The organism is Ruegeria sp. BHSB064 (genome assembly GCF_059613205.1).
On record NZ_JBXWSB010000023.1, the window covers coordinates 1 to 51180 of the forward strand.

The 51180-nt window shown below is 57.0% G+C and carries 58 protein-coding genes; 32 read left to right on the top strand and 26 right to left on the bottom strand.

Going from position 1 to position 51180, the window contains the following annotated elements; all coding sequences use genetic code 11:
- The 7 genes from AC2FNU_RS07750 to AC2FNU_RS07780 all read right to left on the bottom strand — a co-directional run.
- The coding region (locus tag AC2FNU_RS07750; RefSeq protein ID WP_496786812.1) for a dihydroxy-acid dehydratase domain-containing protein at window positions 1-659 on the bottom strand (659 nt) is incomplete at its 3' end.
- A gap of 166 nt (window positions 660-825) precedes the next feature.
- A complete protein-coding gene (locus AC2FNU_RS07755) occupies window positions 826-1854 on the bottom strand; it encodes an endonuclease/exonuclease/phosphatase family protein (RefSeq protein ID WP_496786815.1) in 1029 nt (342 codons plus the stop codon).
- Window positions 1851-2681, bottom strand: a complete 831-nt coding sequence (locus AC2FNU_RS07760) for a hypothetical protein (protein WP_496786818.1) — start codon at window positions 2679-2681, stop codon at window positions 1851-1853. The genes AC2FNU_RS07755 and AC2FNU_RS07760 overlap by 4 nt, the downstream gene beginning before the upstream one ends.
- A 333-nt stretch (window positions 2682-3014) precedes the next feature.
- Complete coding sequence (gene leuD, locus AC2FNU_RS07765; protein ID WP_496786821.1) at window positions 3015-3620, bottom strand: 3-isopropylmalate dehydratase small subunit; 606 nt, start codon at window positions 3618-3620, stop codon at window positions 3015-3017.
- Window positions 3621-3662: 42 nt separating this feature from the next.
- On the bottom strand, window positions 3663-4217 hold the full coding sequence (locus AC2FNU_RS07770; protein ID WP_480801612.1) for an HdeD family acid-resistance protein: 555 nt from the start codon (window positions 4215-4217) through the stop codon (window positions 3663-3665).
- 37 nt (window positions 4218-4254) lie between these two features.
- Window positions 4255-5658 carry a 3-isopropylmalate dehydratase large subunit gene (gene leuC / locus AC2FNU_RS07775; protein WP_480801613.1) on the bottom strand — a complete coding sequence of 468 codons (1404 nt, stop codon included), beginning with the start codon at window positions 5656-5658 and terminating at the stop codon, window positions 4255-4257.
- Between the two features lie 45 nt (window positions 5659-5703).
- On the bottom strand, window positions 5704-5811 hold the full coding sequence (locus tag AC2FNU_RS07780; protein ID WP_496786824.1) for an isopropylmalate isomerase: 108 nt from the start codon (window positions 5809-5811) through the stop codon (window positions 5704-5706).
- Between the two features lie 90 nt (window positions 5812-5901).
- Here AC2FNU_RS07780 and AC2FNU_RS07785 point away from each other — a divergent pair, with 90 nt between their 5' ends.
- From AC2FNU_RS07785 to AC2FNU_RS07800, 4 genes are all read left to right on the top strand, one after another.
- A complete protein-coding gene (locus AC2FNU_RS07785) occupies window positions 5902-7251 on the top strand; it encodes a mechanosensitive ion channel family protein (RefSeq protein WP_496786827.1) in 1350 nt (449 codons plus the stop codon).
- 167 nt (window positions 7252-7418) lie between these two features.
- Window positions 7419-7778, top strand: coding sequence for a ribosome silencing factor (gene rsfS, locus AC2FNU_RS07790; protein ID WP_058276550.1), 360 nt, complete (start codon window positions 7419-7421; stop codon window positions 7776-7778).
- Window positions 7779-7822: 44 nt separating this feature from the next.
- The gene (gene rlmH, locus AC2FNU_RS07795) at window positions 7823-8293 is read left to right on the top strand and encodes a 23S rRNA (pseudouridine(1915)-N(3))-methyltransferase RlmH (protein WP_496786830.1); all 471 of its coding nucleotides are present in this window, start codon (window positions 7823-7825) and stop codon (window positions 8291-8293) included.
- A 1-nt stretch (window position 8294) separates the two neighbouring features.
- Window positions 8295-8780 carry a flavodoxin family protein gene (locus tag AC2FNU_RS07800; RefSeq protein ID WP_496786832.1) on the top strand — a complete coding sequence of 162 codons (486 nt, stop codon included), beginning with the start codon at window positions 8295-8297 and terminating at the stop codon, window positions 8778-8780.
- A 3-nt stretch (window positions 8781-8783) separates the two neighbouring features.
- Here the strand turns inward: AC2FNU_RS07800 and AC2FNU_RS07805 are convergent, their stop codons facing one another.
- Window positions 8784-9161 (bottom strand): hypothetical protein, encoded by a 378-nt coding sequence (locus tag AC2FNU_RS07805; RefSeq protein WP_496786836.1) that lies wholly within the window; start codon window positions 9159-9161, stop codon window positions 8784-8786.
- A 5-nt stretch (window positions 9162-9166) separates the two neighbouring features.
- A complete protein-coding gene (locus tag AC2FNU_RS07810; RefSeq protein WP_496786839.1) occupies window positions 9167-9877 on the bottom strand; it encodes a DUF599 domain-containing protein in 711 nt (236 codons plus the stop codon).
- Window positions 9878-9959: 82 nt separating this feature from the next.
- Here AC2FNU_RS07810 and AC2FNU_RS07815 point away from each other — a divergent pair, with 82 nt between their 5' ends.
- The 6 genes from AC2FNU_RS07815 (at window position 9960) to AC2FNU_RS07840 (ending at window position 16210) form a co-directional block, all read left to right on the top strand.
- A complete protein-coding gene (locus AC2FNU_RS07815) occupies window positions 9960-11399 on the top strand; it encodes an FAD-linked oxidase C-terminal domain-containing protein (RefSeq protein ID WP_496786841.1) in 1440 nt (479 codons plus the stop codon).
- A gap of 61 nt (window positions 11400-11460) precedes the next feature.
- Window positions 11461-12579, top strand: a complete 1119-nt coding sequence (locus AC2FNU_RS07820; RefSeq protein ID WP_496786843.1) for an FAD-binding protein — start codon at window positions 11461-11463, stop codon at window positions 12577-12579.
- Between the two features lie 4 nt (window positions 12580-12583).
- Window positions 12584-13897 carry a glycolate oxidase subunit GlcF gene (gene glcF / locus AC2FNU_RS07825; protein WP_496786848.1) on the top strand — a complete coding sequence of 438 codons (1314 nt, stop codon included), beginning with the start codon at window positions 12584-12586 and terminating at the stop codon, window positions 13895-13897.
- A gap of 118 nt (window positions 13898-14015) precedes the next feature.
- Window positions 14016-14807 (top strand): trypsin-like serine peptidase, encoded by a 792-nt coding sequence (locus AC2FNU_RS07830; RefSeq protein ID WP_496786852.1) that lies wholly within the window; start codon window positions 14016-14018, stop codon window positions 14805-14807.
- A complete protein-coding gene (locus tag AC2FNU_RS07835; RefSeq protein ID WP_496786857.1) occupies window positions 14804-15619 on the top strand; it encodes a trypsin-like serine peptidase in 816 nt (271 codons plus the stop codon). Before AC2FNU_RS07830 ends, AC2FNU_RS07835 begins: the two co-directional genes overlap by 4 nt.
- Window positions 15620-15742: 123 nt before the next feature.
- Window positions 15743-16210, top strand: a complete 468-nt coding sequence (locus AC2FNU_RS07840; RefSeq protein ID WP_496786859.1) for an Hsp20 family protein — start codon at window positions 15743-15745, stop codon at window positions 16208-16210.
- 218 nt (window positions 16211-16428) lie between these two features.
- Here the strand turns inward: AC2FNU_RS07840 and AC2FNU_RS07845 are convergent, their stop codons facing one another.
- From AC2FNU_RS07845 to AC2FNU_RS07855, 3 genes are all read right to left on the bottom strand, one after another.
- Window positions 16429-16770: a hypothetical protein gene (locus tag AC2FNU_RS07845; protein ID WP_496786863.1), complete on the bottom strand. Its 342-nt coding sequence runs from the start codon at window positions 16768-16770 to the stop codon at window positions 16429-16431.
- Window positions 16771-16936: 166 nt separating this feature from the next.
- Window positions 16937-19120 carry an esterase-like activity of phytase family protein gene (locus AC2FNU_RS07850; protein WP_496786867.1) on the bottom strand — a complete coding sequence of 728 codons (2184 nt, stop codon included), beginning with the start codon at window positions 19118-19120 and terminating at the stop codon, window positions 16937-16939.
- Window positions 19121-19248: 128 nt separating this feature from the next.
- Window positions 19249-20724, bottom strand: a complete 1476-nt coding sequence (locus AC2FNU_RS07855; protein WP_496786869.1) for an NAD-dependent succinate-semialdehyde dehydrogenase — start codon at window positions 20722-20724, stop codon at window positions 19249-19251.
- A gap of 269 nt (window positions 20725-20993) precedes the next feature.
- On the opposite strand from AC2FNU_RS07855, the gene AC2FNU_RS07860 reads away from it, so the two are divergent.
- From AC2FNU_RS07860 to AC2FNU_RS07890, 7 genes are all read left to right on the top strand, one after another.
- Window positions 20994-22073: a hypothetical protein gene (locus AC2FNU_RS07860; protein WP_496786873.1), complete on the top strand. Its 1080-nt coding sequence runs from the start codon at window positions 20994-20996 to the stop codon at window positions 22071-22073.
- 297 nt (window positions 22074-22370) lie between these two features.
- Entirely contained in the window at window positions 22371-23489 is a 1119-nt protein-coding gene (locus AC2FNU_RS07865) for a hypothetical protein (protein ID WP_496786876.1), read from the top strand.
- A gap of 54 nt (window positions 23490-23543) precedes the next feature.
- Entirely contained in the window at window positions 23544-25475 is a 1932-nt protein-coding gene (locus AC2FNU_RS07870) for an AAA family ATPase (protein ID WP_496786877.1), read from the top strand.
- On the top strand, window positions 25472-25864 hold the full coding sequence (locus AC2FNU_RS07875; RefSeq protein ID WP_496786879.1) for a hypothetical protein: 393 nt from the start codon (window positions 25472-25474) through the stop codon (window positions 25862-25864). The genes AC2FNU_RS07870 and AC2FNU_RS07875 overlap by 4 nt, the downstream gene beginning before the upstream one ends.
- Window positions 25861-27198 carry a DUF6638 family protein gene (locus AC2FNU_RS07880; protein ID WP_496786881.1) on the top strand — a complete coding sequence of 446 codons (1338 nt, stop codon included), beginning with the start codon at window positions 25861-25863 and terminating at the stop codon, window positions 27196-27198. Before AC2FNU_RS07875 ends, AC2FNU_RS07880 begins: the two co-directional genes overlap by 4 nt.
- A gap of 1 nt (window position 27199) precedes the next feature.
- Window positions 27200-27466, top strand: a complete 267-nt coding sequence (locus AC2FNU_RS07885; RefSeq protein WP_496786883.1) for a hypothetical protein — start codon at window positions 27200-27202, stop codon at window positions 27464-27466.
- A 10-nt stretch (window positions 27467-27476) separates the two neighbouring features.
- Complete coding sequence (locus AC2FNU_RS07890) at window positions 27477-28121, top strand: DUF1523 family protein (protein ID WP_496786885.1); 645 nt, start codon at window positions 27477-27479, stop codon at window positions 28119-28121.
- 48 nt (window positions 28122-28169) lie between these two features.
- On the opposite strand, the gene AC2FNU_RS07895 is transcribed toward AC2FNU_RS07890, so the two are convergent.
- The 6 genes from AC2FNU_RS07895 to AC2FNU_RS07920 form a co-directional block, all read right to left on the bottom strand.
- Window positions 28170-29264 carry a flagellar basal body P-ring protein FlgI gene (locus tag AC2FNU_RS07895; protein WP_496786887.1) on the bottom strand — a complete coding sequence of 365 codons (1095 nt, stop codon included), beginning with the start codon at window positions 29262-29264 and terminating at the stop codon, window positions 28170-28172.
- The gene (locus tag AC2FNU_RS07900; protein ID WP_496786889.1) at window positions 29261-30268 is read right to left on the bottom strand and encodes a flagellin; all 1008 of its coding nucleotides are present in this window, start codon (window positions 30266-30268) and stop codon (window positions 29261-29263) included. The genes AC2FNU_RS07895 and AC2FNU_RS07900 overlap by 4 nt, the downstream gene beginning before the upstream one ends.
- 2 nt (window positions 30269-30270) lie before the next feature.
- On the bottom strand, window positions 30271-31722 hold the full coding sequence (gene flgK / locus AC2FNU_RS07905; RefSeq protein WP_496786891.1) for a flagellar hook-associated protein FlgK: 1452 nt from the start codon (window positions 31720-31722) through the stop codon (window positions 30271-30273).
- A gap of 33 nt (window positions 31723-31755) precedes the next feature.
- On the bottom strand, window positions 31756-33051 hold the full coding sequence (locus AC2FNU_RS07910; RefSeq protein WP_496786893.1) for a flagellar hook protein FlgE: 1296 nt from the start codon (window positions 33049-33051) through the stop codon (window positions 31756-31758).
- Between the two features lie 91 nt (window positions 33052-33142).
- Complete coding sequence (locus AC2FNU_RS07915; RefSeq protein WP_496786895.1) at window positions 33143-33982, bottom strand: flagellar motor protein MotB; 840 nt, start codon at window positions 33980-33982, stop codon at window positions 33143-33145.
- Window positions 33983-34047: 65 nt separating this feature from the next.
- Complete coding sequence (locus tag AC2FNU_RS07920; RefSeq protein ID WP_496786897.1) at window positions 34048-35406, bottom strand: FliI/YscN family ATPase; 1359 nt, start codon at window positions 35404-35406, stop codon at window positions 34048-34050.
- Between the two features lie 87 nt (window positions 35407-35493).
- On the opposite strand from AC2FNU_RS07920, the gene AC2FNU_RS07925 reads away from it, so the two are divergent.
- Genes AC2FNU_RS07925 through AC2FNU_RS07965 form a run of 9 tightly spaced genes read left to right on the top strand, consistent with a single transcriptional unit; the run spans window position 35494 to window position 40047 of the window.
- Window positions 35494-35880: a FlgB family protein gene (locus AC2FNU_RS07925; RefSeq protein WP_496786899.1), complete on the top strand. Its 387-nt coding sequence runs from the start codon at window positions 35494-35496 to the stop codon at window positions 35878-35880.
- Window positions 35881-35891: 11 nt separating this feature from the next.
- Complete coding sequence (gene flgC / locus AC2FNU_RS07930) at window positions 35892-36278, top strand: flagellar basal body rod protein FlgC (RefSeq protein ID WP_475191720.1); 387 nt, start codon at window positions 35892-35894, stop codon at window positions 36276-36278.
- 12 nt (window positions 36279-36290) lie between these two features.
- Window positions 36291-36581, top strand: a complete 291-nt coding sequence (gene fliE / locus AC2FNU_RS07935) for a flagellar hook-basal body complex protein FliE (RefSeq protein ID WP_496786901.1) — start codon at window positions 36291-36293, stop codon at window positions 36579-36581.
- 4 nt (window positions 36582-36585) lie between these two features.
- Window positions 36586-36858: a flagellar biosynthetic protein FliQ gene (locus tag AC2FNU_RS07940; protein WP_171621143.1), complete on the top strand. Its 273-nt coding sequence runs from the start codon at window positions 36586-36588 to the stop codon at window positions 36856-36858.
- Complete coding sequence (locus AC2FNU_RS07945; RefSeq protein WP_496786903.1) at window positions 36858-37568, top strand: flagellar hook-basal body complex protein; 711 nt, start codon at window positions 36858-36860, stop codon at window positions 37566-37568. The genes AC2FNU_RS07940 and AC2FNU_RS07945 overlap by 1 nt, the downstream gene beginning before the upstream one ends.
- A 21-nt stretch (window positions 37569-37589) precedes the next feature.
- Complete coding sequence (gene flgG / locus AC2FNU_RS07950; protein ID WP_475191730.1) at window positions 37590-38375, top strand: flagellar basal-body rod protein FlgG; 786 nt, start codon at window positions 37590-37592, stop codon at window positions 38373-38375.
- Window positions 38375-38791 (top strand): flagellar basal body P-ring formation chaperone FlgA, encoded by a 417-nt coding sequence (gene flgA, locus AC2FNU_RS07955; protein ID WP_496786904.1) that lies wholly within the window; start codon window positions 38375-38377, stop codon window positions 38789-38791. Before flgG ends, flgA begins: the two co-directional genes overlap by 1 nt.
- Complete coding sequence (gene flgH, locus AC2FNU_RS07960; RefSeq protein WP_496786906.1) at window positions 38791-39522, top strand: flagellar basal body L-ring protein FlgH; 732 nt, start codon at window positions 38791-38793, stop codon at window positions 39520-39522. The genes flgA and flgH overlap by 1 nt, the downstream gene beginning before the upstream one ends.
- Before the next feature lie 9 nt (window positions 39523-39531).
- Window positions 39532-40047, top strand: coding sequence for a flagellar basal body-associated protein FliL (locus AC2FNU_RS07965; RefSeq protein ID WP_496786908.1), 516 nt, complete (start codon window positions 39532-39534; stop codon window positions 40045-40047).
- 14 nt (window positions 40048-40061) lie between these two features.
- On the opposite strand, the gene AC2FNU_RS07970 is transcribed toward AC2FNU_RS07965, so the two are convergent.
- The 8 genes from AC2FNU_RS07970 to AC2FNU_RS08005 form a co-directional block, all read right to left on the bottom strand.
- Complete coding sequence (locus AC2FNU_RS07970) at window positions 40062-40445, bottom strand: hypothetical protein (RefSeq protein ID WP_496786910.1); 384 nt, start codon at window positions 40443-40445, stop codon at window positions 40062-40064.
- On the bottom strand, window positions 40442-41530 hold the full coding sequence (locus AC2FNU_RS07975; protein WP_496786912.1) for an EscU/YscU/HrcU family type III secretion system export apparatus switch protein: 1089 nt from the start codon (window positions 41528-41530) through the stop codon (window positions 40442-40444). Before AC2FNU_RS07975 ends, AC2FNU_RS07970 begins: the two co-directional genes overlap by 4 nt.
- Window positions 41527-42300: a flagellar biosynthetic protein FliR gene (locus AC2FNU_RS07980; RefSeq protein ID WP_496786913.1), complete on the bottom strand. Its 774-nt coding sequence runs from the start codon at window positions 42298-42300 to the stop codon at window positions 41527-41529. Before AC2FNU_RS07980 ends, AC2FNU_RS07975 begins: the two co-directional genes overlap by 4 nt.
- Complete coding sequence (flhA, locus tag AC2FNU_RS07985) at window positions 42297-44324, bottom strand: flagellar biosynthesis protein FlhA (RefSeq protein WP_496786930.1); 2028 nt, start codon at window positions 44322-44324, stop codon at window positions 42297-42299. The genes AC2FNU_RS07980 and flhA overlap by 4 nt, the downstream gene beginning before the upstream one ends.
- Before the next feature lie 69 nt (window positions 44325-44393).
- Window positions 44394-45092 (bottom strand): transglycosylase SLT domain-containing protein, encoded by a 699-nt coding sequence (locus AC2FNU_RS07990; RefSeq protein WP_496786915.1) that lies wholly within the window; start codon window positions 45090-45092, stop codon window positions 44394-44396.
- A 73-nt stretch (window positions 45093-45165) separates the two neighbouring features.
- Window positions 45166-45594 (bottom strand): Lrp/AsnC family transcriptional regulator, encoded by a 429-nt coding sequence (locus AC2FNU_RS07995; protein WP_496786917.1) that lies wholly within the window; start codon window positions 45592-45594, stop codon window positions 45166-45168.
- A 54-nt stretch (window positions 45595-45648) separates the two neighbouring features.
- A complete protein-coding gene (locus AC2FNU_RS08000) occupies window positions 45649-46968 on the bottom strand; it encodes an MFS transporter (RefSeq protein ID WP_496786919.1) in 1320 nt (439 codons plus the stop codon).
- 3 nt (window positions 46969-46971) lie between these two features.
- A complete protein-coding gene (locus AC2FNU_RS08005) occupies window positions 46972-47229 on the bottom strand; it encodes a metal-sensing transcriptional repressor (RefSeq protein WP_496786921.1) in 258 nt (85 codons plus the stop codon).
- Between the two features lie 133 nt (window positions 47230-47362).
- Here AC2FNU_RS08005 and AC2FNU_RS08010 point away from each other — a divergent pair, with 133 nt between their 5' ends.
- From AC2FNU_RS08010 to AC2FNU_RS08035, 6 genes are all read left to right on the top strand, one after another.
- A complete protein-coding gene (locus tag AC2FNU_RS08010) occupies window positions 47363-47977 on the top strand; it encodes a ribonuclease D (protein ID WP_496786923.1) in 615 nt (204 codons plus the stop codon).
- Window positions 47974-48936: a KpsF/GutQ family sugar-phosphate isomerase gene (locus AC2FNU_RS08015; protein ID WP_496786925.1), complete on the top strand. Its 963-nt coding sequence runs from the start codon at window positions 47974-47976 to the stop codon at window positions 48934-48936. The genes AC2FNU_RS08010 and AC2FNU_RS08015 overlap by 4 nt, the downstream gene beginning before the upstream one ends.
- 11 nt (window positions 48937-48947) lie before the next feature.
- Entirely contained in the window at window positions 48948-49547 is a 600-nt protein-coding gene (lptC, locus tag AC2FNU_RS08020; protein WP_496786928.1) for an LPS export ABC transporter periplasmic protein LptC, read from the top strand.
- Between the two features lie 3 nt (window positions 49548-49550).
- Window positions 49551-50036 (top strand): LptA/OstA family protein, encoded by a 486-nt coding sequence (locus AC2FNU_RS08025; protein WP_480801659.1) that lies wholly within the window; start codon window positions 49551-49553, stop codon window positions 50034-50036.
- Complete coding sequence (gene lptB / locus AC2FNU_RS08030; RefSeq protein WP_480801660.1) at window positions 50036-50794, top strand: LPS export ABC transporter ATP-binding protein; 759 nt, start codon at window positions 50036-50038, stop codon at window positions 50792-50794. The genes AC2FNU_RS08025 and lptB overlap by 1 nt, the downstream gene beginning before the upstream one ends.
- 252 nt (window positions 50795-51046) lie before the next feature.
- A partial coding sequence (locus tag AC2FNU_RS08035) for an HPF/RaiA family ribosome-associated protein (protein ID WP_496786932.1) occupies window positions 51047-51180 on the top strand: 134 nt, incomplete at its 3' end.

The following is a 51180-nucleotide window of genomic DNA, read 5'->3' on the forward strand; positions in this document are numbered from 1 at the left end:
AATGGCTGCATTCCCACAACGCCGATAAAGGTTTGCATCGTGTTGTAGGTGAAAATCCCACCGCACGATCCAATACCGGGGCAGGCAAGGCAAGCGATCCGTTTGCGGTACGCTGCGTCCTGGCTGCCGGCAACTTGATAGGCAGCGATGATGTCCAGCATTTCACCGGTTTCCGGGTCTTTCGAGGGATGAATGGACCCATCTGACATCATAATCGCAGGTTGGTTGTGTTCGAGCAAAGCAGCCAGTGTACCTACCGGTGGCTTGTCACACGCCACCACGGCAATTGTGCCCCCCAGGCCGGAGGCTGAGAGATGTTCGGAAAACACGTCGTTGGTCACTTCGCGCCCGATGAGTGAATAGCGCATTTCGCGCGTTCCATTACGGATGCCATCGGATGTCGCGATAGAGTATTCGGGCTGAACCAGACGCATGGCGATTTTACCCGCGTCTTTGCCGATCTGGTCCCGCAGAGCGGCGTGTATTGCTTCGACCTTGGGCTGCACGCCAAGATAACACTGGCTGTCGCCTTTTGTGCCCACAACTCCAACAGAGGGCGCATGGATCAAATCCTCGTCCGTGCCAAGTTCACGCGCAATGCCATAGGCCTGAGAGTTGCGTCCAGGATGGTCGTCGATCAGTACAGGATTCTTAGCCACGGGTTTCCTCCAATATGTACTTTTGAGCGGAACCTGTTTTTTTCGGCTCCGCTTGTCAGTGTGCGCAGACAGGTATGAAAGTTCCTAGGCAGTGAAACGTATACAGGGGGTTCCGTCAATGAAACTCAAATTGGTGAGGTTTGTTCAAAATAACTCGGGCAATGTCTTACGGCAGTGTGACGTCGACCCAGACCAGCCGATGCCTGCTTGCCCGAGAAGCGTCTTCGAGCAGCGGCGCGTCGCCTTTAGGCCATACAACGCCCGACTCCAGGACACGCAGGTCGCGGGACGGTAAAACATAATCAACACGCATTTCACCTGTGGCCTTCCAGTTGACGGTTGCGGTTGAACCTGTCGGATCTGTTGGTCGTGGATCCTGCACGATGGGATGTTCCAAAAGGGCATGAATGGCCTTTTTGTGGCCCTCGCCCCGTGACGGGTCGAGATTGGCGTCCCCGGCGATGACGAACGGACCTGTGGGAACCGGCCCCAGATCACCGTTTAAAAGCACGGACCAGAACCGAATCTCATCCCGATTGCGCAGACCGTTGCGATCCTCTGGCCCATCGAAAACCGGCGGGGCGGCGTGAAAGGTCATAAGGTTGAGGCGCCCCAAAGGAGTATCGATCGGCACCACCCAATGTGCGGTTGAGGACAGGCGTTGTGATTTGTGGGCTTCTTCAGACGGAAAGGGGCGGTCCTCCACAAAAGGTAAAATTGCGCCCGGAAGATCTTGCCAAAGCAGTTCAGAAAAATTCAAAACCTCTTCGGTGACGATTTCATAACGGGACAGAATTGCCAATCCGCCCTGTCCGGTGAACCGGCCCCAGCCTTGCGCATCACCGGGGCCTTGTGTGCGGCCGTCGCCGTCCAGATCCAGCGGTGTTTCCAGGCCCGCGTTGGGCTGCACAGCATAGAAGTAGCGATAATCCACACCAGCATTGCGCAGTTTCCGGGACAGGGCTTGGATCGCGGCCCCTTCCAGGTCCCAATCGATACCTTGAAGGGCGATAATGTCAGGTCGCGCTGCTGAAATCACGTCAACAACCGCAAGAACCTGCGGGTCATCCCTGCCAATGTCCCGCAGCAAAAGCGCGGGGCCCTTTCGGCTAAGTTCGGTATTGTAGGTGGCGATGCGCACGACCTCTGCCTGCGCCGCAAACGGCAACAGAAACAGAACAAGTGCGCGGATCATGCGGTTTGTGTCGACTCGCTGGTAGAATAGGCGCGGCGCTTTTCCACGATCAGGCCCGCAATCCGCAAGGTTGCCACGCCGCGCATGATCATGCTGGCGGGCAGGAATGCCCATGCGCTCATCGTCCAGATCAGTGTCTGGGGATTGTTCAGAGAAATTGGGGCGATCACGCTGCTCATCAGTTTAATGACGGCCGGAATAAGGAATGGCAGCAGAATGCCAATACAGATGTTCAGGCGGCCATCGCGTTGCAGTCGGGTAACGACATCCCCGCCTTTGGTGGGGTCAAACAGCGGAAGATTGGTCCATACATTGAAGGCCCCATTTCCGGTTGGCCATCCACGAACTTTGACCGCATATGCAAAGCTGGCGATCGTCACTAGAGCCGCGACATAGGCTACGCTGGCTGTAACGCGGACCAATTCGATCAGCGACTGGCTGGCATCCGCAGGCAGCATCAGAACTATGAGGCGCACCGGAGAATACGGGAAATCCACCACATTTGCGACGGCCAGACCGGCGCCATAAGAAAATGCTGTCAGCTGGGTTGGATCAAAAATGTTTTTGCAGATCAGCGTCAGGAACGTGACCATCGACATCAGGCCAACAAACCGGAGGCGATTCACCGGCGGCGCATCGCGGAATTCGATAAAGCTGGGAAAGGCCGAGTTATACTCAGCGAACGTCAATATGAACGCGAGGATCGCGAGGAAGACCAGAATCTCGGTCCCGTTCGTCGATGATACAGGCAGGTACAACGCGGGGGTTAGCACCATCAGTGCCACAAGTACTCCGCGTATCGCCGCCCCTGTTGTGCGTGCAATCACATTCCGAACCCTTTTTCAAACCAGACCAGCCGATCTTTGCCGACTTGAATCCAACTTGTGCCCGTCTCCTCTCGTCTTTGCGACGGATGCCTCGTTAGCGCCAAGATGAACGATAAGCGGCATTTCGCTCAAGACAGGGTGAAGAAAACACGTGATTTCGGGCAAAATGATGGCGCAACTGGTGCGGGATTGCATCATTTTGGACGCAAATCCGACGTGTATCTCAATATGAGACCAAGATGTTGTGGTTATTCAAAAATCAACCCCAAGAATGAGAACGGGGCCGCCTAGGCGACCCCGTTAGGTTGAGTGTCCACAGATTCGCCCACAGAATCATACCCAGGGGCGGGCTTGACTGGCGTGATCTTCGAATTTGTCGATGTGGTGGTCTTTTTCCATCGTCAGACCGATATCGTCCAGACCGTTCAGCAAGCAATGCTTACGGTGCGGGTCGATGTCGAATTCGATGACCACTCCATCAGAGGTTGTGATCTGCTGATCTTCCAGATGAACGGTCATGCGGGCGTTTTCACCCTTGTGCGCGTCTTCCATCAGCGTCGCGTGGTGTTCTTCCTCGACCACGATGGGAAGAATGCCGTTCTTGAAGCAGTTGTTAAAGAAGATGTCGGCAAAGCTGGTTGAGATCACCACCTTGATACCAAAATCTTTGATCGCCCAAGGCGCATGCTCACGCGAAGAGCCACAGCCGAAGTTATCACCGGCAACCAGAATCTCGGCCTCACGATAGGCGGGTTTGTTCAGAACAAACTCTTCATTCTCCTGCCCGTCATCGTGATAGCGCATTTCGTCAAACAGAACGACGCCCAGGCCGGACCGCTTGATGGTTTTCAGGTGCACTTTCGGAATGATCATATCGGTGTCGATATTGATCAGTGGCATTGGGGCGGCCACCCCGTGGACTTTTTCAAACTTTTCCATGTTCACACTCCTGCGAGAGAGGGCCGCGCCCGTGTCCCGCGTTTAAGCTTCTTTCGCTTCAGTTGTTTCGTCTTTGGGTGCGTTCTTGACGAAGAACGCCATGAAGACCAATCCAAACCCGTTGAACAGCATCTCGATGCCCAGCAGGATACCAAGCAATTGGAACAAGACGCTTGGGTCGGTCGTGGCCAGCCTCCAGATGAAAAAGGCCAGCAGGATCGAGATGATGCCCGAGATCAACGTGGCCCAGAAGAACTCTGTTCCGCGCATCTGGAATGACAGGATAACCCGCGCAATACCGCCTGCCATGAACAGGATGAGCATCACCGTGGCCAGCGTCAAAGTGCCTTCCAACGGATGCGCCCAGAAGGACCACCCAAGAAACACCATGACCGCACCCATGATGAGCGACAGAATCTTGTTGCCGGTGCCTTCAACGGTGAAACCGCCGACAATCTGCAATACGCCCGAGATCAGCAGCAGCACACCGGCCACAACCGTTAACGTGACAGACGCCACTACAGGTGCGCCCAGCACAATAATACCGAACGCTATGGACAGAAGCCCCAGCAAGAGCCATTTGATCCAGTCACTCATGTCTTCAATCCCTCAAATATCTAGATATGAGGGCAGCTTACATCAATTCACGGACGTCTGTCAGCCGTCCTGTGATTGCCGCTGCGGCAGCCATTGCGGGGCTCAGCAAATGGGTCCGACCACCACGGCCCTGACGCCCTTCGAAGTTGCGGTTTGAGGTCGCGGCACAGCGCTCGCCCGGTTGCAGTTGATCGGGGTTCATCGCCAGACACATCGAACATCCGGCCAGACGCCATTCGAATCCGGCTTCTTTGAAGATTTCGGCCAGACCTTCCTCTTCGGCCTGCGCACGGACCAGACCCGAGCCGGGCACGACCATGGCGCGCATCCCGTCCTTGATCTTTTTGCCCTTCAGAATCTCGGCTGCGGCGCGCAGGTCTTCGATGCGGCCGTTGGTGCAGGATCCGATGAAAACGGTGTCGATTTCCACATCGCTCAGCTTCTGACCGGCTTCAAGACCCATGTATTCGATAGAACGGCGGGCCGCGTCGACTTTGCCGCCTTCAAAGTCTTCAGGGTGGGGCACAGAGGCGGTGATCGGCAGAACATCCTCGGGGCTGGTGCCCCAGGTCACGACCGGAGCAATATCCTCGCCGCGCAGGGTGATGACCTTGTCGAAATGCGCGCCCTCGTCTGTATAGAGCGTCTTCCACCAGTCCATCGCAGCTTCCCATTGCGCGCCTTTGGGGGCGTGCGGGCGGCCTTTGACATATTCGAACGTGGTTTCATCCGGCGCGATCAGGCCCGCGCGGGCACCGCCTTCGATGGCCATGTTGCAGACCGTCATGCGGCCTTCCATCGACAGGTTGCGGATGGCTTCGCCGCAATACTCGATGACATAGCCGGTGCCGCCAGCAGTACCGGTTTCACCGATCACGGCCAGAGTGATGTCCTTGGCGGTCACGCCCGGCTGCAGTTTGCCGGTGATTTCCACCTTCATGTTCTTGGATTTTTTCTGGATCAGGGTCTGCGTGGCCAGAACATGTTCAACTTCGGACGTGCCGATACCGTGGGCCAGTGCCCCAAACGCGCCGTGGGTCGCCGTGTGGCTGTCGCCGCAGACCACGGTCATGCCGGGCAGGGTCCAGCCTTGCTCGGGGCCGACAATGTGCACGATGCCCTGACGGACGTCATTCACCGGGTAATAGTGAATGCCAAAATCCTTGGCGTTCTTGTCCAGAGCTTCAACCTGAATACGCGATTCCGGGTTTTCGATCCCGTTCACGCGGTCCGGCGTGGTCGGCACGTTATGGTCCGGCACGGCGATGGTCTTTTCCGGTGCGCGTACCTTGCGGCCCGCCATCCGCAGGCCTTCGAATGCCTGCGGGCTGGTCACTTCGTGTACCAGATGGCGGTCGATATACAGCAAACAGGTGCCATCATCGGCTTCGTGCGCGACATGGGCATCCCAGATCTTGTCATAGAGTGTTTTGGGGGACATCGGTCCTCTCCCGTATTTTTAATGAGAATTGGCTGGCGAATTGGCTCAGGCTGCGGATAGGCGCGCCAGAACCGTGCGGGCGGCCCCAAAGAACCGTTCACGCAGGCGCGTGCGGTCTTGCAGTTTCGGAGCTGGGGCCAAGATGAGTCTCATGCGATCCAGATATATCGGGCTTGGCTGTCAATCAAGGTTCAATCCGGTGTCACACTTGCATCGCCCGGCGTTGCTGTCCAAGCTGTGAATATGAACCAGGACCTGATCCCCAGCACGCTGTCGGACCTCTACAACAACATGGTCGGGGCCTTTTCAATTCAGTTTGAAAGACTAATCGAACTGGTGGTTACTCCGGGCTGGCGGCAGTATCAGCTGATCATCATCCTGTTTCTGTGGCTGCTGGCGTTCCTGCTGAAGGTCCTGACGCAATCCAGATGGGAAGCCTGGGCACGCGCGCGCAGCGGATGGCCGAAGTGGCGCTTGCGTGTGCTTGTACAGCTCATGCAGCGACTGACGCTGGTTTATTTCGTCCTCTTCTCTTGGTCGCTGTATCTGATCATGCAGCACGTTACCTGGCCGTCACGCAGCTACTTCATCGGTGTGCTGGCGACGCTGGCAACGGCCTGGCTGGCGATTGCGCTTGTTGCAAGGCTTGTCCGTAACAGAACGCTGCGGCGGATCTTCAAATGGGCCATGTGGGTCTATGCAACGCTGATTGCATTGAATCTGACCGACGACGTTGCAGGTTTTCTGGACGGTGTCGCGATTTCCATCGGGGATCTGCACATTTCGGCGCTGGGCATCCTCAAAGCGATCCTGCTGATCGGTATCCTGCTGACGCTGGCCCGTGTTGGCACCCGCGCGGCGGAGCGCGGATTACAGAGCAACGATGACATCACCCCCTCGATGCAGGTGCTTTTGGCAAAGGGCATTCAGGTTGTGCTCTATGGGGCTGTCTTTTTGGCAGCTATCCGAACGCTCGGATTCGATCTGACCGGGATTGCATTGCTGTCGGGCGCAATTGGCGTAGGCATCGGGTTCGGCTTGCAGAAAGTCGTGTCAAACCTGATCTCGGGAATCATCATTCTGATGGACCGTTCGATCAAACCCGGCGACGTGATTTCACTGGGCGATACGTTCGGTTGGATCAACGCCCTGGGCGCACGCTATGTTTCTGTGGTCACGCGGGATGGGCGGGAATACCTGATTCCGAACGAAGACCTGATTACCAATCAGGTCGTAAATTGGTCGCATTCCGACAAGTTCGTGCGTTTGGATCTGGATTTCGGCACCAGCTATGAGGACGACCCTCACAAGGTCCGTGCAACGGCGATTCAGGCTGTCAAAGCAGTGTCGCGCGTGCTGAGTGGTGGGTCGCATGAACCGGTTTGCCACATCACCGGCTTTGGCGACAGCAGTGTGGATTATGTTCTGCGTTTTTGGATCAGCGATCCGACCAAAGGGCTGACCAATATTCGCGGCAATGTGTATCTGGCGCTTTGGGATGCGTTTAAGAGTGAAGGCATCTCAATCCCATTCCCGCAGCGCGAGGTTCGCCTGCTACCTGACGGCGCATTGGCGCAACAGATCGCTGAATAGTGAGTGCCCGTGCGCGACCTGAGGTCCGCCTTCATTGAAATGTTGCAATCCCCTTGTTACCTTATTACTACCCCGGCGCCGGGGTTTCATGGCGCGCAGCAAAGGAGGACTATGTCCTGTCTCTACATACACAGGCGGGTTTGCCCGCCGATGAAGGGGTCAGTGTAATGGCCCACTCTCAGTCAATCAGCGACAAGCTGCTTGAGCGTATCCTTTCCTCACTTTCCGATGACAAGGCCGAAGATGTTGTGCAGATCAACCTGCAAGGCAAATCTTCTGTTGCGGATCACATGGTGATCGCATCGGGTCGTTCGACCCGTCAGGTCTCGGCGATGGCGGAAAAACTGACGGATCGCATCAAGCAGGAATTCGGTTTCACCTCGAAGGTCGAAGGCAAGGATGCCGGCGACTGGGTGTTGATCGATACGGGCGACGTGATCGTCCATATCTTCCGCCCCGAAGTGCGTGAATTCTATCAGCTGGAAAAGATGTGGCTGCCTCAGGGCGGCAGCGCCTCGGCGAACTGAGGCGCCATCCTGGCCCGCATTGAGGGGCCAGAGGCGAGAGAGATATGCGTATCAGCATAGTTGCGGTCGGGCGATTGCGTGCCGGACCGGAGAAGTCCCTGCTTGACGACTACCTGACCCGATTTGACCGAACCGGCCGTGCGCTGGGCCTTGGCCCCGCGCGTGTGATCGAGGTTGAAGACAAGAAAAATGCAGGCATGGGGGCCGAGGCCGTCCTGCTGCGCAAGGCGCTGCCTAAAGGCGCGGTGATCTGTACCTTGGATGAGCGGGGACGGGTCATGTCCTCACCTGATTTTGCCAGGAAACTGGGCGGCTGGCGTGATGCCGGGCGGCAGGATCTGGCGCTGATCATTGGCGGAGCAGACGGAATAGACCCTAATCTGCGGGCCGAGGCGGATTTTTCCATCTCATTCGGGTCGATGGTCTGGCCCCATATGCTGGTCCGTGTGATGTTGGCCGAGCAACTCTATCGGGCCGCGACCATTCTGTCGGGCGGCCCTTACCACCGGGTCTGACATGGCGCAGCTTCTGATCGTTTACCATTCGCGAACCGGCGGAGCCCGGCAAATGGCCGAAGCGGCGGCTGCGGCCGGGCGAGAAGAGGCAGACGTTGTTCTGAAATTCGCGGATCAGGCGGGACCTGAGGATTTGCTGGCCGCCGATGGCTATATCTTCTGCGCGCCCGAGAATCTGGCGGCAATTTCGGGTCAGATGAAGGAGTTTTTCGACCGCAGCTACTATCCGGTGCTGGGAAAGATCGAAGGTCGACCTTATGCGCAAATGGTTTGTGCCGGGTCCGACGGAGAGAACGCCGCCCGCCAAACCGCACGAATTGCAACCGGCTGGCGGTTGAAAGAGGTTCAGCCACCTTTGATCCTTTGCACTCATGCACAAACGCCCGAGGCGATTCTTGCCGAAAAACTCATTCCCGAAGATCAGCTTGAAAAATGTCGCGAGATCGGAGCAGCGATGGCGGCAGGCTTGGCCCTTGGGGTGTTTTGACCCTCAGTTCAGGTCGATCACTATAGTCTCTTCGGTCCAGCCACCAATATTATCACGCGCCTGAATTTGGACCTGCGTGGTGCCTTCGGGTATCTCCACGCCACTGAGCGAGCGGGTAAACGGCTGCTCATCCACATGTGGGTGATGCAGGACACGAATCCCCAGCTCATTTCCATTCATGTCCAAAACACGCCAGCCATCCGCGTAGTCATCCCACCCGGTATCGGGATGTCGGATCGTCACGTCGAAACGCCATGTATCGCCGCTTTGTCGGGCCGAGACCTCCTCGATCGTTGGTGGGTCAGCAAGGGCGGGGCCGGCCAAAAAGGCGCTGAGAATCACATATCGCATGGCGCGAATGTACGGGTTATCCCGGCGCATTGGGATCACGTCTCTGTGTAAGGGGTTTGGGATATCAGGATTGTTCGGGACTGCGAAGCAAACTCGCGCCGATACAGGACCCCGAACGTGATCACGGTGCTCAGCATCAAAGCGATTGGCCCGAGGAACCATGCCAGTGAGGCCAGCGCAAAATAGGTCGCGCGCAGGCCACGGTTGAAGCTGCGGGCGGCTGTGACGCAAATCTCGGCCGATTGGGCGGCGCGCGGGTACGCCTGCGGGTCTTCGGGGTCGTTCGGGACCGAGGCCATCAACACGGCGCAATAGCCAAACAGGCGATGCGCCCAGACATATTTCAGAAATGCGTTGGCCAGCAGAAGAACGACGACAAGTATCTTGATCTCCCAAACCATGGCAGGCGCACTGCCAATGGCGAGGTCACTGGCCACACCTGCCAACCGCTCGGTGTTGCCCAGCAATGCCAGCCCGCCGCCGATGGCAATCATCGTAGTGGATGCAAAGAACGTGCTGCCCTGCCGCATTGCGGCCACAACCTGCGCATCAAACATGCGCGGCTGGCGCGTCACCATCTCGCGCATCCAGTCGCGGCGATAATTGTCCATCATTTGCGAAACGGATCGCCTTTGTGGCGACGGGTGTTCGATCTTCCACCCGATCCACAGCCATGCACCCAGCAGCACGGCGAGGGCGGTGTAATCCAAAGGGGCAAACAATGCGGCACGTTCGATCCAGGTCATGGGCGTAACACTAAAACCGAACGGAAGAACTTGCCAGATCGTGAAATTGGTAATATTATTTTACCAAAAGGAGGCGCCCGCCATGGAAATGCCAAAGCCAAGCCCGCAGGTTCTGAACCGAAAGTCAGAGCTTGTTGCGCGCCTGTCGCGTGTCTTGCCCGAGGGTGCCATCATCGAGGATCCGGTCGAGACCCGAGCCTACGAGTGCGATGCGCTGACAGCGTATAAATGCCCTCCGATGCTGGCCGTGTTGCCCTCCAGCACACAAGAAGTCTCGGATGTTCTGCGAATCTGCCATGAAGAAGGGGTGCCAGTCGTGCCCCGCGGCGCGGGAACCTCGCTCGCGGGTGGTGCCTTGCCCACAGCGGATTGCGTCATTCTGGGCGTGGCCCGGATGAATGAGGTGCTGGAGGTCGATTATGACAACCGTTTCATAAAGGTGCAGACCGGGCGGACCAATCTGAGCGTGACCGGCGCGGTCGAGGAAGAGAATTTCTTCTATGCCCCCGACCCGTCCTCACAGCTGGCCTGTGCCATTGCTGGAAACATCGCGATGAACTCGGGTGGCGCGCATTGTCTGAAATACGGTGTGACCACGAACAACCTGCTGGGTGTGACCATGGTGATGATGGACGGCAGCGTTGTGGAAATCGGCGGCGCGCATCTGGATGCCCCCGGTCTGGACTTGTTGGGTGTCATTTGCGGGTCCGAAGGGCAGTTGGGAGTCGTGACCGAGGCCACGCTGCGCATTTTGCGCAAACCAGAAGGGGCGCGACCGGTTCTGATGGGGTTCGACGACAATGAGGTCGCGGGCCAATGTGTCTCTGACATTATCAAATCGGGCATTTTGCCGGTCGCGATCGAGTTCATGGACACCTTGTGCATCAAAGCCTGCGAGAACTTTGCCCATGCCGGATACCCCGATTGCCACGCATTGCTGATTGTCGAAGTAGAAGGGTCAGAGGCCGAGATTGATCATCAGCTTTCTAAGATTGTTGAAATCGCAAAGCGCCACAATCCTGTTGAACTGCGCGAAAGCCAATCTGCCGAAGAAAGCGCAAAAATCTGGCTGGGTCGCAAATCGGCTTTCGGAGCGATGGGTCAGATGAACGACTACATGTGCCTGGATGGGACCATCCCGGTATCCTCTCTGCCTGAAGTCTTGCGGCGCATTGGCGAGTTGAGCGAAGAATTTGGACTGCCGGTGGGGAACGTGTTTCACGCCGGTGACGGCAATATGCATCCGCTGATCCTGTTTGACGCGAACAAACCCGGAGATTTGGAGAAATGTGAGGCGTTTGGGGCTGAGATCCTGAAGCTGTGCGTGGATGTTGGGGGGTGCCTGACTGGCGAACATGGTGTCGGCATCGAAAAACGGGATCTGATGACCCATCAATATGCGCCCGCCGATCTTGAGGCGCAGATGGCGGTCAAGGATGTGTTCGATCCCCAATGGCTGCTGAACCCCGCGAAGGTTTTCCCGCTTCAGGTGTCCGAGATGCGGCGCTTGGCGGCGGAATAGGGGTTCTGCCCCAATCGCGCAGGCGCGATTTCCCCGGAGTATTTTTGAAAAGATGAAGCAAATGAGACCAGAGACGGAAGCCGATTTGGCGGAAATGGTGGCCGGGCTGACCGGGCCGGTACGCCTGGCTGGGGGTGCCACACGCGGTGTGACCGGCCCGGACACTGAACTGAACGTTTCTGGCTTGAGCGGCATCACTCTTTATGAGCCCGGAGCCCTGACACTTGTCGCCAAGGCGGGCACTCCGCTGGCCGTGGTCGAAGCTGCACTGGATGCGGAAGGGCAGCAGTTGGCCTTTGAGCCGATGGATCATCGCAGAGTGCTGGGAACATCGGGTGAGCCGACCATCGGCGGTGTTGTGGCAGCAAATGTTTCAGGGCCGCGCAGGATTCAGGCCGGGGCGTGCCGGGATTTTCTGTTGGGCGTTCGATTTGTCGATGGGCAAGGGCAGGTGGTCAAGAATGGCGGACGGGTGATGAAGAATGTCACCGGGTATGATTTGGTCAAGTTGATGGCCGGGTCCTGGGGCACCTTAGGTGTATTGACCGAGGTTTCATTGAAAGTGCTGCCCAAGCCCGAGGCCGTTGCGACGCTTTTTTGGGAAGATTGCGGATGGGTCGCGACGTCCAAACTGTTTTGTGACGCGTTAGGCTCGCCATTCGAAGTCAACGGAGCGGCACGGTTGCCCGAGGGCGGCGGCAAGCCGTCCCGGACGGTGCTGCGGATTGAAGGGTTTGAACAGTCGGTCGAGTACCGCGTTGGCAGATTGCTGGAGCTTTTTGCGGAATCGAAGCCGGATCAGGTTGTCACTGATGCGGCCGAAAACACCGCCATTTGGCGCGAAGTGCGTGATATCGAGCCTTTTGCCGACAAACCGGGCAATGTCTGGAAAACCTCTGTCAAACCGACTGACATGATACGTGTGGTCGGTGACGATAACCCGAACAGGGTCGTGGATTGGGGTGGGGGTCTGATCTGGACTTTGGCGCCCGAAGGTAAGGATCTGCGATCTGAACTAAGCGATGTTCAGGGGCATTCGACCCTGGTGCGTGCAAACCCGGACGAGATGCAAATGCTGGGGCGGTTTCAGCCGGAGAATGCTGCTGTATTGGCTCTAACACACGGGATACAGGCAAGGTTTGACCCTCGATCCGTATTCAATCCGGGGCTCATGGGGTAGGGCAATGCAAACATCATTCACGGAAAAACAGCTGGAAGACCCGGCGATCCAGCGCTCGAATGAGATTCTGCGCAGCTGTGTGCATTGTGGGTTTTGCACTGCGACCTGTCCCACCTATCAGGTGTTGGGGGATGAATTGGACAGCCCGCGCGGCCGTATCTACCTGATCAAGGACATGCTGGAAAACGAACGTGTACCGGATGAAAAGACGGTCAAGCATATTGATCGCTGCCTGTCCTGTCTGGCCTGTATGACCACCTGCCCGTCGGGCGTGCATTACATGCATCTGGTTGATCACGCGCGCGAGTATATTGAGGCGAACTACAAACGCCCCCTGACGGATCGTGTCCTGCGTTGGGCTCTTGCGCAGATTCTGCCCTATCCGATGCGATTCCGATGGGCCCTGATCGGAGCAAAGTTGGGCCGTCCGTTTCGGTTTCTGATGCCTGATGCCCGGTTGCGGGCGATGCTGGATATGGCCCCAAAGTACATCCCGCCGGTCAGTCGTAACGATGACCCGCAAAGCTTTGCACCCAAGGGAGACCGAAGAAAGCGCGTCGCGCTGATGACCGGCTGCGCGCAAAAGGCTCTGAACACGGACATCAACGATGCAACGATCCGGTTGCTGACGCGTTTGGGGTGCGAGGTTGTGGTGGCCGAAGGGGCCGGATGTTGCGGAGCTTTGACGCACCATATGGGCAAAAGTCGTGAAAGCCACGCGGCTGCCAGGGCCAACATCAAGGCCTGGACGCGTGAAATGGATGGAGACGGTTTGGATGCCATCGTCATCAACACGTCTGGCTGTGGGACGACGGTGAAAGATTATGGGCATATGTTCCGCAATGACCCTCTGGCCAAGGACGCGGCGCGTGTCTCGGATATTGCCATGGATATCAGTGAGTTGGTCATGCAACTGGACCTGCCTGAAGGGCGTGACCAGGACCTTACTGTTGCCTATCACGCAGCCTGTTCATTGCAGCACGGACAAAAGATCAAGACCTATCCCAAGGACTTGCTGAAACGGGCCGGTTTCACAGTTGTTGAGCCTGCTGACAGCCATTTATGCTGTGGCAGCGCGGGCACCTACAACCTGATGCAGCCTGAGATTTCGGGCCAGTTGAAACAGCGCAAGGTCAAAACGCTGGAGGCGAAGAAGCCGGACCTGATCGCCGCCGGAAACATCGGATGCATGATGCAGATCGGGTCGGGTACTCAATTGCCAGTCGTTCACACCGTCGAATTGCTGGATTGGGCGACTGGCGGCCCAAAGCCGCGTTGTTTGAAACAGCAAGGAGATGCCGTACCGATCCTGAAGTAAAGCGCATGATGCCGACCCGCATCAGTTGACCCGGATTTTCTGGCCGCTTTTGATTGCCCTATTTTCGCCCAACGCGACCCGTAGGACAAATAGGTCAGAGTGAGTCCCGGAGAACCGCGTGCGCAACTGGATCAAGGCGATTGTGCTCTGTGTCTTGCCTATGGCGGCCACAGCACAGGATACCGGGCTGGAAAGCCTGGACACCTCGGATTCCGGGCGCGAGTGGATGGCCGTGGGACGGCTGGACATTGCTGGCAGAGGGTTTTGCACCGGGACGCTGGTGTCGCCAACCTTGGTGCTGACCGCAGCGCATTGTCTGTTTGATAAGGTTTCCGGGCAACGGATCAACCCGTCGGACATTGAGTTCCTGGCCGGGTGGCGTTTGGGGCGCGCTCTGGCCTATCGGACCGCGCGGCAGGCTGTGATCCACCCGGACTATCAATATGGTGCGGATTCGACACCCGACCGGGTGAGTGTGGATGTGGCCTTGATCGAGCTGTGGCAGCCGATCCGAAACACAGCCGTTGTTCCATTTGAATCGGGGGATCAGCCGCGCCGTGGCGCAGAAGTTGGCGTGGTGTCTTATGCGCATGACCGGTCCGAGGCCCCGTCGCTGCAACAGGTCTGTTCCGTGATGAACCGGCAGCAGGGTGTCATGGTCATGTCCTGCGACGTTGATTTTGGCTCGTCCGGGGCACCGGTCTTTTCCTTTGAGGGCTCGCGCCCTCAGATCGTGTCGGTTGTCGCGGCCAAGGCCAGTCTGGACGGGCAGAATGTGGCAATTGGAACAGCGGTTGAACACTCGCTGCAATTGCTGCGCAATGAGCTGTCTGCCGGGCGTGGATTTGGGCTTTCAACGCCGGGATCCGGGACGGGTAAGAACATTGGCGCAAGGTTTATTCGGCCATGATCAGAGTTTTACTGTGCCTCATTTTGGGTCTGAGCGTGCTTGGGACAGCGTCCTTCGCGCAAGCGAACAAGCGCAAGTTGACGGACCGGGACGATCTTTACGGCTGGGAGGCGATAGGTCGACTGGACATGGGAGACAGGTCATTTTGCACGGGTACGCTGATCGCGCAGGATATGGTTCTGACCGCAGCGCATTGCGTTGTAGATCGGCGCACCGGAAAGGCATTTGACCCGGAGGACATCACGTTTCGCGCAGGTCTCAGCAATGGTAACGCCCTGGCCGAGAGTCGGATTACGCAAGTCGCTATTCATCCCAGCTATGGCTCTGAACCGCCGCTTTCCCACGATAGCGTTCGGACTGACGTCGCGTTGTTGCGCCTTGATGAGCCTATTCCCTATGCTGTCGCAGACCCCTTTGCACTGCACAGCGGGCGTGTTCTGGGAAGTGAGGTCAGCATTGCCTCTTATGGCCGCGGGCGGTCCGAGGCGATCACGCGGGAACGTTCGTGCCGGATCATTGATCGTCAGCAAGGTCTGATCCTGTTTGATTGTGACATTACCTTCGGGTCGTCGGGGTCTGCTATCTTGGCAAAGAACGGGTCGCGTTGGCAGATTCTGTCCGTTGTTTCGGCGGTTGGTACAAATGGCAGCCAGAAGATCGGTTTTGGCATGGAACTTGACGGAATCGTCGCTGAGCTTAAGGCGATCATGCGGCGCGACGCACCGCAGCCAAAAGCGTCGATCCGGCGTCTGCAGGTGGGGTCTGGTAAGTCCGGATCCGGTGCGAAATTCATCAGTTCCGGCGGGGGTTGAACTCGGTCAAATCGCTACCCATGTGAAGTGTATCGGATCGCCACAACGGGGTCCGGTATCAACCGTTGCCCGTCCAGTTGGAGGGCACAAATCGCAAATCGCTCGAAGATGAGGATACGACACATGCGTACATTTGATTTTGCACCGCTGCACCGCGCCACCATTGGTTTTGACCAGATCGCCGACATGATGGATCGCGTTCTGACCAACGATGTGGCTCAGCCCAGCTACCCCCCATACAACATCGAAAAAACCGATGCTGACACCTATCGCATTTCCGTGGCCGTCGCCGGTTTTTCCGAAGCAGACCTGTCCGTCGAAGTGAAAGAAAACTCGCTTGTCGTGGCGGGTAAGAAAGCTGCCGACGACAAAGACCGCAGCTATCTGCACCGTGGCATTGCCACCCGTGCGTTCGAGCGCCGTTTTGCGCTGGCCGATCATGTTCGCGTCACGGGTGCCAGCCATGAAAACGGCATGCTGAACATCGACCTGAAGCGCGAGGTGCCCGAGGCCCTGAAACCGCGCCGGATCGAGATCACATCTGCTAAAGCCATTGAGAAAGATGTGGTTGACGCCAAGGCCGTGAACTAACGCGCCTGAAAGCTCTGCGACAGTCGCCTCCTCCCAGACTGTCGCAACACACGCCCCGCGTTCCTCCAGACGCGGGGCGTTGTTTTATCCAGACCAGACAGATCCTGACTGGAGGGCTTGCAACCGATCAGGTCGTTATCTGAGGAAAAAATACGGCCTTGGTTGGTGGAAAGTGCCAGACTATGGCTCAGCCCACTCAAAAAGAAGCAAGATAAAGCTTATTCAATCACCCAAACGAGTGGCCCGTTCGCTCCGGTAATGGTCACACTTTCTTCGCCAAGAACTGTTTCCTGGCAAACTTGACCCGCGTCAGCCAAAGGCGATGGCGGGTTAAGCGCACGACACCATTGACCGCCAATGATCTCCCACGTTCCGCTAAATGAATTGCCATTCTTGCTTGTGCCCGTAAATGTACCGTCTTCCAAGACATCAATAACTGTGCCGCCGTTCGATATCGTTTTTCCGGAAAGAGCTGCAATAAGCGGATCCTCACCACTGGTGTCCGTACAAGCACTGATACCTAGCAAGACAGTTGGCACAACAATATTAATCAGTTTCATAACTTCCCCCTTTCTAAAAAAAGTGCAGGTAGAAAACGCTGTGCCATTTGTTTGTGTCAATACTTATATACTTATGCGTTTCGCAGGGTAATGTTCATTAAACTAAACCGCGAAGAAAAGCCTGCCCCGCACGTTGAATTGCGGGGCAGGCTTTCAATCTTAAAGCTTAGTTCCCAGCCGTGACTGACCCGATTGACCAGAACATCGTTTCGCCCGAGGCATCGTCGACGCCGTCATTGTCGGTCATTGCAAACGCCTCGCCCGAGGGCAGGATGGCCAAACCTTCGATCTTGTCCAGAACGTATCCACCGGTCGAGGTCAGGTCGGGCAGCAGGTCGCGGACCTCTTGCTTGCTGACCACGGGCAGGTCTCCACCCAGCGGGGCCGGGGTCATCTCGGACAGCGGGATGCGGTAGATCTTTTTGGTCACAGCGCGGTGGTCGTGCTGGTTGTCGCGCTCGATAACATAGACATGATCACCAAAGGCCACGATTTCCGACAGGCCGACCCAGCCTTTTTCGGGATCAGCTTTGGGATAGTGAACTGCGCCCCATTCTTTGGTGTCCAGATTGTAGGCGACCAGCTTCACGTGGTTCTCTGGGTCGTCTTTCCATTCGCGCTGCACTGCCATCCACAGGGTGTCACCAACCTTGGTAATACCCTCAAAACCAAAACGTTTTTCAACAGCCATCAGTTCCGGCGGCAGGCCGATCTCGCCCTTGCGGTCCTTGATCAGACCATCAGCTGAAACGTGATAGATCGCGTGTGGAATGACGCGGTCAGTGCGGCCTTCGGAGGCGACGTAGAAACCACCATTGCCGTCCAGTGTGATGCCCTCAAGGTCCAGCTTCTGTGCCGGGTTGCCATCCTGACGGTGAATGCGGATCACATCCACGATGCGGGCCGGGCTTTGGCTGGGGTCAATCTTGAAGATCGACGGCTGAAAGCCATAAAAGCTGTCATTGACTGCATAGATCATGCCGTCCTCATCCGCGACCAGACCAGACAGAGCACCCCATCCGATCAGTTCATCCGCACCTTCCGAGGTCAGATGCGGATAGTTGGCCGGGGCGTCCTGATACTCGAAAATCGAAACATGCGCGCGTGGGCCGCCATCTTCGATCAGGTCCTTTTCGTTGGCCGAGATCAGCAAGTTGCGTTCGGGGATCGCAACGTAGCCTTCCGGGCCAACGCCCGAGGGCAGCAGCTGTTTCAGCACGGGGTTGGCTGGATCGGTGGCGTCATAAACACCGACGACCGAGGCGCGCTCGGCCCCGACGAAGATCATCGGCGTACCACCGAATGTGGCTGCGGTCACGCTTTCCGGCTCAACACCTTTGGCGTCCGAGCGTTTGTCGGGGTAGTGGCCGATCTGGATGATGGCCTTCTCAAAATCGGTGCCGTTCTCGTAAACAACGGTGCCGTCTTTGTGGAAGATGGTCCAACCACGCGACCCGCCCTTATAGTCGCCTTCGTTGGCGGTTGCGAAATGATTGTCGTCAATCCACTTCACTGCGTCTGGTTCGCGCAGGCGGCCCGGCTGGTTTTCGGTAAAGATCAGCGCGCCGCGCTCATCAGTGGCATCAACGCCTTCCAGGTCAACCGCGCCTGCCGAGAAATGGTTGACCACGTTGCCGTCCTTATCGACCACCGCGATGTGGTTGTTTTCCTGCAATGTGACGACGGTCTCACCCAGAGCGTTGATGTCAACGAACTCGGGTTCAGGGTCGGTTGTCGCGACCTCCGCCAAGCCGGTCAGCACGGCCATTTTCATGCCCGCGCAATCCAGCGCGCCGTCTTTCAGCGGCACGAGTGCAAGCGATCCGGCAGGCAGCTGCGGGATGATGCCGTCATTCAGGTCTTCGTCGCGTTCGTTTTCAATGGCGACGGCGACAAAGCTGCCATCGGGGGCGATGGCGACGCTGTCGGGCTGACCGCCCAGATCACAGGCACCGGTTTCCGATTTGCCCGCGATATCGACCGAGATCAGTTTGCCGGACGGGGCGGTATAGCTTTCCGACGTGTTCACGCCAACAAAGGCCGTTGCCCCAACGATGCCCACAGATGTCGGCTCACCTCCCACTTCCATCGCACCCATCGGGGCCGGGTTAGCGGGGTCGGTGATATCGACCATGCCGATCACGCCCAGCGGGCTGTCGGTATAGACCAGCGTCATGCCGTCAGCGGTGGCCGCGATGATCTCGGGCGAGGTCTCACGGGTTGTATCCGCTCCCTCGGCCATGTTCTTGACGACCGGAAATGACGCAATACGGTTGAAATTCATCTCTGCCACGGCCTGACCGGCAGTCAGGGCAAGGGCAGATGTCAGGCAGGCATAACGCAATGACATCGGTAAGTATCCCCTCTCAGTTGGATAAGAGGGGGATGAACCCGGGTCATTGCAGGGATGTGACGGTTTGTTTGCAGTTTTATGACAAACCGAACAGCCCCGGCGCTTTGCACCGGGGCCTTATAGGATCAAACCGACAGGCAGACGTACTTCATTTCCAGATAGTCCTCCATGCCGTGATGGCTGCCTTCGCGGCCCAGACCGGATTGCTTGACGCCACCAAACGGACCCAGCTCGGTCGAAATGATACCGGTGTTCACACCGACGATGCCATATTCCAGAGCTTCGGCCACTTTGTAGACGCGGCTGAGATCCTTGGCATAGAAATACGAGGCCAGACCAAAGATCGTGTCATTCGCCATGGCGATGACGTCATCCTCATCCTCGAATTTGAACAGAGGCGCCAGCGGACCAAAGGTTTCGTCCTGTGCCACCATCATATCCTGGGTCACACCGGTTACGATGGTCGGTTGGAAGAACGTGCCGCCCAGATCGTGGGGCAGGCCGCCGGTCAGAACAGCACCGCCCTTGTCAGTCACGTCCTTGATATGCTCTTCAACTTTGGCAACAGCTTCAGCGTTGATCAGCGGGCCAGTTGTGGTTCCGTCTGTCAGGCCGTCGCCAACTTTCAGCGCCTCAACAGCGGCTTTCAGCTTGGCGGCAAAGGCATCGTAGACACCGGCCTGCACATAGATACGGTTTGCGCAGACGCAGGTCTGACCGTTGTTGCGGAACTTGCACATCATCGCGCCTTCGACAGCCGCATCCAGATCGGCGTCGTCAAACACGATGAAAGGCGCGTTGCCGCCCAATTCCATCGAGCATTTCATCACCTGATCCGCAGCCTGTTTCAGCAGAATGCGGCCCACTTCGGTCGAACCGGTGAAGGTCAGTTTACGCACACCGGGGTTTTCGCAGAATTCCTTGCCGATCTCGCTGGCGCGTGACGAGGGCACGACGTTGAACACGCCAGCCGGAATGCCGGCCCTTTCCGCCAATACGGCCAGAACCAGCGCAGACAGAGGCGTTTCCTTCGCGGGGCGCGCAACAAAGGCGCAACCCGCAGCAAGAGCAGGCCCGGCCTTGCGGGTGATCATTGCGTTGGGGAAGTTCCATGGTGTGATCGAAGCAGCAACTCCGATGGGCTGTTTCAGCACCATGATCCGCTTGTCACGCTGATGGCCCGGGATCATCTCGCCGTAGACGCGTTTGGCCTCTTCGCCGAAAAATTCGATGAAGGACGCACCGTACCCAACCTCACCAATCGCCTCGGCAAGTGGTTTGCCTTGTTCGGCAGTCAGGATTTTGCCCAGATCCTCGGCGTTTTCCATCATCAGATCGAACCAGCGGCGCAGGATCACCGCGCGTTCCTTGCCGGTCAGTTTGGCCCACTCTTTTTGTGCGGCCTCAGCCTGTGCAATCGCGCCTGCCACCTGAGCCCGGCTGACATCGGCCACCTCGGCCACCACGTCGCCGCGGGCGGGGTTGGTCACTTCAAAAGTACCATTGTCCCCATCAACCCACTGGCCGCCGATATAGGCCTTGGTCGCCAAAAGGTCGGGGTTTTTCAAAATTGACTTCAGGTCTGTGGTTGCGTCCAGCATGGGCCAGTCTCCGGCAGGAATTTTGTTTGCGCGCACCCAATCAGCTGGGTTCGAGCCTGTCTATGGCTACTTCGCCCTCAAAATCAATCCGGATTTCGGTGAATTGTGTGTGATTTTCCTATACCGGTCCGCGTCTGTGTGCGATCAGCCGCCTATCTTTTTCATCGCGAGTTTGCAAAAGTCTGGTGGAAATATTGGCGCAAGGGGATGTAAATCAACGTAACATTCCCTATCTTATTGGTTAAACAAACAAAAAAGGGACACCAGAGATGTCGAACCAGCAATTCGAAGCCCTGATAGAAGAAACTCAGGCAAAAGTGCGCGAAAGCCAGTCGCAGATCGAAGGGCTGACCTCGCGGATTGAGGCTGCGCGGGCCAAGATTGGCACCGCCGAGGCGGATATCGACATTGAAAATGCCACGCTTGAGGATGTGCATGCCCATACCGAGGTGATGAACGCCAATATCGCCGAGCTGATCATGGGTCTGGATGACGTCACCAACGCGTTTTCCAAGGATTTCGACGAGATGCGTTCGAAAACCGGGTGGGAGTCGTTTGTCGGCATCTTCTCGAAAGGTAAATCCGAGTCGATGCGGCAGGAGCGCATGCGCACCGCCAATATCGACGACAAGTTGCAGGACCTGATCGCTAAATCGGATGTGATCGTGCAATTGTTGCAGGGGCAGCTGTCCGTACTGGAAGAGCAGCGTGTCAAGGTTGAGGACAACTTGACGGTAACGCTGGACGACCGCGAAGCAACGGTCGCCGAGCTTGAGGCGTTGCGTACTGAGATTCAGGGCATGGACCCGACGATCATCACGCTGGAAAACAAAATCAGCGTCGAACAGGATGCCGCCGCGCGCACCCAATTAGAGACTGAATTGGCCGAGCTGAACAAGCAATACAACGCCAAGGTTCAGGAAGAACAGGTCAAGCTGGCCAAGTCTCAGACGCTGGAGCGCTATATCGAAAAAGGCAAGACCTGGGTCGATTCACTGCAGAACCAGGCGGCGACGCAGATGGTGCTGATCAACAAGCTGCAAACAGACACGCAGCAGCGCGTGGTGCTGTATGACGCCCTGACCAAATCGCTGAAAACCGCGCAGCAGCAGGACGTGGCCCACCGCATCAACGAGATCGGCGTGCAGACCGACCAAGAGGCACAGACGGCGATGGCCGCCATTGGCACTGCGACCAATCAGAAAATGGCCGACATGCTTGAGGCGCATGAGGACCACATGGTCTTCGCCCGCGACGTGCTGGAGAAAAAGGCCAAGGCAGATGAACGCTTTGCCCGCAGGTTCGCGTCGATTGTCGAGAAGCATGATAAGAATTTGTATGGTGGGTAATGCTCAACAGCCCTCTAGTCAGATTTGTAAGCGTATCGCTGGCCATGGCCTTGTCACTTTGTTTGGCATACTTGGCCATAGAGAATTCTGTATTCTCGTCTGAGGGACCAATCCTAGTTCTTTGGTTTCTATTGGCGGCTCTATGGACTGTTGGTTTCGCCTATTTGTGCGTGCAGTACTGGCTGGTTAACATCTGGCTTTTAGCGCTTTGCGTGAAAGGTCTTGGGAAACTCGGGTCGGCCTTTTCTCAAGCCCATCTTTACTATGTGGGCTTCACGAGTCTTAGAAAAAGAAAAAATGACTAACCCCACCCAAGACCATGTCGGCCTGACCGACACCTTCGCCTCGCGCCGCTATTTCCGCAAATTCGAGGTGATCACCATCCATCTCCTGCGCGTGGCCGCGACGATGGAGGCGGAGGGCGCGATCAGTAAGCAAGAGGTGCGGATCGTGTCGCGCTACCTCTCGGGGTTGCTCTACACGTTCCGGGCGCTCAGCATGAAATATCTGCTGGTCGGGCGCGATACCGGGCGGTTCTTTGGCAGCCTCGCAATGGACAAGCGCGACAGCGGGTTTCCGGTGGCGGCGGAATTGCTGACCATGGCCAATGACGCGCAGCAGGCGCAGGTGCATCTGGCGAATATGCCGTCAGAAGATGACCTGAAAACAGATATGGTTCGGACGATCATCGGCGATCAGGAAATCCCCACCAAGCTGCAATTTGCGCTGTCGCAAAGGCTCTTTTACGAGGAATTGCTGAAAGGTCAGCTGTTCTGGGCCCGCAACGATCCCGAATGTCACTGGATCGGGAATGACGGCGAACGGCGCAAGTTTATGATCCACTGGGCCGTCTATGACAGCCAGATCAACCTGCCGGTCATTTACCTGATGCAGTTGGAGGACAGTGGCAAAACCGCCCTGCCCAAGGACCAGCGCCGCTGGCCCGAGGTGCAGGCGCATCTGATGGCGCAGTCGTTGGGCGGGTTGAAACTGGTGACCATCGCCAAAGGCTTTGATCAGGATTTCGACGACCTGCACCCCAAACACCTACGCCGCATTCATGTGGGGCCAATGTATTCCTCGGCCTACACCGAGCAATCGGGTCCTTTGCGGCAGGTGCTGGAGGACGCACAGGCACCCGAAGGTCAAGATTGGGCGTTGGCATGGACCACCGAGGAGTTGGAAAGCGAAGAGGTAATTGAAGAACGCGCGGGATGGTTTTCCACCGTCGAGCGCGAGATCTTCGCGTTGGACCCCTTTGGTGGGCAGGGGGCCGAGACGGGGGCCACGCGCACGCAACGGTCGATCATCTTGCCCCAACGGCCGTTTCAGGTGCTGGCCGAGCGCAACCCGCCGGGTTTTGCCGATGTGCGCAAATTCGTCGTTAGCAAAGCGGGGCAGGTATTGCGCTATTAGTTTCGCCTTCGGCGAGAGTATTTTTGAAAAGATGAAGCGAGAGCGGTTCAAGATATGAGTTTGATGTCAGATCAAATGGAATTGCGCGAAGACGACATTCGCAAACACTATCCGGCAGCGACCGCCTTGCTTAACGGATTTGAACATGCGCCGAGGATCGGCAAGACGGTGGAAGCGGCTGTTGAGCGGTCTCCGGGGGTTTCAACAGGGCGACGGTTCCGGTCCACGACGCCGGGGCTGGTCACGCGACGTACGGTGCGGGCGGATGGGGTGCATCTGGTTGAACGGATCGAGGCGTCGGACGATGGGGATACGCTGGTGTCTCCGCCGCAGGCCACGACACAGCAAGCCATTCGTCGCGCGATATCGATTGCTCTGGCGATCGCTGAGGCTTACGCGGAACAGACCCCTCTGGCCGATCTCAAACGTGCCAATCTGGCCGGAGACCTCCCTGTTGCACGTAAGACCGAGTTTTCGGAGCTGCTGACGGCTGAGGCTTTGATCACCTTGCACACGTTCGGCAATGCGCTGGCCTATCTGATGTCCTCGCATCTGGGCGAAACCACGGTTGATCTGGGCGAGATCGAAGAGGTTTTGACCGACAATGGCCAACTCGCCCTGCACGGCGCATTGTGGGAGCTGGACCAGATGCTGGCCAAACATGCCCCTGACGATGCCCACCTGATCGCCGCCACAAGTGCCTATGCCGAGCAGTTGATGGAAAAAGTCGCCCTGCGCGCCCAATCCGCGGGTCATCTGGCCCCGTTCCAGAACGCCGCCTGGCATATCGAGGCCGATGATCTGACGATCCGGGGTTTTGAGCCAGCGTCCAAAGCCAAATCCACCACACTGACCATGACGTTCAAGAAACCGAACGAAGTGGTGGGCAACCATATCGCCAAATATCAGGCGATGAAGCTGGCCAAGATGCTGATGGCCTATGACTTCGACCGTCGCCTGAACCCCTTTGCCGAGCTTGGCGGGTTCATCTTTACCTTCATGGGCGACGGCAAACCGGGCACTGGCAAGACCACCCTGATCCAGATGATGGCGGGGCTGATCAATGAGTATTGCCAGAACGCGGGCTATCCGTTCCGCTATCAGAACCTGAGCACAGACAATATCGACAGTTATCAGGGCAAATCCGGCCAGAACGCGAAGGCGTTTATCAACACGATCATCGACCCTGCGGTTATCGGTTTCGGCACCATCGACGATATCGACCAACTGGCTGGCAAACGTGGCGACCGGCAGTCCAGCGCGGGCCAGCTGGAAATCACCGCTGTGCTGATGGAGAGCTTTGCGGGTGCCAACACCGTCGTGCGCGGAAATTGCACGTTTGGCATGTTTTCGAACTACCCCGAGAATGTGGACGACGCCCTGCGCCAGCGGGCAGGCGCGCGGTTTCTGGTGGACGGGCCACAGACGCGCGAGGATTACATCGACATCCTGCACCTGCTGATGGGCCGCAACCACGACATCCCGCTGGGCGAACACGACGCCTATGCCGCGCAGGAGATCAAGAAAGCCGTCGCCGCCAGCTTCGAAAGCCACTCTCGCCCGCATGAGGACGCCTTGTTGCAGGTCTATGACCGGGTTTCGGGTGAGATCGGCCAGATGGACACGATCGCCAAGCTGGGCAGCTACCTCAAGGCGATCCAGCAGGCGGATGAGCGGTTCACCGGTCGTGCGATCAAGAACATTACCGACGCGGTCAAGGTCCGTGCGATGGATTTCGAACTGCCCGACGAATGGATGGAAAACCCCGACCTGTTCCTGTTCCGCGACTACGACACCAAGAAAGCGATGATCGAGGACCTGCGCCAGCCGATCACGGTCGAGATGGTGATCCAAGAGATCAACCGCTACGCCGACAGCGAATTCCGCTATGCCGACAAGAGCGACGAGGTCGCCATCGCGAACGCCGTCCGCGAGATGGGCCGGATGGAAGAGGCCAAGCGGCGGTATCTGGAGGGAAAGGGGTGAGCCAAATCAGCGTCTTACCCCTTGCGCTATTATTGTTGGCTCTACCAGCTGCTTTGGGCTTGGTAGTTGTCTATTTCGTTGCGCGTAAAAAATTCGAACATCATCAGGCGCAGAAACGTCGCTATGATGATTTTGAAATAGGGCCGATCGCAGGATGGTCGTTACTACTAAATCTGACTATCGTACCGATGCTAATGACATTTTTGACATGGCTTCTTATCGCCTCAGAGGACTTTAAAATCCTGTCTGCGTGGTGGTGGTGGGTTGTTGGCGCAATCGTGCTTGCACTTCCTTGGTTAGTCTTCGCGGGTGTAATGTTCATGTATTTCAAAAGAAAACTGTTTGACACGGAGTGTGCAACTCCAGAAGCAAATGAGAGCAACGCATGATCCGCCTCATCGAAAAAGGCCTGATGTTCGGCAATCTGGTCCACATCTCCAGCCCGGCTCTGGTCGATCGGTATAACCGCGCGCTTCAGCATCTGGCGGGCAAGATCACGGCGCTGACGGACTTCCACGTCGATATCTCGGGCTATTCGCCTGAGGTGGGGATTGAGCTCGAGGATGAGCTCTACCTCAACCCCAACGGGGTCAACCGGCAGTTCATCCTACTGACGACCGAACAGAAACGCGCGCCGCTGTTGAACGTCAAATTCTCGACCTCGCGCGATATTCTGCGCGAATTCATCGAGATGAACGAGGCGCAGCTGTTTGCCCTGACCGCCACCGATGCGGTGGCCGGAGAACTGGTGAACTCGGTCATCAAACTTACGACGCCCCGCGACCTGCTGAACCTGCGCAAGATCGAGATTGAGGCGGACACCGCGGGCGGCACATTGCGCAAGGCACAGCAACTGGCCGGCATGGTTGAACAGTTCAAAACCGAAGAGGACGCCTGGTTCGATGATGTGCTGATCGCCAAGATGATCGAAACCGCCAGGGAAACCGGCGACGTCACCAGCAATCCGGTGCGCCTGCGCCACACGGAATTTGAGCAGCGCAATTTCTGGACCGCGCATTTTGGCGGGCTTTACCTGTTCCCGGATGTGGATCACCCGGCGGCGATCTGCATGGGCGAAAAGCCGGATGATCTGCCGATAAAGTACACATTCGACCCGTCACAGCGGAACCAGATTGCCAAGTTTCTGGACTACAACGATCTGGTCGAACCAATTGTCAAAGCGCGCGGCGTGGATGCCGCCGCGATTTTGCAGCAGAAGATGGATTTCCTGACCGTCGATGCGGCCGCAGATGCTGATATCGACCTGACCGGGCTGGATCGCAGTGACATGCGTCGGCTGGCGCGCACCCACTCGGATCGATTGCCCGAAGCCTATCACGGTCTTACACAATTGCTTCGTTGGGCGAGCGATGGGGGGCCATGGCCACGCATCACCTCGGACCATCCGGCCTATTTCTATACCTTGCGCGCGGCGGATACGCCGAACCGCGATCTTGTGAACATGATGCTGTCCGAACTGGCTCCGCTGGACCCGCGCCAGATGTTCATCTGCCATAAAGAACTGTTCTACCGGACATATTCGGGTTGGCCGGAGAGCAAGAAAGCCTATGTTGCCGACTTCCTCGCGCGCGAGTATCAGGTGGACAAGCAAGGGGCCCGCGCCGCGTTGTTTGGGCATGAGCCGGATATGAGCGGCAATGACCGTGTCAGCGATGACATAATCGCTCGGGTCGGTCCCTGGGGTTCGGTGAGGAAAGGCTGATATGATCGGATTGTTGCGCCTGTTGCTGATCTTGCTGGTGATCCAGACGATTGCCTATGTGGCGCTGTCTTTATATTCGCGCGGCATTCGGCGGCGTAAGCTTGAGGACTGGTGGGACGAAAAAGGCAAAACGGGCAACAAACAAGCCTTTGTCGAACGCGGATTGCATGTGTATGACAATTCGTTCCGACGTAAACTGATCCTGGGTGTCTATATTGTGCCGTGGGTGGCGATTAGCGCGCTGATCTACATTGTGAATTACATGTGAGGAATTAGGCATGGCCTATGTGAAATGGGCGTTCATTATCATCTTTTGGGGCACGATAGCGGCGGTCCTGCAGTATTCGTTGCCGCAGCATGACATTGTGCGCATCGTCAACACCTATGAAGAGCGGCAGGATCTGAACGACTGGACCCGGATTTTCTGGTCCGAGCCGCAGGACCAGTCCGCAAGCCTTGCCAACCGGGATGTGCAGTTCATTCAGGCCGTGCGAGACAGCGGTAAACCCATCGTCTACCGAAACGAGGATACCGGCTGGGGCTGGCCCCCCTATTTCAAGTTCGATACAGCCAACCTGTATACCGAAGCCAATGACGCCAAATCGACGAAAGAGAATCCGAAATGGGTGGTCGTCACTCATTACGGGTGGCGCAACGAGTTTCTGTCGATCTTTCCAAACGCCATCTTCATCAACCACGTGGAAGGGCCGGATGCGCGGATTATCCCTTGGTTCAATATCATCTTCCTGACGATTTTCGCCGCTGTGGTCTGGGCGATATGGGTGCGCTGGCGCAGGTTCAGGCAAGCCCGGATCGACCCGATGATCGAAAATGTGGAAGACGGGCTGTATGCGGCGGGTGACGCTATTGAAGAACGGCGCACCAGGTTTCGGCGCTGGCTGGACAGCTGGAAGTCAAAATAGAGTGCAAGGGGTGTGCAATCAGCACTCCCTTATTGCGTGAACGGCCCGTCACCTGACGATGAACTCTGCGTGTAACGCGCCCGCTGCTTTTATGGTCTTCAAAATGTCGATCATGTCCTGAGGCGATACGCCTAGTGCATTCAAACCTGCAACCACTTCGGACAGGGTTGTGGCCTCGGGGATTTCGGCAAGACCGGTGCCTTCTTCCTCTTCGATGCCAGCGATGGTGCGGGGCACGACCACTGTCTCACCCCTTGCAAACGGGTTGGGTTGAACGGCAATCTGAGCCTCTTGAACAGTTAAAGTCAGATTGCCCTGAGAAACAGCCACCCGTGAAATGCGGACCTCTTGCCCCATGACAATCGTACCGGAGCGCTGATCGACGACGACTCGTGCCTTTGATTCAGGTTCAACCAGTATGTTTTCGATACGCCCGATGGCATGGGCTGTAGATACCGCTTGCGTCGCGGCAATGTTAAGTTCAACCGTGCCGGAATCTCGCATGATGGCCACAGCCCTGTTGAACTCGGTGTTGATTGCGGATTCGATCCGCGCGGCGGTGGTGAAATCAGGCTCTCTCAGCGCAAGACGCATTTGGGTGAGGGTCGACAGGTCAAAGTCAATTTCACGTTCAACCCGTGCACCAGATGGTATGACGCCAGATGTCGGCACCCCGCGCACCACCGAAGCGGCCTCACCCTCGGCAGAAACGCCGCCCGCCAGGATTGTGCCCTGGGCAACGGCATAGATTTGACCGTCGGCGGCGTTCAGAGGGGTCATAATCAGCGTTCCGCCCAACAGGCTGCTGGAATCGCCAATGGCCGAAACCGTTACGTCGATCTGGCCACCCACCCTGGCAAAAGGTGGGAGGCTGGCGGTTACTAGAACGGCTGCAACGTTCTTTGGGCGAAAATCCTCGCCGTTTACGTTAACGCCCAGACGTTCGAGTATGTTGGACATAATCTCTTCGGTGAAAGGCGCATTACGCAAACCATCACCGGTTCCATTCAATCCTACGACAAGACCGTAGCCGACAAGATCGTTGCCGCGCACGCCGTCGAAATCGACCAGGTCCTTCAGGCGTATCGCTCCGGCCCACGCCAAACTGGGAAGGAAGATCAAAACAAGTATCAGCGCCCTCATCTTAAAAAGTTCACCAGCGAAAGGTTCGCATTGCGAACGGTTACGGAATACAGGCTTTCCAATTGGAACTGCACCGTTTGCAATTTGGCCGCTGTTTCATAGGGGTCGGCAGCAATCAGTTCGTTTCGGCTGAACTCGAGGCTGGTGCGGGCAGCAGAATTGCGTGTCGCGGCCTCTTCTATTCGAGCCTCGACCGTACCGACTTCGGCCCGAAGTTGCACAGTTGCGTCCTGCGCGTTGGCCAAATCGACACCCAACTGTGTGAACAACGCGGTGCGCTGATCGGAGGACAGGGCCAATGTGCTGTCTGTAGCTAACGCAGCTACTGCAACGTCCCGCAGAGCGGCCTTGAAAGCCGGGTCCGTTGCAGTGATCGGCAGCGTGACGCTTTCGTTTTCCGATACTTGCATCGGTGAAAGCGTGTTGTTCGATCCCTGATAAATCACGGCGTCAAACCCGGCCGGATCGTTGAACCAAGTGTCTGCCGCCAGCCGAACATCTGCCACGGTTACAAGCCCGGTCAATTGCGGTCTCAGCGCTGCCAAAAGATCGTCTGAAGAGGGAAGGGGGGACACATCGGTGGCCGTACCGGAAAACAGGCTGCGCCCACCGACGCGTGTGTTCAATGCCGAGATCATCGTGTCCAGTTCGTTTTTCGCTTGCACCGACGCTTGTTCATGATTCACGGGCTGATTTGCGGTTCCAAATGCCAGCAGGGATGCAGTTATGTCCCCAACGGAATCTCCGAAGGTTTTCAGACTCAATTGCATGGCATCAGTGAACAGAGCTGCCTCAGACGTTGCTATTCCAAACGCGTCGAGGCGGGCCAGGCTGCGATCCAGGTCGAGAAGCTGTGAATAATCACCCCCCAACCGGCCCGAGGTATCCTGTACCTGTCCGGTGGACATCTCAAATGAAAGCGTTTCGATCTGAGTTTTTATGTCCGTGGCGCGTGTGCGCAGGGTCATGCCGCGCGCCAGATCGCCGATAGAAGTCAAAGTCATCATCACAACCTCAGCAGAGTTTCAAGCAGTTCATCCACGACTGAGATGACCCGGGCATTTGCTGCATATGTCTGTTCGACCTGCATCAGGCGTTGCAGTTCCTGATCTGTATCCACGCCCTGTTCTGCCTCAATCTGGGCCATTTGCTGTTGCGCGGTGTTGGCGAAGGTCTGGCGTTGATCTGCAACATGGGCGTTTGCACCGGCTTTGGACAGCAGCGCTTCGGTCAGTTCCGCGGCCCGCATGTTTCCTGTGCCGAACAGCCCGCCAGGTACTGGGCGCGCGTCCTTCAGGACATTGCCGAAGGCACGCAGCTGAGCGGCTTGTCCGGGATCACCCGCTGTGACAGCGCCCAAACCCGCGCGCAGTTTCCAGCTGTCACCGCCCATGTCGGGATTCACATTCGCGTTGACCGAAACCCGAGAGGCAAGCCCAACAAAGGCTGTAGGATTAAACCGGTTACCATCATCGGTGAACAGACCGGGATCGGTTGCCTGCGCAGTCGGGTCCAGACCGGGCGTCTCGAACCGTTCGATCAGGTCGCGAGCAACAGTGTCGAGTTGAAGTTGAGCCTCAACCGCAATTTCATCGCGGATGGTAAACTGGGCCATCAATGCCCCACCACGAATCTGGGCTGTGTCACCGCTGGTGCGCACCGGATTCCCGTTCATCTCCAGCCCGGACAGAAGGCCATTTGCAACCGTCATGTGCGGCTTGGTTTCGCCTGTGATGGTAAAGGTGAACTCGGACGCTTTGCCTTCTAACAGGATCAATCCGCCATCCGAATACAACGAGACCTGTTCATTTGCACGCGGCACGACATTGACCGGAATCAGAGTGTTGACCTGATCAATCAGAACATGCCGTTGGTCCAGCAGGGCACCAATGTCACCACCAGAGTTCTTGATGGCTGGAATCTTGGCGTTCAGATCTTCGATATCTTTCAAAGTCTGATTCAGGCTTTCCACTTGAGCACCGATCTTTCGATCTGCGTCCGAGCGCGCCTGCCGCACGCCTTCAGATGCTGTGTTCAGCGCGTTGGCCAGATCACCTGCCGAACGTGCGACCTGATCCAGCCGCTCGATCGAATCCGGCAGGCTGGCCGCCGTCAGGAAACTGTTTTCCAAGTCCGTCAGACGCGTGGACAATGACGGCCCATTTGCAGGAGACCCCACCAGCTGTTCGAACCCTGCGTGAAAATCCGATACCGCAGATTGCAGCGCCAGGTCTGCGTCAGTGGACCGTCTGTTGGCAGCTAGAACCGGATCCTGATGCCGTACCACGCCAACCGTGCGGACGCCGTTGCCGGAAATCTGGCTTGTTGCCAATTCAAGGGAACGGCGCGCATAGCCCGGTGTCAGCGCATTTGCGATATTTCCTGATACCACAGCGGCCCCTCGGCTGGCCGCTGTCAGCCCGCCCAATGCATTGTTGAGTGCCGTCGACATGTTCATGAGACCGCTCCTTTCCTGGGGTCAGAGCCTGGATCAGCGTTTCAGGTTTGTCGTTTCTTGCAGCATTTCATCCACCGTCTGAATCACCGTGGCGCTGGAGGAATAGGCGCGCTGTGTCTGGATCAGAGACGTGAGTTCGGTGGCGACATCTGTGGTGGATTCTTCACGGGCGAAGGAAACCAGATCTCCGGTCGGGCCCTCACCTGCATTCCAAAGAAAGAAGGTGCCGCTTTCCCGGGATGGCGCGTAAGTTTGACTGTCCAGTGCCGTCAGACCATTGGGATTGGGAACATCCGCCAGCGGTATCTGGAACATCAGACGGCTGACACCAGTGTCATAAAACGCGTAAACAAACCCGTTTTCATCCACCTGCACACTGGTCATCGTGCCAACGGCCGAACCGTCTCGTGTGATCGAGACAGGTGCAAATGTATCGGAGAGTTGGGTGATGCCATCAGAGTCCCCGATCATACCGATATTGATCTCCATCGGACCTCCGGCAACGTTGACCATGACGCTGCCTGTCGTTGGATCATAGGCGCCGCCTGAAACCGCCGTGACACTGGCCAGGGTGCCGCCAGCGGTTCGGTTGTCGGTGAAGGTCAGTGTGTATTCTCCGATGATTGCCCCGGCAGAGGCGGAATCGCGCAGAACCATCGTCCATTCATTACTGCTGCCCGTCGCCGGAACGGTCGGGATCAGTTCGATGTCCACACTTTCGGATTTGCCGAGGTTGTCAAAATACTCGACAGACAAGGGCTGAATATCACCCGGCGCGCCCGCATCCGTAGCGGTGGCAGGCAGATTCATGCGCAGGTTCATTTCCGTCGTAGGAGAGCCTGACAGCTGATTGACGCTTAGTTGAATAGGTTCAAGGGCGGCTGGTGTGTCACGCGGTACAGATGGAATGGTCCCGTCCGGTGCCGCGCGCCATCCCAGAAGAACAAGGCCCGATTCGGTCACCAGATACCCTTCTTCGTTGGTGCGGAAAGATCCGGTTGTGGTCAGCAGCATCTCATTCGAGTTGTTGTCGATATGCGAACTGGGACGCACAGGCAACATCCCACGCCCGCGCACGGCGAGGTCAGTGGAATTGCTGGTTGTTACCAAAGGCCCGCGCTGATCAATCATGCGCTGGCTTGTCGTGCGCACACCGCCTGCCGAATAGCTGCCGCCCTGACCCGACGTGACCATGGAATGAAAATCTGTCTCGACCCGTTTGTACCCATAGGTTGAGGAATTCGCGATATTGTCGGAAATCGTCGCCAGCCTGTTGGCGTTGGCCTTCAGCGCTGCCACACCGGCATTGAGCGAAGAGGAAATGGTCATGGGCGCGCCCTTCTGTTGCGTCAGTCGTTGATGCAACAGGTAACGCGCTGCCTCTTAACAGCGCGCTAACATGTAAAATGCGTTCTATCGTTTAGGGCTGGCGCAGGAAGATCACCTCGACCCTGTTGTTCCGCGCGGCCATAGGGTTTTCGACAAACAATTCCCGGTCTGCGTGACCGGTAACGCGATCCATTCGTTGCGCCATGACACCTTTGTCTTGCAACAACTGACGCAATTTCTGCGCACGGGCTGTCGACAGATTCCATGCTGTATTGCGCACCTGAACCACCGGTGATGCGCTTACATGACCCTCAACAGCGATTGGATTTGTCACCAGATCCGAAGATCGGGCGATGATCAGCGCCAGTGCCCTCAGAAAACGGGTTGGTATCGCGGATCCTGATTCGAACAATGCCTGATCCTCGGTATCGAAGAGTTCAACGACAAGTCCTTCGTCGGTCACGCGCGTGACGACGTGTTTGAGCAGTTTGTCCGACACCTCGCTTTCACCGGTACGCCCCAGCAGCTTTGCCTCAAGCGTTGAGAAATCTTCTTCGTTCCCTTTGCCCCCGCCTTTGGCATCCACACCGATTGAGCCACGTGCTTGGCGCGATTCAGTTGCGTGTTTGTTTGTGGCGCCCAGGCCATCCCGCAGCAGCGTGTCTTCGGACAACATACTGTCGCCACCAAATGCACCGTCACCCCCGCCGGATTCCGGACTTAGCGGGACTGTTGGCGCGAAGTAGTCCGCCAACCCCTTGCGTTGTTGTTCCGTTGTCGCGTTAAGCAGCCACATCAACATGAAGAAGGCCATCATGGCCGTAACAAAGTCGGCATACGCGACTTTCCACGCGCCGCCGTGATGGCCATCGCCACCTGATACACGCTTCTTCTTGATGATGATTGGCGCCGCATTGGTTTGCGCACCCATCTCCACCACCTTTTTATCACCCGACTCTGTGACTAGCAGCGCAGGTCTTAAGGTGGCCTTAACACTTAAAACTGTTCAGAATTCCCTTGTCGCGACACGCCAACCGAGGCACGGCGTAAAATCAGAGACAGGCGGTTAAAACTGTTTTCGATCCCTTCCGGGTCCAGTTTGCCGAAAAACGCATCCAAGTCGTCATGAACGCGCACGGCCTGGTCCAGAAGTGGATCAGACCCTTCGACATAAAGCCCGGCCTTTATCATGACCTCTGACTGTTCGTAGCTGCCGACAAGTTTGCGGGTTTCCGCGATCATCTGATTCTCGGCCTCAGAAGCTGCAGCCGGTAAGCTGCGGGATACAGATCTGCTGAGGTCAATCGCCGGAAATCGCCCGCGTTCAGCAATGTCCCGGCTAAGCACTATATGCCCATCCAACACGCCGCGCAGAATGTCTGCGACAGGCTCATCCATGTCTGACCCGGCCACCAGAACGCTGAACACAGCCGTTATGTCCCCCTGATCCTGTGCGCCCGGTCCTGCGCGTTCGCACAGGTTTGCAATCAAGGGCGTAACCGACGGCGGATATCCCCGCAAAGAAGGTGATTCCCCCATTGCGACGGCGATTTCCCGGTGCGCTTCAGCAAAACGGGTCACAGAATCGGCCAGAAACAGAACGTTGAGGCCCTGATCGCGCAGGAATTCTGCTGCCGACATCGCCGACCACGCACAACGCCTGCGGGACAAAGCCGATTGATCCGAGGTGGCGGCAATGACGATGGTTCGTTTCATGGCCTCGGGACCGATCGCATGGGCGACAAACTCATTCACTTCGCGCCCCCGTTCACCCACCAGAGCGACCACGACCGCGTCGGCCTGCATGGAACGTGCGAGGGTTGACAGAAGCGTGGACTTCCCAACGCCCGATCCGGCAAACAGCCCGACCCTCTGACCCCGTACTATCGGCAGCATTGTATTGAGAACAGACAACCCTGTGGCCATCCGCTCTCCCAACGGTTTGCGCGTAACGGCAGGCGGCGGGGCCTGCATGATATCGCGGTCCTGCGCCCCATTCAGCAGAGGTTTTCCGTCCAGTGGCTTGCCAAAAGGATCAATGACGCGCCCCAACCAATGCAAGCCAGGAGCAAAGTCAGGAGAAGGGTCCAGATACACGCGGTCCCCCAGACTGACACCATCTGGTGCAGCACCCGGTATCATGTGGACATACTCAGCATCCACATGCAGCACCTCACCGGAAAGATCAGGCCCTGAGCATCGTTGCAATGTCAGTAAGTCGCCAATACGCGCGTGATCGTTCAGACCGCTGATCTCGATCAGACCCTGCGCGACACCACTGACCAGCCCCACATGACGGACCGCAGTCATCCTGTCGAATTCATGTTTCAGAAGCATAGGGTCGAGATCAGACATTGTGGGTTCTCCAACTGAGTTCTGAAAACGGTTTCTAAAGGAATCGGGGTTAAGCCTTGATTGAAATTGATCGAGGGAGAAGCCCCGATGTTCTATGACCTGAACGTCTTTAAGACAGCGTACGCAATGGCAACCCATGCCGGGCAACGGCAGGCCGTCATCGCGCGAAACATGGCCAATGCGGATACGCCCGGCTACCAGCCGCGCGATATCGAGTCCTTCAAGACAGCTTTCGAAACCTCACAGCGTGAAGCGTCTATGGCCGCTACGCGAGAGGGTCATCTGCACGGAGGTTCTGATGCGAAAAGCTGGGCCGAGTTCGATGCAGTTCCTTCGGGTGATCCCAACGGCAACGGTGTGTCCCTGGAAGAAGAGATGCTGAAATCGGTCGAGGTCAAGCGCCAGCATGATCGGGCTTTGGCGATCTACAAATCTTCGATGAATATTCTGCGCACCAGCCTCGGTCGTGGCTAAGGGGCAAGTAGATGAGCGATTTTTCCCACTCTCTGACCGCATCCGCCAGCGCCCTGCGTGCACAGGCCGCCCGCTTGCGTCACGTGTCCGAAAACATTTCAAACGCAGATACGCCCGGTTATCGGCGAAAAACGGTGCCGTTTGAAACCGTGCAAAAAGATGGGCGCGACATGGTGCAGGCTGGGCGCGTCACACTTGATCGGCGTGACCTGAGCCGGATTTACGATCCGGCCCACCCGATGGCCGACGAAAGCGGTCACTATCAGGGGTCGAATGTCGATCTGATGATCGAAATCGCTGACGCGCGTGAGGCGCAGCGCAGCTACGAAGCCAACCTAAAGATGTTTGATCAGACGCGGCAAATGTCGTCGTCGTTGATGGAATTGCTCAGAAAATAAAGGACAGCCAGAATGGATATCCGATCCCTGACCGCCGCACAGAACTATGCCGGCGCGCGCCCCGCAACACAGGCCGATCCCGAACATACCGGGATGGCGCAGGGGCTGAAGGCCAGTTTTCAGGACTTTGCGGCCACACTGAAACATAGCGAGCAGATGTCTCAGACCGCGATGGTCGGGCAGGCCGATCCCCATGCGTTAGTGCAAGCTCTGGCGCAGACCGAACTGGCCGTTGAGACGGCCGTGATCGTGCGCAACAAAGTGGTCGAGGCGTATCAGGAAATCCTGCGTATGCCGGTCTGACGCGATGCTGAGCGAAGGTCTTTTCTATGACATCGTACGTCAGGCTCTTTGGGTCGCGGTGATCACATCGGTCCCGATTCTGGCTGTTGCCTTGGTTTCGGGCCTGATCGTCGGGCTGTTTCAGGCGCTGACGTCGATTCAGGAAATGACACTAACCTTTGTTCCCAAGCTGATCGCCATCGTTGTCGTGTTCTGGATCTCGATGGGGTTCATGACACAGACACTTGTCACGTTTTTTACCGGAACACTTGTCCCTTTGATTGCAGGAGGTCGCTGATGGACACCGCTTATGTCACCTTGTCCCGTCAGTCCGGTTTGATGAATGAAATGCGCCTGGTGGCGAACAATATCGCCAACGCCAACACAACGGGTTATCGCCAGCAAGGTCTGGTGTTTTCCGAGTTCATTCAGGACATGCCGGAAAGCCCTTCGCTGTCCATGAGCCGGGCCGAAGCACGCAACACGTCGTTGCGGCAAGGCGTGCTGACAGAAACCGGCGGCCAGTTTGATTTTGCCATCGAAGGTGATGGGTTTTTCATGCTCGAAACGCCTGATGGAAATCGGCTGACGCGCGCCGGCAGTTTCTCACCCAATGCGGACGGGGATTTAGTTGCCATGGATGGCGCACGCGTGATGGACGCCAACGGTGCCCCGGTATTTATCCCGCCCGATGCAGCCACAATTGATGTCGGGAGTGACGGAACCCTGAGTGTCGATGGGCAATTGTTGGGTCAGCTAGGCGTTTTTAACGTCGGTGACCCCAAGACCCTCGTCCGCGAAGGTAACACCCGTTTTGGTACGGAAGAGGCCATAGACCCGGTCGACGAGCCGGTTGTTCTTCACCGTTTTCTGGAAGGCTCCAACGTCAATGCCATCGAGCAGGTGGCCCGCCTGGTTGAGATCCAGCGCGCCTACGAACTGGGGCAGAGTTTTCTAGAAAGCGAAGACAAGCGGGTGCGTGGGGCGCTTGACGCCTTGATGCGCTGATCAGAACAAGGAGAGTGTGAAATGCGAGCCCTTAAAATTGCCGCCACCGGAATGAGTGCGCAACAAATGCGGGTTGAGACGATCTCGAACAACCTGGCGAATATGAACACCACCGGCTACAACGCCCGGCGGGCCGAGTTCGCAGATTTACACTATCAACAGATGGCACGGGCCGGGGCAGTCAATGCGTCGGACGGCACAGTCCTGCCCACTGGGATTCAGCTGGGACTGGGTGTGCGACCCGCCGCTGTAACGGTGCAGCTGGAACAGGGCGCTTTGTCGGCGACCGGCAGTGATCTGGATGTTGCGATCGAAGGCCGCGGATATTTAGAGGTGACGCTTCCAAGCGGCCAGACAGCTTATACGCGCGATGGCAGCCTGAAACGTTCGGCTGAAGGTCTGATTGTGACCTCTGATGGCTTTGCTGTGTCGCCTGAAATCACGGTCCCCGACGACGCGCGGTCGATTTCGATCAACGCAGGCGGTGAAGTTTACGCCTATTTCGACGACGCTCCGGAAGGTCAGCTGTTGGGAGAGTTCACGCTTGCCAGCTTCTCGAATGCCAAGGGGCTTGAGGCAATCGGAAGCAACTTGTTTAAGGAAACCGAAGCATCTGGTGCTCCGGTTCTGGGCACACCAGGCGAAGATGGTTTGGGGACCATACGGCAAGGCTATCTGGAAGACAGCTCGGTCGATGCAGTGCGCGAGGTAACAGAACTGATCGAGGCGCAGCGCGGCTATGAAATGAACGCCAAAGTCATTTCGGCTGTCGATCAGATGATGAGCGCAACAACACAGGTGCGCTGATGCGAGTTCTCTTTCTCGGCCTGGTGATGCTGATCCCATTTGCGGCACAATCCGACATCGTGGTCTCAACCCGGACGATACGGGCAAAAGAGATCATTGCCGCTGCGGATCTGGAAATGAAATCAACAGAAATCCCCGGCGCAGTTACAAATCCAGACGTCTTGATCGGACAGGAAGCAAGGGTGGCTCTTTACCCCGGCAGACCCATCAGGAGTGCGGATGTTGGCCCGCCCGCTGTGGTGGATCGCAACGATCTTGTTGTTCTGGTGTTCAACAGCCAACCCCTGTCAATCACAACAGAGGGCCGGGCTTTGGGGCGCGGCGCAGTCGGCGATCGCATTCGGGTGATGAACCTTTCGTCCAGAACAACGGTAACAGGCCGCATCCGTCCGGATGGTCAAATCGAGGTGCAGTGATGTCCAGGCTTCCAAAAACTCTTATTCTGGCGGTGTTTGCCTTGTCTGCGTGCGGGCGGTTGGATCACTTGGGTAAACCACCAAGTTTCACACCAAATGAAGACTCACCGGAACAGGTGGCCATGCTGTGGCCCGGCCTGCCGTTACACACGCAACCTCAGCGTAACGTGGACCGATCCTCGCTCTGGAGTGGCGGTCAGCAATCTTTGTTGGGCGATCAGCGGGCGATCAAGAAAGGGGATATCCTGACCGTTGTGATCGAGCTGGATGAAGAGGCCGAGATATCCAATGACACGCGGCGCTCCAGATCCGGGTCGGAAGAGCTTGGGGTAGGTAGTTTCTTCGGCGTGCCGCAACGCGTGCAAAAGCACTTGCCGGAAGGCGCGTCCCTGGACGACGCCGTTGCAATCGAGTCGGACTCCTCAAGCTCGGGGCGCGGATCTGTCCGGCGAAACGAAAAGCTGACCCTGCGCGTGGCTGCCACGGTGCTGGATGTGTTGCCGAATGGTGTACTGGCCATATCGGGCTCACAGGAACTTCGCGTCAATTTCGAACTGCGCGAGCTTTTGGTGGCCGGCTATGTTCGCCCACAAGACATCTCGCGTCAGAACGAAATTACTTACGACAAGATCGCCTCTGCGCGCGTGTCTTATGGCGGTCGGGGGCAGATTACGGATGTTCAGCAACCCCGTTACGGCCAGCAAATTCTTGATTCCCTTCTTCCATTCTGAGGTGCAGGTGTGATTGCAAAGCTGACACCTATTATTTTTCTTGTCGTCGGGTTGGGGGCCGGTGTCGGGGCAGGTCTGTTTCTGGAACCCGCACAAAAGCCCGGGTATAGTGCCGCCGAAAAGGTCGACGCGCATGAGGCAAAAGCCGATAGCAAAATCACGGACAAGCCTAAGGTGACCGAAAAAAAGGATAAAAACGGCGGCTATGGGTTTCTGAGGATGGCCAAGCAGTTCGTCGTTCCTGTTGTGAAAGACGACGCGATAGACGCTATGGTCACAATGACGCTTAGCCTGGAGGCTGATCCGGCCATCACCGACAAGTTTTATGCGATCGAGCCAAAACTGCGTGACGGTTTTCTTCAGGTTTTGTTTGACCACGCAAATACCGGCGGGTTTGACGGGAGATTCACGGAATCGGGCAATCTGGATATCCTGCGGAAATCCTTGTTGGAGGCGGCGCGCAAAGATCTGGGCGATGACGTCACGAAAGTGCTGATCCAGAGCGTAAACCGTCAGGATATCTGAGCGTGATTGGCCGGTTATTCGGCCAGCTTTCGGGCCGTATGACGGCGTTGCTCCTGCTGCATCTGATTTATCAGCGCGTCGACGGCTTGTTTACGCCCGAATGCCAACCGAAGCGCTTCTAACCTTGCAAGTTTCTGAGCCCGAATTTGGGCAAGTTGCATATTCAGCTGCCGCCGCATGGCAGATTCCCAGCCGTTCCACAGAATATCGGTTCCTGAAATCTGATAGCCGTCGGTTTCGCGACTTTCCATTCGCATCTGACCCAGCTGAGTATCCAGTTTCACCAACTGCTGCCGAACCTTGGCTTCGGCTTCCAGAATCGGCCGCAACTCCTGAAACTGCTTTTGAAACGCGGCGTCGGTCACCTTTTCCAGTGGCTGAATTTGGTTGTTTTTCATCTGATCTGCTCTCTGGCGCGCTTTCGCATCATTTCGGCAAACCGGATCGCAGCCGCGACCGGCCGGTAGTGTTCTTCGGGGATCTCCTGACCGATTTCGACGGTTGCGTGCAGCGCGCGCGCGGTTGGCGGGTCCGGGTGGACCGGAACTCCGGCTTCGGATGCGACGGAGCGAATGACAGCCGCCACTTCGTCCACGCCCTTGGCGACGCATACAGGCGCGCTGCCCACGGTTCTGGACCATTTCAACGCAACGGCAAAATGCGTTGGGTTGACGATCACGACATCTGCATCTGGCACATCTGCCATCATCTGGTTGGTCGCTATTTCTTGCGCCCGTTGACGGCGTTGCTGTTTGACGTGAGGATCACCTTCGGCGTCCTTGGTCTCGTCTTGAATTTCTTTTCGTGACATCCGGTTCTTGCGCATATGCTCGGCGTATTGCCACAGGAAATCAACAACGCCGATGGCCAGGGCGATTGCGATTACAATGAACAGAAAGCGGAATAAGAGATTCATCATCAAAAGGATGGATGACTTGGCCGGGGCCGCACTGGCTGAAAGGATTTCGGTCAGGTTTGCCTTCAGAAACAGGGTGAGGCAGGTGCAATAGATCACAAGTTTGACTGCACTTTTGGCGAACTCGAACAGCCCCCCGCGGCCAAACTTGTTTTTTGCGTTCGATATAAGCGAGATGCGCGAAAGCTTTGGCTTTAATTTGCTGGGTGCAAAGATCAGGGCGCGCTGGGCAATCAGGTTCAGCAATACCGCAGCAGCGGGTAGGCAGAACAGTAACGCCACAGGCAGCAGCGCCCCGTGTAAGATGCCCGCAACCGGGGCGTTTGCAGGGCCGTCAGTCAGCATCTGTGCTATGTCGTCGGATTGGTCGATCAACACCATGAAGACTAGGCCCATGTGTTCGACCGTGTATGTTCCAGCCATCATGAGCGCGATTAACAATCCGGTGTACGCGGCCACGACTGACAGGTCATTTGATTTCGGAACCTCACCTTTTTCGCGCGCCTTTTGCAGCTTTTGCGGTGTCGGTTCATGCGACTTGTCGCTTTCGTCATCGCCCGCGTTCATGGTTGCGCCCCGACCGGGTTCACAAAGAATGCCAGCAACGCATCAGACCACACCGACAGGATTAACGGTGTACCGGCAAACAACAGGAACAGTCCGGCAAAGGTAATCGCGGGCGCACCTACAAAGGCGACCATCAATTGAGGCATGGCCCGATTGATGACGCCAAGTGCTAGATTGTAGATCAACGAAGCGATGACGAAAGGTGTGGCCAGCGCAAAGGCCAGCCCAAAACTGTGTGTAACCTGTTGAACGCCCCAGCGTGACATATCTGCGGAACCGGGAAACAAACCTGCTGGAAACAGGGTGTAGCTTTGGATCAGAAATTGAGCAGCTCGCACGTGCAGACCCATGATCACAGCAAGGGTCAGCCCTGCCAGGGTCAACAGATGACCCATGGCGGGGACAGGGTCGGTTGAGGCGCCACCAAGAAGCTGCGAAAGGGATGTGGACTGCGCCGCGATGGATCCCGCTGTTTGCATTGCCAGCACGAACAAACGCAACCCGATCCCAAGAGCAAGGCCAATAAGAGTTTCGGTGGCCACCAAGCGAACCATGCTCCACAGGCTGGGCTCAAAACCAATGGGTGGGGTTGCAGGCAGAATGATCAGAGTAAAGGCAACCGAAATACCCAGTTTGAGCCCGATGGGAATGCTGCGTTCGCCAAAGGCGGGCAACAATGAAACAAGGGCGGATACACGCAGAAACACGACAAAACTTTGCCAGAGGGCGTCGGAGAACTGTGACAGCAACTCTGGTGGCAGCGCAATCACGCCGGAACGGTTCCAACCAGCGCCGGCTTGGCTTCCAGACCGATTTCTTCGAACGACAGAACCGGGTTGGCGATTCCGCGCGCGTGAATGATCGTGCGCAGCAACCGCCGCCGCCGGGTCGAGGTTACAATGGCGGGAAACAGGCCGCTATCTGCAGATTTGGCGACGCTGCTCACCACTCCTTCAGCCAGTTTGTTGAACAGGTTGGGCGGCAGCGCCACATCCAATCCTGTGTTGGGTGCCTCGATCTGGTACGTGGTAAACGTGTCTTCCCATTCGGGGGCCAGTTGGATCAGTGGGATCGAGCCGTCCTCGCGTTTCATGTCCGCGACCAGTTGGAAGCCCAGGCGCTGGCGCACCAGTTCACAGATGCCTTCCGGTTGCGTGGTGGTCAGCCGTGCTTCGGCCACGCTTTCCAGGATCAGAGCCATGTTTCGGATCGATACACGTTCATCCAGAAGCAAGCGCAGAACCGCGTGCAGGGTGTCGATTGGCACCTTGTCCGGGATCAGCTCGTCCAGCAATTTGCGGTTGGCTTCGGCGCGCACGGGGTCGCTAAGGCGGGTCATTTCAGACAACAGGCGGCGCAGGGACTTCAACGTGAGAAGACGCGAGAAATTCTGTTTGATAATCTCAAGCAGATGGGTGGCTAAAATTTCCGGAGGAGAGACGATGGTCGCCCCACTCAGCGCTGCATCTTCCTGATGTTTCGGCAGAATCCAGCGGGCTGGGGCCCCGTATACGGGCTCGGTCACGTCGTTGCCTTCGGGCAGCAAATCGAACTGGTCCTGCACAAGGGCCAAAACCAGATCGGGGTTGAGAACGCCGCGTGCCTGTTCGACGCCCTGAACTTTGATCACATAGGTTCCGGTCGGCAGATCGGCGCGGTCTGTCAGGCGAATTTCGGGCAGGATCAGGCCAAAGGTCGACGCCACGTAGGTGCGCATATTGGCGATCCGGGCGTCCAGACCGGTGCCGGGGTTCAATACCATGCTGACCAGATCAGGGGCGAATTCAAGATGCACGTCATCGAGATCCAGAATATCCCCGATGGCCTGAGACACCGGTGTTTCCGCGGCAGTCGATGGCAGCTGAGCCGAGGTTTCTTCTTCTTGCCGTTTGCGATGAACAGTGAAAGCCGCATACCCCAAAACACCTGCGCCAAGAATAAAGGGCAGAAACGGCAGTCCGGGCACAAGTGCAAACAGGACCATCAGAACCGCCACGGTGGAAAGGGCCGCCGGGTGGCGGCCTAACTGCGAAAAGATGGCAGTATCTGTTGCCCCTTGTGTTCCACCGCGCGCCAGCAACAACGCCGAAGCGATGGAGATGATCACGGCAGGAATTTGTGACACCAACCCATCGCCAACGGTCAGAATCGCGTAAGTCTCGAAAGCGGACGCGACGGGCATGCCGTGCACGATCACGCCCATGATCAGACCCATCACAAGGTTCAGCAAAGTGATCAGAAGACCGGCAATAGCGTCGCCTTTCACGAATTTTGACGCCCCGTCGAGCGAGCCAAAAAACGTCGTTTCCTGCTGTTCGCGTTCGCGCCGCTCTTTGGCTTGCTGGTGGTCGATGGCCCCCGCAGACATATCGCTGTCAATGGCGAGTTGTTTGCCCGGCATCCCGTCCAGTGCAAAACGTGCTCCCACCTCAGCCATGCGCGCGGCACCTTTGGTGATGACCATGAAGTTCACGATCAGCAAGACGCCAAACACCACAAGGCCCAGAAAAATACTGCCGCCCATGACGAAATTGGCAAACCCTTCAATGACATCGCCTGCAGCATTTGGGCCTGTATGTCCTTGTCCGATGATCAATTTCGTCGAGGACACATTCAACGAAAGCCGCAGCATCAGGGAGGCCAGCAGGATCGTCGGGAAGGATGAGAAATCCAGCGGGCGTTCAATGAACAAGGTCAGAGTAAAAATCAGGATGGCCAAAGCAAAAGAGGCGGCCAGCCCCACATCCAGCACCCAGGCTGGCATCGGCAGAATCATCATCACGATGACTGTCATCAAAGCCACTGCCAGAAGAACCGTGGGCGAAAAAAGGGACCGGGCGTCGATTTTGGGCACGCGGAACTCCTAGTTGAAGGCGATGAACGCGGTGGCGCTGCCTGCGGCAGGTACCAGGGACCCCAGCGCACCGGTTTCATGCGTGGTTGTTTGCGAAGAGATCAAAGGCGTTCCGGCCCTCGTGAACGGATTGCTTGGTATCGACGCGATCCGAGGCTGAGTTGTGCCGCCGAGTTGGTGCAGCACACTTTGAAACCGCTCTGTATAGGCTTTGGACAGAGACTCGGTTCGGGAATGAAACGCTCCGGCAGCGGCAGGCCACGAGCCCAGCTCAGCATAAAGGTCTTTCAGAAAACGGGCGGCGTATGTTGCATTCTCATCAGGGTCGAACATTGCGTCGATCGAGCGAAAACCCTTGCCATGCCAGCGGTAGTTGATCTGGAAACAGCCCACATCAAAGCTGCGCGCGCCTGCTTTGAAGATCTGGAACACATAGGTTTTGGCCTCGCTTTCAGAGGTGAACCAATACCCTTTACCTTCAACGTTGATGGTCCACGGCCAAGGAAGGAACTGTCCGTCCACAGTACGACCCGTTTCAACGCGTGAGATCGCGCGCAGAATGTCCAACGGCACCCCTTCGGACAACGCTGCACGCCGCGCGGCCTGATCGCACAGGTTCCCGGTGCGCGCATTGGGCATGGCAAAGCCTGCTTGGACTGCCGCCACAAGTATGAGCATGAAAAAGAACGGGATCTTTTGAATTGGCATTCTGCCGGTCCGGGATTCTGATCTGTCCCGGCCAAGCTAGCCAATGATCGGTTTACAGAGAGTTATCGTCGCTTCAATTTCGGTCAATCCTGCGCCCGAAGACAACGCTGGTATTGGTGCGCAGGACGCCGGGTATCTTGGCCAGGTCATCGACCAGAATGTCCAGATCTTCAAGCCGGGGTGCTTCAGCCGAAAGCATCAGATCGAATTCACCATTGATGGACAGGCACAATTTGACCTCGGGATAAGCTTCAAGCCGCTTGATGATACGGGTCGTTTCTTTCTGCTGCACCTCAAGCATAACGATCACCTGCACTTTGGGTGTGTCTTCTGTAGACCCAAGGCGCACGGAATACCCCGTTATCACACCGCGATGTTCCATCCGGTTGATCCGTTCGTGAACCGTCGTACGGGCCACACCCAGCGTAGCCGCAATTTGCGTGGTCGAGGCCCGGGCATTGGCTTGCAGGGCGGCGATAATTCGGCGGTCTAGCTGGTCCATTGGGGCTCCGGCTGATGGGTGCGATCCCGGTTTAGGGCAGATCGGGACCAGTCCTCAAGATCTGTGCGGTACGTTCGGGTGAAGGTCGTCGATGATGATTGGGTGTGCGTGCGGGCCTGATCCGGTCAGATGCGGATGATCGGGCGGCAGATCAGGGTGATCGTGTTCGATCACTTCCTGATCAAGGCGTGGCCATATGCTGAGCGCGCCAACCACACCGGCCACAGACAGTGTTGCCATGCTGCTGAGCGCCACTGTTGGTCCGAATGCGGTCATCAACCACCCTGCAAGCGGGTAAAGCACCAGCCAACAGCCATGCGACAAGGTAAACTGAGCTGCAAAAACCGCAGGTCGGTCTTCGGGATGGGCCGACCGGGTCAGCAAGCGACCCGAGGGGGTCAGAGTAGTGGAATATCCAAAACCTGTAAACGCCCACAACAAGGTCAGAAGGCCGAGTGACAAGGGAACAGTTGCTGCCAGAATCGCGGCGACAGCCATGGACCCTGTGGCAAAAACGGCACCCGAGATCATAACCCGACGATCCTCGATCCGATCCAAAAGGCGGGGCAGGGTAAAGGCGGCCAACATCGACCCGCCTCCGAATCCGGCGAGCGCGATGGCCACTGCGCTTTCCGACAGGCCCAGATTGGCGCGTACGATGACCACTGTATTGACGATGACCATCGAGCTCAGAGCAGCTGCGCTCCAGCTCAGTGCGAGCAACCCGCGCAACCGGGGTGTTTTCAGATAGATTCGAATACCCCGTGTGGTGCGGTCATAGATTCCGCGGGGTTTGGTGGGTTTGGGCGACGGAAGGACGACCGAGACAACCAACAATGCCGAAGCGACAAAGCCCAATGCCGTCCCCCAGAACAAGCTGTTGAAGCTAACCAGCAGCAGCAGAGCTGCGGCAAACATCGGGCTCAGAAGGCTTTCCATGTCATATGCCAGACGCGACAGGGACAGAGCCCGTGTATACTCCGCCTCATCAGGCAGCACGTCAGGGATCGTTGCCTGAAAGGCAGGTGTGAACCCGGCCGAGGCGGATTGAAGCACAAAAATCAACACGTAGATCTGCCAGATTTCCGTCACGAAAGGCAGGCACAGCGCAACAGCCGCACGGATCAGGTCCAAAACGACCAGCATCTTGCGGCGATCCAAACGCTCGGCAAAGGCGGCCGCCAGCGGTGCAACGGTGACATAGGCAACCATCTTGATCGTCAGCGCGGTGCCCAGGACCAGGCCCGCAGCATCCCCCGCCAGATCGAACGCCAGCAGGCCCAGGGCAACCGTGGCCAAACCGGTGCCTGTCAAGGCGACGATCTGGGCGGCGAACAGGTGGCGGTAGGTGCGGTTTTTCAGAATGCTCAGCATGGCTTAGAGGTATTTTGTAATCGCTTTGAAATCTTCGATCCCGCTGCCAGCGTCGTCGGCGGACAGGCAATGATCGATGTGATCATGAATCAAAGCGCGTTTGGCATTGGTGACAGCCTTTTCAACGGCAAACAATTGTTGGGCAACGTCCGAACAGGGGGCCTGCCCTTCCAGCATGGCAATGACTTTGGCCAGATGCCCGTGGGCACGCTTCAGTCGGGCCGTGATTTGTGGATGCGACTCATGTGTATGATTGGACATGGGTTATCCTTATCCTCCCCATGGGGATAAGATCAAGCACTTGGCGCCGAACAGCCCGCGACTTTTGGACGGCGTTGAGTTTAGAGGCCAAACCGCCTATCTCGGGGACAAAAGCGCTCAGAGGATTAGTCGCGTGGCGAACCATTTGTACAAAAACGATCTGCCGGACGGGCTGGATCTGGGCCCCGTTGTGGCCATTGACTGTGAAACCATGGGGTTGAACCCGCATCGCGACCGCTTATGCGTGATCCAGATGTCGGGTGGTGATGGCAACAGCCACATCGTTCAGGTTGAAAAAGGCCAAACCAAAGCGCCAAACCTGTGCGCCATGCTGGAAAACCCCGACGTGCTGAAGCTGTTCCATTTCGGGCGGTTTGACATCGCTGCCATGTACCACAGCTTTGGTGCGTTGGCCGCTCCGGTTTACTGCACCAAGATCGCCAGCCGTCTGGTGCGCACATACACTGACCGCCACGGCTTGAAAAACCTGTGTCAGGAGCTGATTGGTGTCGACATATCGAAACAACAGCAGATGAGCGATTGGGGAGCCGAGTCTCTGACAGATGCTCAACTGGATTATGCGGCCTCGGATGTTTTGTACCTGCACCGCCTGCGGGATGAATTGAACAAGCGCCTTGCACGTGAAGATCGGACCGAGATGGCGCAAGCCTGTTTTGATTTCCTGCCGATGCGTGCGAAACTGGACCTCGCAGGCTGGCCCGAAACGGATATATTTGCACACTCATGACTGATAGCGAGTCCTTTCTGAAAACCGCCCGACAGGTCGTTACAGATGAAGCCCGCGCGCTGGACGTGTTGGCCGAAAGTCTGGACGAGCATTTTGCAGAAGCCGTGCAAATGATCTTGCAGGCGAAGGGTCGCATCATCGTGAGTGGGATCGGTAAATCTGGTCACATCGGGCACAAGATAGCCGCCACTTTGGCCAGCACTGGCACGCCCGCCTATTTTGTACATCCGGCCGAGGCCAGCCATGGTGATCTGGGCATGGTCTCCAAGGGTGACGTGGTATTGGCGATTTCAAATTCGGGCGAAGCGCCGGAACTGGCCAACCTGCTGGCCTTTACCCGACGGTTCGGGATTCCGCTGATCGGCCTGTCCAGCAAGCCGGAAAGCACGCTGATGAAACAGGCGGATGTGCATCTTCTGATCCCGTCCTTGGGCGAGGCATGTGGCTTTGGCATGGTGCCCTCGATCTCGACGACATTGACTTTGGCAATGGGCGATGCGCTGGCGATTGCTTTGATGAAGTACCGGGATTTCAAGCCCGAGAATTTCCGCGACTTCCATCCGGGTGGCAAGCTTGGCGCGCAACTCAGCAAGGTGCGCGATCTGATGCATGCGGATATGCCTGTGGTCACGTCTGGTACTCCGATGAGCGAGGCCTTACTGGTCATGAGCCAAAAAAGCTTTGGTGTTGTTGGTGTCACCGATGACGCAGGCCGCCTGCTGGGCATTGTCACCGATGGCGACTTGCGCCGCAATATGGACGGGTTGTTGGACAAGAGCACCCAGGAGGTCATGACCCGTGATCCAATGACGATTGCGCCGAACGCGCTGGCGGAAGAAGCCGTTGCGATCATGAATGAGCGCAAGATAACCTCTTTGTTCGTGGTCGAACCTGACGCTGACGGGCAGGCGCAGGGCTTGTTGCACATCCACGACTGCCTGCGCGTCGGTTTGGGCTGAGGGAGGGCGGCGTGGACAGATATTCCCGCATGGTGCAGTTCCTGAAGGTGCTGTTGCCGCTTGCGGCCATCGTCATGCTGTCCACTGTCTTCTTGCTGTCCCGCAGTATCGAAACAAATGTATCTGTGCCGTTCGCGCAAAATGACATCGATGAACGGCTGGCGCAGCAAGTTGTGACACAGCCGAACTATCAGGGGACAACACGCAAGGGCGAGGATGTGCAAATCGAGGCAACGCAAGCGACTCAGGGCAACGACACCTCGACCCCGACAGCATCCGAATTCCGCGGCAGATTTGGCCTGCTGAGCGGCGGAACGATACTGCTGGACTCCAATTCGGGTTTGATCCGTCCTGATGAAGGCACGGCAACTTTTGTTGGCGATGTGGTGATCACCACCGCTGACGGGCTTCAGCTCACAACCGATCTGCTCAACACGTCCCTGGATGAAATTCGCGGCGACACACCGGGGCAGGTAAATGGAACCGGGCCGATCGGCAACTTTTCCGCCGGGCGCATGACGTTTGGGACGGAAAAAAAGGACGGTCCGGTCCATATTGTTTTTACAGATGGTGTGAAGCTGATATACGAGCCTGAAAAAGCAGAAAGATAACCTGTGTTCGATTTTCGATTTGTTCCTTTGTGCCTCGCTCTGATCGCGGGTACCGCGACCGCGCAAGAGGCGCAGGTGGCCTTTGGTTCTGCAAATGCCGACCCAAGCCTGCCGGTTGAGGTGACTTCGGAGACATTGAACGTCAATCAGGAAGATGGATCTGCCGAGTTCATTGGCAATGTCATAGTCGTGCAAGGCGAAATGCGGCTGACGGCGGAACGTGTTCTGGTGATCTATAATCAGGAACGCTCGGCCATTGAACGGATGGAAGCGACCGAAAATGTGGTTCTGGTCAGCCCGCCCGATGCGGCCGAAGGCGATTGGGCCGAGTACACGATCGATTCCGGTGTGATCGTAATGAAGGGCAATGTCCTTCTGACACAGGGACCCAGCGTCATCAGTGGCGACCAGATGAACGCCAACCTGACGACAGGCACGGCGACCATGACCGGGCGGGTCAAAACGATCTTGCAGCAGGGAAACAACTGATGGCGCGTCCCAGCCTGACATTGGCCGAAGGCAGTTCAGGCCTGCGCATCGAGAAGTTGCGGAAATCCTACCGGAAAAAGACGGTAATCCGCGATGTTTCCATGACGCTGGACCGGTCCGAGGTCGTAGCACTTTTAGGGCCAAACGGGTCGGGCAAGACCACAACGTTCTATTCCGTGGCCGGGCTCGTGTTTCCCGAAGCAGGTAAAGTGACAATTGATGGTCAGAACGTTACAACCCTGCCGATGTATCGGCGCGCGCGGTTGGGGATAGGCTATCTGCCGCAGGAGATGTCGATTTTCCGCGGCATGAGTGTCGAAGACAACATTGCTGCTGTTTTGGACATCACGGTTCCACACGCACACAGGCGTAAAGAACGTCTGGAAGAACTGTTGTCGGATTTTTCCATCGAACACTTGCGCCGTGCACCCGCCCTGGCCCTGTCCGGTGGTGAACGCCGCCGTGTCGAGATCGCGCGCTGTTTGGCGGCAGATCCGAAGTATTTGCTGTTGGACGAACCTTTTGCAGGCGTTGACCCGATTAGTGTCGGGGATATCCGGCATCTTGTGGCCGACCTCAAAAAAAGGGGAATCGGTGTGTTGATCACGGATCACAACGTCCGGGAAACGCTGGAAATTGTGGATCGTGCTTACATCCTGCATGACGGCCAGGTGCTGATGTCCGGCACCCCTGATGAAGTGGTGGAAAACGAGAACGTGCGGCGGGTCTATTTGGGCGAAAACTTCCGTATTTCATAGGCTTGCACCGGTTTGCGCAGGGTGCATGGCGGAAATCGCGTATATACACGCCTGTTTTGATTGACTCTTCCTTCGTCTCTTGCCTCAATTGGACCATGGCATTTACTCGGTTCCAGTCTGGATCTCGATGTCCCTTCATTGAAGGGCAGGCTTCAAGGCAACCGCAGAAAATGCCGCGACCCCCCACCCGATAAAAACAAGTTCGTCGCGTAACGTGACGTCAGAATGGGTGTGAATTGTGAAGGAGATCACATGCGTTACCAAATCAGCGGAAAACAGATCGACATCGGCGCGGCCTTGCAGACACACGTGCAAACCGAGCTGGGCGAGGTTGTGGGCAAATATGCTCAGCGGCCGACAGATGCCAACGTCGTCTTTTCCCGTTC

Excerpts from the sequence above, each read along its gene's own strand:
- AC2FNU_RS07755 (WP_496786815.1), bottom strand. The coding sequence starts at position 1,854 with ATGATCCGCGCACTTGTTCTGTTTCTGTTGCCGTTTGCGGCGCAGGCA.
- leuD (WP_496786821.1), bottom strand. The coding sequence starts at position 3,620 with ATGGAAAAGTTTGAAAAAGTCCACGGGGTGGCCGCCCCAATGCCACTG.
- AC2FNU_RS07770 (WP_480801612.1), bottom strand. The coding sequence starts at position 4,217 with ATGAGTGACTGGATCAAATGGCTCTTGCTGGGGCTTCTGTCCATAGCG.
- leuC (WP_480801613.1), bottom strand. The coding sequence starts at position 5,658 with ATGTCCCCCAAAACACTCTATGACAAGATCTGGGATGCCCATGTCGCG.
- AC2FNU_RS07780 (WP_496786824.1), bottom strand. The coding sequence starts at position 5,811 with ATGAGACTCATCTTGGCCCCAGCTCCGAAACTGCAAGACCGCACGCGC.
- AC2FNU_RS07785 (WP_496786827.1), top strand. The coding sequence starts at position 5,902 with ATGAACCAGGACCTGATCCCCAGCACGCTGTCGGACCTCTACAACAAC.
- rsfS (WP_058276550.1), top strand. The coding sequence starts at position 7,419 with ATGGCCCACTCTCAGTCAATCAGCGACAAGCTGCTTGAGCGTATCCTT.
- rlmH (WP_496786830.1), top strand. The coding sequence starts at position 7,823 with ATGCGTATCAGCATAGTTGCGGTCGGGCGATTGCGTGCCGGACCGGAG.
- AC2FNU_RS07800 (WP_496786832.1), top strand. The coding sequence starts at position 8,295 with ATGGCGCAGCTTCTGATCGTTTACCATTCGCGAACCGGCGGAGCCCGG.
- AC2FNU_RS07805 (WP_496786836.1), bottom strand. The coding sequence starts at position 9,161 with ATGCGCCGGGATAACCCGTACATTCGCGCCATGCGATATGTGATTCTC.
- AC2FNU_RS07810 (WP_496786839.1), bottom strand. The coding sequence starts at position 9,877 with ATGACCTGGATCGAACGTGCCGCATTGTTTGCCCCTTTGGATTACACC.
- AC2FNU_RS07815 (WP_496786841.1), top strand. The coding sequence starts at position 9,960 with ATGGAAATGCCAAAGCCAAGCCCGCAGGTTCTGAACCGAAAGTCAGAG.
- AC2FNU_RS07820 (WP_496786843.1), top strand. The coding sequence starts at position 11,461 with ATGAGACCAGAGACGGAAGCCGATTTGGCGGAAATGGTGGCCGGGCTG.
- glcF (WP_496786848.1), top strand. The coding sequence starts at position 12,584 with ATGCAAACATCATTCACGGAAAAACAGCTGGAAGACCCGGCGATCCAG.
- AC2FNU_RS07835 (WP_496786857.1), top strand. The coding sequence starts at position 14,804 with ATGATCAGAGTTTTACTGTGCCTCATTTTGGGTCTGAGCGTGCTTGGG.
- AC2FNU_RS07840 (WP_496786859.1), top strand. The coding sequence starts at position 15,743 with ATGCGTACATTTGATTTTGCACCGCTGCACCGCGCCACCATTGGTTTT.
- AC2FNU_RS07845 (WP_496786863.1), bottom strand. The coding sequence starts at position 16,770 with ATGAAACTGATTAATATTGTTGTGCCAACTGTCTTGCTAGGTATCAGT.
- AC2FNU_RS07850 (WP_496786867.1), bottom strand. The coding sequence starts at position 19,120 with ATGTCATTGCGTTATGCCTGCCTGACATCTGCCCTTGCCCTGACTGCC.
- AC2FNU_RS07855 (WP_496786869.1), bottom strand. The coding sequence starts at position 20,724 with ATGCTGGACGCAACCACAGACCTGAAGTCAATTTTGAAAAACCCCGAC.
- AC2FNU_RS07860 (WP_496786873.1), top strand. The coding sequence starts at position 20,994 with ATGTCGAACCAGCAATTCGAAGCCCTGATAGAAGAAACTCAGGCAAAA.
- AC2FNU_RS07865 (WP_496786876.1), top strand. The coding sequence starts at position 22,371 with ATGACTAACCCCACCCAAGACCATGTCGGCCTGACCGACACCTTCGCC.
- AC2FNU_RS07870 (WP_496786877.1), top strand. The coding sequence starts at position 23,544 with ATGAGTTTGATGTCAGATCAAATGGAATTGCGCGAAGACGACATTCGC.
- AC2FNU_RS07880 (WP_496786881.1), top strand. The coding sequence starts at position 25,861 with ATGATCCGCCTCATCGAAAAAGGCCTGATGTTCGGCAATCTGGTCCAC.
- AC2FNU_RS07885 (WP_496786883.1), top strand. The coding sequence starts at position 27,200 with ATGATCGGATTGTTGCGCCTGTTGCTGATCTTGCTGGTGATCCAGACG.
- AC2FNU_RS07890 (WP_496786885.1), top strand. The coding sequence starts at position 27,477 with ATGGCCTATGTGAAATGGGCGTTCATTATCATCTTTTGGGGCACGATA.
- AC2FNU_RS07895 (WP_496786887.1), bottom strand. The coding sequence starts at position 29,264 with ATGAGGGCGCTGATACTTGTTTTGATCTTCCTTCCCAGTTTGGCGTGG.
- AC2FNU_RS07900 (WP_496786889.1), bottom strand. The coding sequence starts at position 30,268 with ATGACTTTGACTTCTATCGGCGATCTGGCGCGCGGCATGACCCTGCGC.
- flgK (WP_496786891.1), bottom strand. The coding sequence starts at position 31,722 with ATGAACATGTCGACGGCACTCAACAATGCATTGGGCGGGCTGACAGCG.
- AC2FNU_RS07910 (WP_496786893.1), bottom strand. The coding sequence starts at position 33,051 with ATGACCATTTCCTCTTCGCTCAATGCCGGTGTGGCAGCGCTGAAGGCC.
- AC2FNU_RS07915 (WP_496786895.1), bottom strand. The coding sequence starts at position 33,982 with ATGGGTGCGCAAACCAATGCGGCGCCAATCATCATCAAGAAGAAGCGT.
- AC2FNU_RS07920 (WP_496786897.1), bottom strand. The coding sequence starts at position 35,406 with ATGTCTGATCTCGACCCTATGCTTCTGAAACATGAATTCGACAGGATG.
- AC2FNU_RS07925 (WP_496786899.1), top strand. The coding sequence starts at position 35,494 with ATGTTCTATGACCTGAACGTCTTTAAGACAGCGTACGCAATGGCAACC.
- flgC (WP_475191720.1), top strand. The coding sequence starts at position 35,892 with ATGAGCGATTTTTCCCACTCTCTGACCGCATCCGCCAGCGCCCTGCGT.
- fliE (WP_496786901.1), top strand. The coding sequence starts at position 36,291 with ATGGATATCCGATCCCTGACCGCCGCACAGAACTATGCCGGCGCGCGC.
- AC2FNU_RS07940 (WP_171621143.1), top strand. The coding sequence starts at position 36,586 with ATGCTGAGCGAAGGTCTTTTCTATGACATCGTACGTCAGGCTCTTTGG.
- AC2FNU_RS07945 (WP_496786903.1), top strand. The coding sequence starts at position 36,858 with ATGGACACCGCTTATGTCACCTTGTCCCGTCAGTCCGGTTTGATGAAT.
- flgG (WP_475191730.1), top strand. The coding sequence starts at position 37,590 with ATGCGAGCCCTTAAAATTGCCGCCACCGGAATGAGTGCGCAACAAATG.
- flgA (WP_496786904.1), top strand. The coding sequence starts at position 38,375 with ATGCGAGTTCTCTTTCTCGGCCTGGTGATGCTGATCCCATTTGCGGCA.
- flgH (WP_496786906.1), top strand. The coding sequence starts at position 38,791 with ATGTCCAGGCTTCCAAAAACTCTTATTCTGGCGGTGTTTGCCTTGTCT.
- AC2FNU_RS07970 (WP_496786910.1), bottom strand. The coding sequence starts at position 40,445 with ATGAAAAACAACCAAATTCAGCCACTGGAAAAGGTGACCGACGCCGCG.
- AC2FNU_RS07975 (WP_496786912.1), bottom strand. The coding sequence starts at position 41,530 with ATGAACGCGGGCGATGACGAAAGCGACAAGTCGCATGAACCGACACCG.
- flhA (WP_496786930.1), bottom strand. The coding sequence starts at position 44,324 with ATGACAGTCATCGTGATGATGATTCTGCCGATGCCAGCCTGGGTGCTG.
- AC2FNU_RS07990 (WP_496786915.1), bottom strand. The coding sequence starts at position 45,092 with ATGCCAATTCAAAAGATCCCGTTCTTTTTCATGCTCATACTTGTGGCG.
- AC2FNU_RS07995 (WP_496786917.1), bottom strand. The coding sequence starts at position 45,594 with ATGGACCAGCTAGACCGCCGAATTATCGCCGCCCTGCAAGCCAATGCC.
- AC2FNU_RS08000 (WP_496786919.1), bottom strand. The coding sequence starts at position 46,968 with ATGCTGAGCATTCTGAAAAACCGCACCTACCGCCACCTGTTCGCCGCC.
- AC2FNU_RS08005 (WP_496786921.1), bottom strand. The coding sequence starts at position 47,229 with ATGTCCAATCATACACATGAGTCGCATCCACAAATCACGGCCCGACTG.
- AC2FNU_RS08015 (WP_496786925.1), top strand. The coding sequence starts at position 47,974 with ATGACTGATAGCGAGTCCTTTCTGAAAACCGCCCGACAGGTCGTTACA.
- lptB (WP_480801660.1), top strand. The coding sequence starts at position 50,036 with ATGGCGCGTCCCAGCCTGACATTGGCCGAAGGCAGTTCAGGCCTGCGC.